Consider the following 57,671-nt stretch of genomic DNA (forward strand, 5'->3'; position numbering starts at 1 on the left):
CCCCAGGCTAGAACCAGGGGGGCGCGGCATCCATTCCGGGCCCGGTGGGGCCGCCGGGAGAACCGGTCAGCTCTCGGGACGGTCCTCCGGAGCCGGCTCGGGCACCGGCTCGGGCTCCGCGATGGTGCTCTTCACGGTCGAGATGGCCGGCGTCGCGCCGTTCGTCCCGTTCGTCAGTGCCAGCTCCTTGGGGGAGAGCACCGGCGGGCGGGTGGACGGCGTACGGCGGGAGGATCCGGTCCAGGCGGGCCTGGCCGGGCGCTTGACGATCGACGCGAAGACCTCGGCGATCTCCTCCTTGCCCAGCGTCTCCCGCTCGAGGAGCGCGAGGACCAGGTTGTCGAGGACGTCCCGGTTCTCGACCAGGATCTCCCACGCCTCGTTGTGCGCGGTCTCGATGAGCTTCTTGACCTCTTCGTCGACCAGCGCGGCGATCTCTTCCGAGTAGTCGCGCTGGTGACCCATCTCACGCCCGAGGAACGGCTCCGAGTTGTCGCCGCCGAACTTGATCGCGCCGAGACGCTCGGTCATTCCGTACTGCGTGACCATCGCGCGGGCCAGGCCGGTGGCCTTCTCGATGTCGTTGGCCGCACCGGTGGTCGGGTCGTGGAAGACGAGCTCCTCGGCCGCGCGGCCGCCCAGCATGTAGGCCAGCTGGTCCAGCATCTCGTTGCGCGTGGTGGAGTACCTGTCCTCGTCCGGCAGCACCATCGTGTAGCCGAGGGCACGGCCTCTCGACAGGATCGTGATCTTGTGGACGGGGTCGGCGTTCGGTGAGGCCGCCGCGACCAGGGCGTGTCCGCCCTCGTGGTACGCGGTGATCTTCTTCTCCTTGTCCGACATGATCCGGCTCCGCTTCTGCGGGCCCGCGACCACTCGGTCGATCGCCTCGTCCAGCATGTGGTTGTCGATCAGCTTCTGATCGCTGCGCGCGGTCAGGAGCGCGGCCTCGTTCAGCACGTTGGCCAGGTCGGCACCCGTCATGCCGGGGGTGCGGCGGGCGACGGCCGACAGGTCGACGTCCGGAGCGACCGGCTTGCCCTTCTGGTGGACCTTGAGGATCTCCAGCCTGCCCTGCATGTCCGGGCGGTCGACCGCGATCTGACGGTCGAAGCGGCCGGGACGCAGCAGAGCCGGGTCGAGGATGTCGGGCCGGTTCGTGGCGGCGATGAGGATCACGCCGCCCTTCACGTCGAAGCCGTCCATCTCGACGAGGAGCTGGTTCAGGGTCTGCTCCCGCTCGTCGTGACCACCGCCGAGGCCGGCACCGCGATGGCGGCCGACCGCGTCGATCTCGTCGACGAAGACGATCGCCGGAGCATTGGCCTTGGCCTGCTCGAACAGGTCACGGACCCGGGAGGCACCGACACCGACGAACATCTCGACGAAGTCGGAACCGGAGATCGAGTAGAAGGGAACGCCGGCTTCGCCCGCGACGGCGCGCGCGAGCAGGGTCTTGCCGGTGCCGGGCGGACCGTACAGCAGCACGCCCTTGGGGATCTTCGCCCCGACGGCCTGGAACTTGGCGGGCTCCTGCAGGAACTCCTTGATCTCGTGGAGTTCCTCGACCGCCTCGTCCGATCCGGCGACGTCGGAGAACGTCGTCTTCGGCGTGTCCTTGGTGATGAGCTTCGCCTTGGACTTGCCGAACTGCATGACGCGGGAGCCGCCGCCCTGCATCTGGTTCATCAGGAACAGGAAGACCACGACGATGAGGACGAAGGGCAGCAGCGACAGCAGAATGCTCACGAACGGGTTCTGCTTCGACGGCGAAACCGTGTAGCCGTCCGGGATCTGCTTGTTCTGGAACTTGTCCTGCAGCGTGCTGGCGATGGTGACGCCCTGGTCACCGATGTAGCTCGCCTGGATCTTCGAGCTGTCCTTGACCTTTTGGCCGTTCTTGAGCTCGACCTTGATGATCTGCTCGTCGCCGGTGGTCAGCTTGGCCGACTTGACTTTGTTCTCGTTGATCGCCTGGACGACCTGGCCGGTGTCCACCGTCTTGTAGCCGCCGGACGAGCCGACGACATTCATCAACACGACCACGGCGAGGACGGCCAGCACAATCCACATGACCGGCCCACGGAAGTATCGCTTCACGTCCATCCATACGGAGCGGTGTCGCCCCGTCCCTCCTGCCATAGTGAGTTTGATAAAGACTGTTCTTCGGACGGTACCCCAGCATTGTCCACCGAAGCTGCGTGGGACTGCCGGCATTCGCGTCCACGCATGCTCCAACGGCGCGGACGCCGCCGGGGTTCCCGATCACATACGGCGCCGCGGCCGCGGTTGCTCAGCCGCCGTAGACGTGAGGCGCGAGCGTACCCACGAATGGGACGTTGCGGTACTTCTCGGCGTAGTCCAGGCCGTAGCCGACGACGAACTCGTTGGGGATGTCGAAACCGACCCATTCCACGGCGATGTTGACCTTGGCGGCCTCGGGCTTGCGCAGGAGCGTGCACACCTTGAGGGAGGCGGGCTCGCGCGAGCCGAGGTTGGAGATCAGCCATGACAGGGTCAGGCCGGAGTCGATGATGTCCTCGACGATCAGGACATGCTTCCCCTTGATGTCGGTGTCGAGGTCCTTGAGGATCCGCACCACACCGGAGGACTGGGTGCCCGCCCCGTACGAGGATACGGCCATCCAGTCCATCGTGACCGGAGTGGACAGCGCTCGGGCGAGGTCGGCCATGACCATCACCGCGCCCTTGAGGACGCCGACGATCAGCAGTTCCTTGTCCGCGTACTCCGCGTCGATCTTCGCGGCCAGCTCAGCCAGCTTGGCGTCGATCTCTTCCTTGGTGATGAGCACCTTCTCGAGGTCGGCACCCATGTCTTTCGCGTCCACCCGCATCACTTTCGGTCGTCCCAGCGGCTGTCCCGTACTGTCCGCGGCTCTGCCGAGGATACGTTTTTCAGCCTTGCCGAATCACCAGTCTGCCACCCTGGCGACGGGCCACGACTCGGCCGGGGAGATTGATGGCCCCCTGGCCGCGCCAACCGGTGATCAGCCGGTCGACCTCCTCGATGTGCCGGGCGAACAGCGAACCGGCCGGGGCTCCCGCATCGATGGCCGCACGGCGCAGCACACGGCGGCGCACGGCGGGCGGGAGGGCGTGCAGCCCCGCGCACTCCAGCCGGCCGTCGGCGTCGCGGACGCCGGCCTCGGCCCGGCCGGCCCAGGCGTCGAGGGCGTCGGCGTCGTCGCGGGAGAGCTGGGCCGTCCGGGCGAGCGCCTCGACGACGCCCTTGCCGAGGGCCTTCTCCAGGGCCGGCAGGCCCTCGTGGCGCAGCCGGGACCGGGTATAGGCGGGGTCGGTGTTGTGCGGGTCGTCCCAGACGGGGAGGGACTGGGCCATGCACGCCTTGCGGGCCGTCTGCCGGTCGAGCCGCAGGAAGGGCCTGCGATAACGGCCGGCGACTCCCGAGACCGCGGCCATTCCGGACAGGGAGCGGATGCCGGAGCCGCGGGCGAGTCCCAGCAGGACGGTCTCGGCCTGGTCGTCGCGGGTGTGGCCGAGCAGGACGGCGACGGCCCCGTGCCGTTCGGCGGCGGCGTCGAGGGCGACATAGCGGGCGTCGCGGGCGGCAGCCTCGGGTCCGCCGTCACGGCCGACGGTGACGGCGATGGACTCGACGGGGTCGAGGCCCAGTCCGCGCAGGCGCAGGGTCACTTCGGTGGCCCGCAGGTCGGAGCCGGCCTGGAGGCCGTGGTCGACGGTGACAGCGCCGGCGCGCACGCCGAGGCGGGGTGTCTCGAAGGCGAGGGCGGAGGCGAGTGCCATGGAGTCGGCGCCGCCGGAGCAGGCCACGAGTACGAGCGGGGACGGTTCACGCTCGCGCGGAGCCTCGGGGATGCGTCCGGGCCCGGCGGGCCCGGCGGGGGTCCGGTGGTGTTCGCCGGGGTTTCGGGTGTGTTCGTCGAGGATGTCGTGGAGTACGCGGCGGACCGCCAGGCGTATCGCCGCGACCGCAGGATGGGGACCCATGTCCGGTTCCCTTCATGAAGTTCTTCGGGGGTGAGCGCCCCGGATCGGTCACTCAGAGTGTGTAGATGGTGACAGAGTCGGGACGTTCCCCGAGCATTGCACGCCTACTCTTCGCTCACGGTCCCTCGGAAGGGTGATTGAGGGCCCGTCCGCCGGATTAGCTTCATTCCGTCCCATCTGGCCCCGTTTGCAACCCTGTTACCGGGTGTCGTGCCGTCCCGTACCCGCGCGGCGTACGCCCGGCGTTCGGGTGCACACGCGGCGCACGCTCGATTCACGCCTCGGGTTTGCGGTGCACGCGGGTGACCCACTCCGCGGGCTTGGCGATCTCCGCCTTGGTGGGGAGGGTGTTGGGCGAGGTCCACACCCGGTTGAAGCCGTCCATGCCGACCTCCTCGACCACCGCCCGGACGAAGCGTTCGCCGTCGCGGTACTGGCGGAGCTTGGCGTCCAGGCCGAGCAGTTTGCGCAGGGCCAGGTCCAGGCGGGAGGCGCTCTTCGCACGGCGCTGCTGGAACTTCTCGCGAATCTCGGCGACGCTCGGCACGACCTCGGGCCCGACGCCGTCCATCACGAAGTCGGCGTGTCCCTCCAGCAGGGACATCACCGCCGTGAGCCGGCCGAGGATCTCCCGCTGGGCGGGGGTCTGCACGAGTTCGACGAGGGAGCGCCCGCCGTCCTCGTCCTCCTCGCCCTCGGGCCGGCCGCCGGCGAAGGACTGGACGGCCTGGCGGACCCGCTCCAGGACGGTCATGGGGTCGACGTCGGTCTCCCCGAGGAACGACTGGACCTCGCCCTGCATGTGGTCGCGCAGCCAGGGCACGGCGGAGAACTGGGTGCGGTGGGTCTCCTCGTGCAGGCACACCCACAGTCGGAAGTCGTGCGGGTCCACGTCGAGTTCGCGTTCCACGTGGACGATGTTGGGGGCGACGAGCAGCAGCCTGCCTCCGCCGTTCGGCGCGCCGGGCGGGCCGCCGGCCGGCAGGTCGCGGGCGGCGGGGGCGAAGGTCTCGTACTGGCCGAGGACGCGGGAGGCCAGGAAGGACAGCAGCATGCCGACCTCGACGCCGGTGACCTTGCCGCCGACGGTGCCGAGGAGGACCCCGCCGGGCGAAGTGCCGCGCCGCTCCTGCATCTTGTCGAGGAGCGGCTTGAGCAGTTCGCGGAAGCCGGCGACGTTGGCCCGGACCCAGCCCGGCCGGTCGACGACGAGGACGGGGGCGTCGTGCGTCTCGTCGGTGCCCAGCCGGGTGAAGCCCCGGACGTGCGTCTCGGACGCCTTCGCGTGCTTGCGCAGCTCCGTGACGACGGCCCGGGCCTCGTCACGGCTCACATCGGGGCCCGGCCGCATGAGCCGGGTCGCGGTCGTGACCGCGAGATCCCAGTCGACCATCCCGGAAGAGGCAGCACCACCGAAACTCGTCATGTTGCAACGGTACGTGAGGAGCGCGGCGCGGGGCAGGGCGGCGAGGCAGCCGGCCGGAGACCGGAGGTCACCGGCAGCCGCACGCCGCCAGGGCCGTGGCCGCCTTGTCCAGGGCTGTCTGGGCGGTCGTCGGGTCGGTGGTGCCGGTCGCCAGGAAGGCGAAGGCGAGCAGCCGGCCCTCCCGGTCGACGACGGTGCCCGCCAGGGCGTTGACGCCGGTGAGAGTGCCCGTCTTGGCCCGTACGACGCCGGCCGCGCCGTCGACGTAGCGGCCGGTGAGGGTGCCGGTGAAGCCGGCGACGGGCAGGCCGGTGAGGGCCGGGCGCAGTTCCGGGTGGGCGGGGTCGCCGGACTTCACGAGCAGCGCGGTGAGCAGGCTTGCGGTGAGCCGGTTGCCGCGGTCGAGGCCGCTGCCGTCCTTGAACGCGGCCCCCTTCAGCGGGACTCCGAGCTTCTGGAGCTGAGCGCGGACGGCGGCGGAGGCGCCCACGAAGTCGGCCCGTTCGCCGGCCGCGATCGCGGTCTGGCGGGCGAGGGCCTCGGCGAGGTCGTTGTCGCTGTTGGTGAGCATCCGTTCGACCAGGGTGGCGAGCGGGGGCGAGGAGACCGTGGCGAGGGCGCCGGCGCGGGCCGTGGACTTCGACGGGCCGGGGGGCGTGGCCTTGATGCCGTGGCCCTTCAGGAGGGCCTCGAACTTCCGCGCCGCGTCGGCGGCGGGGTCGGCGACGCGGTCCGCGGGGCCGCTGACGGAGTCGTTGACGCGGGCCTCGTCGGCCATCAGGGGGGTGATGGCGGCGAGGTTGGGGTTGACCCCGATCGGGTGCCGTTCGCCGCCCGCGTAGAGGGTGGTGTCGTACGACAGGGTCACCTCGCGCACGCCGCGTTCGGCGAGGGCGGCGGCGGTGCGGCCGGCGAGGTCCCGCAGGCTCGCCGAGCCGGTGGGGTTCTTCTCCCGGGCGGTGAGGGTGGGGTCGCCGCCGCCGACGAGGATGACCTCTTTCGTGTCGGGTTCGAAGGTGGCGCGGGTGGTCAGGCGGTGGTCGGGGCCGAGCGCGGTGAGGACGGCGACGGCGGTGGCGATCTTCGTGGTGGAGGCGGGGGTGAGGGCGGCGCCGGGATCGTCGCCGTACACGCTCCTGCCGGTGGACGCGTCGACCACGGAGGCGGAGAGGTCGCCGAACGCCGGGGACTTCAACAGCGGGGCGAGGGTGTCCGTGAGGGCCTTGCCGCCGGGCGCCGACTTCACGGTGGTGGCGCCGCCCCCGAGGCCGGTGAGCACGGAGGGGGCGCTGGGGGCCGTCCGGGGGCCGCGCGGCGGGGTACCGGCGTTGCCGCGGGTGTCGCCGTGATCTGTGCCACGCGTGGCCTCCAGGGCCACGGCCCGGTCCTGTTCGGCCGTACGCCGGCCGGTGGAGTCCCAGGGACCGGCGGCGGTGACCGCTCCCGCGGCCAGCACCGTCCCGGCGGTGGCCGCGACCACGGTGAACCGCCAGGTCCTCGACCAGGTTCCCGGCCAGGCCACCGACCGCGTGATCAGTGACCCGGCGGCCGTGGCGACACCCGCGGGACGACTCGGCCGCAACCGTGCCAGACGCGGACGGACAGCCGCCGCGGTCCGTGCCAGGCGAGGGCGTACGGCGCCCGCGAACCGTGCCACATGCGGTCTCGCGGCCCGCCAAGGCCTCAGCTCCGGCACGACCACCAGCCCCTTTCGCGATCACACACCTGCGTGAGGGACACTTAATCACCAGAACTATGTGCTGATCATGGAGGAGCGTCCGGTGGAGTTCGACGTCACGATCGAGATCCCGAAGGGTTCGCGGAACAAGTACGAGGTGGACCACGAGACGGGTCGGATCCGTTTGGACCGTCGACTCTTCACCTCGACCGCCTACCCGACCGACTACGGCTTCGTCGAGAACACTCTCGGTGAGGACGGCGACCCACTGGACGCGCTGGTCATTCTCGACGAGCCGACGTTCCCGGGCTGTCTGATCCGCTGCCGCGCGATCGGCATGTTCCGGATGACGGACGAGGCCGGCGGCGACGACAAGCTGCTGTGCGTCCCGTCGACGGACCCGCGCGTGGAGCACCTGCGGGACATCCACCACGTGTCGGAGTTCGACCGGCTGGAGATCCAGCACTTCTTCGAGGTCTACAAGGACCTCGAGCCGGGCAAGTCGGTCGAGGGCGCCGACTGGGTCGGCCGGACGGACGCCGAGATCGAGATCGAGCGGTCCTACAAGCGTTTCAAGGAGACGGGCGGCCACTGAGCCCCCTGAGCACGGACAGCGGAACGGGCCGCACGCATATGCGTGCGGCCCGTTCCGCTGTCCGTGCGCATACTGAGCCTTGGGGGTCGCCGGTCGGACCCCGACGGGGGCGCAGGGACAAAGGACGTGTCGTACAGGGAGCGCAGCGCAGGTGACGGAAGCGGAGGACCACAAGCCCCAGTCGGACGAGGCGAGGAGCGCCTTCAGCGCTCCGGTCGGACCGACGGCTTCGGCGGATACGGAGTCGTCGACGACGTCAGAGTTCGCCGTGCCGGAAGGGCTGGCGCTCACGAAGGCCGGGCGGGCTCCCTCGGAGCCGGAGACGACGTCGGAGTTCGCCCTGCCCCAGGGCCTGGAGGCGGCTCCGCATCCGCCCGCCGAAACGGAGGGCTCGGCGTTCAACCCGCCGCGCACCTACCAGGCCAAGCAGGCTCCGCCGGCGTTCACCCCGCCGAGCAGGGCCCCGGCCATCTCGCTGCACCGGGACGCGCCCTGGCAGGACCGGATGCGGACCATTCTGCGCATGCCGGTGACCGAACGGCCGGCGCCGGAGCAGGTGCACCGGCATGAGGACGAAGCCGGGCCCGCCGTACCGCGCGTGCTCGACCTGACGCTGCGTATCGGGGAGCTGCTGCTGGCGGGCGGCGAGGGCGCGGAGGACGTGGAGGGCGCGATGTTCGCCGTCTGCCGCTCCTACGGCCTGGACCATTGCGAGCCGACCGTCACCTTCACCCTGCTGTCGATCTCCCACCAGCCGTCGCTGGTGGAGGACCCGGTGACCGCGTCGCGCACGGTGCGCCGCCGGGGCACCGACTACACCCGTCTCGCGGCCGTGTACCAGATGGTGGACGACCTCAGCGACGAGGAGACGCACCTCTCCCTGGAGGAGTCCTACCGGCGGCTCGCGGAGATCCGCCGCAACCGGCACCCCTACCCCACCTGGGTGCTGAACGCGGCCAGCGGGCTGCTGGCGGGTTCGGCGTCGGTGCTGGTCGGCGGTGGTGTCCTGGTGTTCGTCGCCGCGGCGCTGGGCGCGATGCTCGGTGACCGGCTGGCGTGGAAGTGCGCCGACCGGGGGCTGCCGGAGTTCTACCAGTTCACGGTGGCCGCGATGCCGCCGGCCGCGATCGGCGTCGCGCTGACGCTGGCGCACGCGGACGTGAAGGCGTCCGCGGTGATCACCGGTGGGCTGTTCGCCCTGCTGCCGGGGCGGGCCCTGGTGGCGGGCGTGCAGGACGGCCTGACCGGCTTCTACATCACCGCGGCCGCGCGGCTCCTGGAGGTCCTGTACTTCTTCACGGGCATCGTGATCGGGGTGCTGGTGGTGCTCTACTTCGGCGTGCAGCTGGGCGCCCAGCTGAGCCCGGACGCGGCGCTCGTCCTGTCCGAGCGGCCGCTGTGGCAGATCGCCGCGTCGCTCGGGCTGTCGCTGGCCTTCGCGGTGCTGCTCCAGCAGGAGCGGGCCACGGTGCTGCTGGTCACCCTCAACGGCGGCGTCGCCTGGGTGGTGTACGGCGCGATGGCCTACGCGGGCGACATCTCTCCGGTGGCCTCCACCGCCGCGGCGGCGGGCCTGGTCGGGCTGTTCGGTCAGCTGCTGTCCCGGTACCGGTTCGCTTCGGCGCTGCCGTACGTCACGGCGGCGATCGGGCCCCTGCTGCCCGGTTCCGCCACGTACTTCGGTCTGCTGGCGATCGCCCAGAACGAGGTGGACGCGGGTCTGGTGTCCCTCTCGAAGGCCGTGGCGCTCGCCATGGCCATCGCGATCGGGGTGAACCTCGGTTCGGAGATCTCCCGGCTGTTCCTGCGGGTCGGCTCCGCCGAGAAACGCAGGGCGGCGAAGCGGACGCGTGGTTTCTGAGACGGGGCCGTCCGGCCCCCGGACACACGGATCCCCGGGGTGCGCGGGTGTCGCGCGCCCCGGGGACGGGTTCGGTGCGGCGGCTCAGTAGCCCGGGTTGTAGGGCTGCTGCCGACGGGGGTCCGGGCCCTGGTCCTGCCCCGGACCGCCCTGCCCCTGGGGGTGCTGACCCTGGGGGTGCTGGCCCTGGGGGTACTGGCCCTGGGGGTACTGCCCGCCGTAGTGCTGGTCGTAGCCACCCTGGTCATAGCCGCCCTGATCGTTGCCGTACGGCTGCTGGGGCTGCTGGGGCTGCTGGGGCTGCTGCTGCGGGTAGCCCTGGTTGCCGTAGGGCTGCTGGGGCTGCGGGGCCTGCTGCCGGGGCGGCGGGGCCTGCTGCCGGGGCGGCGGTCCGTCCGGGGCGATGCGGCGGAGCTGGGTCGTGGCGTCGTCCATGACCGGCTGGGCGTACTGGGGGGCCTGCCGGTCGTACGCGTCGCACTCGCCCTGCTGCGGGGCGTCCGCGTTCTCGCCGCCGGCGCGCTTCTTCTTGGCCCGCTCCCGCAGGAACTCGACGATGATCGGGACCACCGAGAGGAAAACGATCAGGATGAGGATCGTCTCGACGTTTTCCTTGATGAAGCCGATCTGGCCGAGCCAGTAGCCGGCGAGCGTGACGCCCGAGCCCCAGGCCACACCGCCGATGAGGTTGTACGTGAGGAAGGTGCGGTACTTCATCCGGCCGGCACCGGCCGTGATGGGGGCGAAGGTGCGCACGATCGGCACGAAGCGGGCCAGGACGATCGCCTTGGGGCCGTACTTCTCCATGAACTCGTGGGCCTTCTCCAGGTTCTCCTGTTTGAAGAGCTTGGAGTTGGGGCGGCTGAAGAGCCTCGGGCCGAAGAACTTGCCGATCATGTAGCCGACTTGGTCGCCCAGGACGGCGGCGATCACGATCAGCGTGCACACCAGCCACAGCGGCTGGCTGATGTAGCTGCCCTCCGCCACGAAGAGGCCCGCCGTGAACAGCAGGGAGTCACCGGGCAGGAACGCGAAGAATCCGGACTCGGCGAAGACGATCAGCAGGATGCCGGTAAGGCTGAAGGTCTCGATCAGATAGTCCGGGCTCAGCCACTCCGGGCCGAGCGCAAGGGTGGTCACGGGGCTGTGGCTCCTGCTGGTTGAGGGGACGGGCGGAGACTGGTTGCCAAAACTACCAACGCAGCCGTCTCGGTCCGGGTTCCACGGGCGTACCCAGGATTGCACCGTTCCCTTTCCCCTACGAAGCTGGGGCCATGGGCATCGAGGAGTACGGCGGTGGACAGGGCCCCGGGACCGACGTCCTGGTGGTCACGACGAACGACGTCCCGGGGTACAGGGTGCAGGAGGTGATCGGAGAGGTCTTCGGCCTGACCGTAAGGTCCCGGCATCTCGGCAGCCAGATCGGCGCGGGTCTGAAGTCAATGGTCGGCGGCGAACTCAAAGGGCTGACCAAGACGCTCGTGCAGACCCGCAACCAGGCCATGGAGCGCCTGATCGAGCAGGCACGCGCGCGGGGCGCCAACGGTGTGCTGGCGTTCCGCTTCGACGTCACGGACGCTGCGGACGTGGGCACCGAGGTGTGCGCGTACGGCACCGCGGTGGTGCTCGTGCGCGCGTGACCGGGCGGTGCACCGCCCGGTCCCCGGGGAGGGACCGGGCGGTCGCCGCGCGGTACCGGTTCAGCCGCTGTGCCGGGCTGCGTTGGCGACGATCGCGTCGCGCAGGTAGGCCGCCAGGCCGGGGCGGATGTTCTCGTACGTCCGCGTGAAGCGCGGGTCGGCGACGTACATCTCACCCAGGCAGGTGTGCATCTCGTGCCCGCAGTCGTAGTACGCGCCCGTGATGAACAGCCGGTGCTCCTCCGCCGTGTCCATGGCCTCCTCGGAGTCGGCCGGGGTGCCGGCGGACATCAGGTCGGCCATGCGCAGGTGGAGGGAGTCGAACTCCTCGGTGACGCGCTTCCAGTCGTCCTTGGTGTAGGACGCGGTCCGCTGCCGGGACTGCCGGTAGGCGTCGGTGTCGCCCCAGCGCTCCCGGACCTCGTCCTCGTACTGGTCCGGGTCGGATTCCCCGAACACCTCGAACCGTTCCTCGGGCGTCAGACTGATTCCCATCGTGCGTGCCTCCATGGCGTGCTCCACGGCCGCCACCATCCTCTGCAGCTTCTCGATCCGGGCGATCAGCAGGTCGCGCTGCCGGCGCAGGTGTGCGCGCGGGTCTGCTTTTCCGGTGGCTCGATCGTCGAGCAGGGCGGCGACCTCGTCGAGCGGGAAGCCGAGCTCCCGGTAGAACAGGATCTGCTGCAGCCGGTCGAGGTCGGCGTCGGTGTAACGCCGGTGACCCGCGTGGCTGCGCTCGCTCGGAGCGAGCAGGCCGATGGCGTCGTAGTGGTGCAGGGTGCGCACCGTGACCCCGGCGAAGCCGGCCACCTGTCCCACGGAATGACTCACTTCCGCTCCCTTCTCGGTACGCACTCCACCCTGAGTCCTCACGCCACGTGAGGTGCAAGCCGGATGCCCTTGACCGTTTCACGCCGGTCGCCTGTTCAGTCCTCCGTTCATGCCGTCCGCTTCATGCCGTCCGCTTCATGCCCGCCCTTTAGGCTGACCGTTTCAATTTGACCGTTTCATAATGTTTTGAGCGCTTGGTCCGTCTATCGTGTGCGCGTGGTCCAGGACAGCGCGCAGCAGGAACCCTCCGCCGCCCCGGCGACCCGGGCACGCGACCTGCTGCCGTCCGTCGTCCCCGCGCTGGTCGTGGGGGCGGCGTGCAGCCTGCTGCTGGTGGGCGTGAGCCTGGCGGCCGAGGAGCTCCAGGACGTGTTGTGGCAGACCGTGCCGGACGCGCTCGGGGTCGGCAGGTACTCCGTGCTGTGGATGTTCGTCGTGCTGGTCGCCACCGGGATCGCGGTCGGTCTGGTGGTGTGGAAGGTGCCGGGGCACGCCGGTCCCGACCCGGCGACGACCGGCCTGTACGCCCCCGTGCTACCGCCCGTGGTGCTGCCGGGACTGCTGCTGGCGAGCGCCCTGATGCTGGCCGGCGGGCCGAGCCTGGGGCCCGAGAACCCGATCATCGCCGTGAACGTAGCCCTGGCGGTCCGGGTGGGCGCGCGGGTCCTCCCCCGGGCCCCGGAGCGCGGCTGGGTGGCGCTGGCGGAGGCGGCGACGATCGGCGCGCTGTTCGGTACACCGGTGGCCGCCGCGCTCGTCATCTCCGAAGCGCTGGCGGGGCAGCGGATCAAGGGGCACCTGTGGGACAGCCTCTTCGCACCGCTGACCGCCGGGGCGGCCGGCGCGCTCACCGCCGACCTGGTGTCGAGTCCGAGCTTCGACCTGGACCTGCCGCCGTTCGGCAGCCCCGGCTGGGCCGACCTGCTGTCCGCTCTCACGGTCGCCTCGGTGGGCGCGCTGCTCGGCATGTGCGCCGTCCACGCCTTCCCGTACGTCCACGGCGCCTTCCGGCGGCTTCGGCACCCGATGCTGATGCTCCCGGCGGGCGGGGCCGTGCTGGGCGCGCTGGCGGCCCTGGGCGGGCCTCTGACGCTGTTCAAGGGGCTCGACGAGATCGCGGTGCTGGCGGCCGATCCCGAGGGCTGGTCGGCGGGCCAGTTCGCCACCATGACGGTGGTGAAGCTGGCCGCTCTGCTCGTCGCCACGTCCTGCGGTTTCCGGGGCGGGCGGATCTTCCCGGCCGTGTTCGTCGGCACCGCGCTCGGGCTGTGCGCCCACGCCCTGGTACCCGGGGTACATCCTGCGGTGAGTGTGTCGGCGGGGGTGCTGGGGGTGCTGCTGGCCATCACCCGGCAGGGCTGGGTGAGCCTGTTCGTCGCCGCGGTCCTGGTCGCCTCGCCGGGCATCCTCGCCCTCCTGTGCATCGCGTCGCTGCCGGCCTGGCTGCTGGTGACGGGACGCCCGCAGATGCAGCTGCGGGCGGACGGGACATCGGTCCGGTGAGCGCCCGGCCGCCTGTGCGCCCCGGCCCGGTGACGACTCCCCCTCGTTCCCCGCACTTCCCTCGTTCCCCGCACTTCCCGTGGCCGCCGTGGCCCTCGTGGGCCCACCCCCATGAACTCCCGCACGATCCCCCAGTACGCACTCCCGGAGGTCTCCATGCCGCTGCACAACGCTTCCCGGCGCGATGAGCGCCCCCTGTCCGTCAATCCCTTCCTGGGCTCGGCCAACCCCATCGGGGACATGACCGAGGCTCCGCCCAAGCACCGGATGCCCGACGCGCCGATGGCGCCCACGACGGCGTATCAGCTGGTGCACGACGAGCTGATGCTGGACGGCAACGCACGGCTGAACCTGGCCACCTTCGTCACCACCTGGATGGAGCCTCAGGCCGGTCTCCTGATGGCGGAATGCCGGGACAAGAACATGATCGACAAGGATGAGTACCCGCGCACTGCCGAGCTGGAACGACGCTGTGTGTCGATGCTCGCGAACCTTTGGCACGCGCCCGACCCGTCCGCGACCGTGGGCTGTTCGACGACGGGGTCGAGCGAGGCGTGCATGCTCGCCGGGATGGCGTTCAAGCACCGCTGGGCGCGGCGCAACGCCGACCGGTACCCGTCGAAGGACGCCCGGCCGAACCTCGTCATGGGTGTCAACGTCCAGGTCTGCTGGGAGAAGTTCTGTACCTTCTGGGAGGTGGAGGCCCGTCAGGTGCCCATGGAGGGCGACCGGTTCCACCTCGACCCGCGGGCCGCCGCCGAACTCTGCGACGAGAACACCATCGGTGTCGTCGGCGTCATGGGCTCCACCTTCGACGGGTCCTACGAGCCGATCGCGGACCTCTGCACGGCTCTGGACGAACTCCAGGAGCGGACCGGACTCGACGTCCCGGTGCACGTCGACGGGGCGTCCGGCGCGATGATCGCGCCCTTCCTCGACGAGGACCTGGTGTGGGACTTCCGCCTCCCGCGCGTGGCGTCGATCAACATGTCGGGGCACAAGTACGGCCTGGTCTATCCGGGCGTCGGCTGGGCACTGTGGCGGGACGCGGACGCGCTGCCCGAGGAGCTGGTCTTCCGGGTGAACTACCTGGGCGGCGACATGCCGACGTTCGCTCTGAACTTCTCCCGGCCGGGCGCCCAGGTGGTGGCCCAGTACTACTCGTTCCTGCGGCTGGGCCGCGACGGCTACCGCGCGGTGCAGCAGGCCGCGCGGGACGTGGCCGGCGGGCTCGCCGGACGGATCGCGGAGCTCGGCGACTTCCGGCTGCTGACCCGGGGCGACGAGCTGCCGGTGTTCGCGTTCACGACCGCGCCCGGGGTGACGGCGTTCGACGTCTTCGACGTGTCCCGGCGGATGCGGGAGAGCGGCTGGCTGGTGCCCGCGTACACCTTCCCGGCGAACCGTCAGGACCTGTCGGTGCTAAGGGTGGTGTGCCGCAACGGCTTCTCCGAGGACCTCGCCGACCTGTTCGCCGAGGACCTGGACCGGCTCCTCCCGGAGCTGCGCCGGCAGCCGCACCCCCACACCCACGACAGGAACGCGGCCACCAGCTTCCACCACTGAGCGAACCCGGCTCCGGGCCCGCCCAGTGGTGGGCGAACCCGGCTCCGGGTCCCGGGGGCCCGCTAACGGCTCAGCCGCGTGAACCTCCGTACCGCCAGCGGGAAGAAGACCGCGAGCAGCGCCAGGGGCCAGGCGACGGCGGCCCACACGTGCCCCGGCTCCCCGCCGGGGCTGCCGAAGAGGTCGCGAACGGCCGTGGCCGTCTGCGACATCGGGTTCCACTGGACGACCGTGCCGAGCCAGTCCGGCATGGATTCGGGCGTCGCGAAGGCGTTGGACAGGAAGCCGACCGGCCAGACCAGGATCTGCACGGCCTGTACCAGTTCGGGCTTCCCCGCCACCAGCGCCAAGTAAATACCGATCCACAGCATTGCGAAGCGGAACAGCAGGAGCAGGCCGACGGCGCCCAGGAAGCCAGCCGGGCCGCCGTGTGTTCGCCAGCCGAGCGCGGCGGCGACGGCGAGGAGTACTGCCAGGCCGAGCGCGGACTGGAGCATGTCGGCGGCGGAACGGCCCACCAGGACCGCGCCGTTCGCCATCGGCATGGAGCGGAAGCGGTCAATGACACCCTTGTTCAGATCCTGGGTGACGGCGACCATCGTGCCCTCCAGACCGAAGGCCATGGTCAGCGCGAGCATGCCGGGAACCAGGAAGTCGAGGTACTCGCCGCTCACGCCCCGGCCGCCGCCGACCAGGTAGCCGAACATCAGCAGCAGCATCACCGGGAAGACCAGGCCGACCACCACCGCGACCGGCCGGCGCCGCCAGCGGGAGAGTTCGCGGCGGGTCATGGTCCAGGAGTCGGTCAGGGCGTGGGCGGTCCGTCCGTGGCCGGTCCGCACGCGGGCGGCCGTCGGGTGGGTGAGCGGCGCGTGAGTGGTCATACGGACCTGCCTCCTTGAGTACGTCCTACGAGTTCCTCGGCCCGGTCGTCGCCGTCGTCGGGTCCGGTGAGCCGCAGGAACGCCTCGTCGAGCGTGGGCCTGCGCAGGACGATGTCCTCGGCCCTGATGCCCGCCTCCTCCAGTGCGCGGACGACCCCGGTCAGGGCCGCCATGCGGTCGGTCACCGGGGCGCTGAGCAGCCTGCGGTCGGTGTCCACGGTGATCTCGTCCTTCGGTGCGGGCAGCAGGGCGACGGCCGCGCCCAGCTGCCCGGCGTCGCGCAGGACGACGTCGATGCGGTCGCCGCCGGTGGCCGCCTTGAGTTCGTCCGCCGTGCCGTCGGCGATGATCCGGCCGGCGTCCACGACGGAGATGCGGTCGGCGAGCTGGTCGGCCTCCTCCAGGTACTGGGTGGTGAGCAGGACGGTCGTACCGCCGCCGACCAGGGTGCGGACCGAGTTCCACACCTCCGCGCGGCCGCGGGGGTCGAGTCCGGTGGTCGGTTCGTCCAGGAAGAGCACCTCCGGTTCGGTGATCAGGGAGGCTGCGAGGTCCAGGCGGCGGCGCATGCCCCCGCTGTACTGCCCCACCGCCTTGCGGCCGGTGTCGGCGAGGCCGAAACGCGCCAGGAGTTCGTCGGCACGCGCGCGGGCCCGCCGCGCGCCCAGGTGGTACAGGCGGCCGAACAGTTCGAGGTTCTGCCGGCCGCCGAGTTCCTCGTCGAGCGCCGCGTGCTGGCCCAGGAGGCCGATGCGCAGGCGCACGGCGTACGCCTCCCGCACCACGTCGTGGCCCGCGACCTCGATCCGGCCCGCGTCGGGCCGCAGCAGGGTGGCCAGGATCCGGACCAGGGTGGTCTTGCCCGCGCCGTTCGGGCCGAGCACCGCGTGCACCGTGCCGCGCTCGACCGTGAGGTCGAGCCCGTCCAGTGCGGGCCTGCCCTTCTCGTCGCCTCTCGTCGCGCCGTACGTCTTCCGTGCGTTCTCGACGGTGATCACTGCGTCGGTCATGGGAATGACCCTCTCGCTAGTCAAATTTGACTAAGTGCGCCACGGTAGGCACGACCAAGCCATTAGTCAAACTTGATTAACGTGCGGAAGCCAGCACTTGATCGGTGCGCGGACACCTCACCGCTTGTCCCCCGGGTGACGCTCCCCCGTCGCGTACGGGTTCTCCTGGTCCTCGGCCAGGATGCCGACGAACGGATCTCCCTCCCCGGCGAAGGTGTAGGAGCCCGCCTCGATCCGTCCGATCAGGCCCCCGGTCCACTCGGCCTCGGCGTCGGCCGTGTGCACCCACAGGTTCATGATCTCGCCGATGTGTCCCAACGGCTCGGGGCCGCCCTCGGGCACGTAGTGCTCGGTGACCGCGGCCCGCCACTCCTCGATGCGCCGGATCCGCTCCTTCAGCAGCGCCGTCGCCTCCTGCCTCGGCAGGTCGACGACGAAGCCGATGGCCGCCGACTTCACATCCATCTTCTGGTCGTAGGTGACGAGAGCCTCGCGCAGCAGTGCGAAGTACTCGTCGTTGCCCGCCGCGGTGATCTCGTACTCGGTGCGCGGCGGGCCTCCGGCCGTCGAGGGCGCGATCTCGTGCGCGTGCAGCAGCCCTTGCTTCGCCATCTGTTTCAGGGCGTGGTAGATCGAGCCGGGCTTGGCGTTGGACCACTCGTGCGCGCCCCAGAACTCCAGGTCGTTGCGCACCTGGTAGCCGTGGGCCCGCCCGTGCTGACGCACGGCGCCGAGCACGAGGAGACGGATCGCTGACATGGGATCCAGCGTAGGCCGCGGGCGGTCACTCCCAGGAGCTGCCCTGCTCCTTCGCGACCAACTCGAACGCGGTGGCGCCGTCCAGGGACTCACGGAGGATGTCGGCGTGGCCGGCGTGCCGGGCGATCTCGCGGATCAAATGGAGACACAGCCAGCGCATCGAGAGCCACTCGTCCTTCGGGTTCCAGGACGTCTTCGCCAGCAGGAAGGTGTCGTCGAGGCTGGGCACCGCGCGGATGAACGACTCCGTCTCGGTGGCCACCTTCTCGTAGTACGCGAGCCAGGACTCCACGGTTTCGTCGCCGACCAGCCGGAAGCACTCGTGCCAGTTCGACTCGTCCCGGTGGACGGCCGGCGGCTCGCCCTTGGCGCGGGCGATCCAGACCTGCTCGATCTCGGCGACATGCTTGAGCAACCCGGCCAGGGACAGCTCGCTCGCACCGGGCCGCGACGCGGCCTGCTCGTCGGTGAGGCCGAGCACCGACCGGCGGATGCCCCTACGCTGCTCCTCGATGAACGCCAGCAGCGCCCCGCGCTCGTCGCCCCGGGCCTCCGCGGGAACGTGAGTGACCATGCCGGCCGCCTTTCGTCGGTGAGGGCTTCCGCCCCGGTTTCCCTGACACCGACGACGCTACGGGCCCTTGCGGACGGGTTCTGTCCGCAAGGGCCCGGGAAGCAGGAGCGAGTCGAAAGCGACGGCTCGAAGGTGACGACTCAGAAGGGGAATCCGCTGCGGCCGTGCTGCACCGAGATCCACTTCATCGTGGTGAAGGCGTCCAGCATCGCCTCGCCGTTCAGCCGGCCGTTGCCGGAGTTCTTCTCGCCGCCGAAGGGGACGATCGGCTCGTCGTGCACGGTGCCGTCGTTCACGTGGAACATGCCGGTGTCGATCTGCTTGGCGAAGTTGACCCCGCGCTCGATGTCCCCGGTGTGCACCGCGCCGCTCAGGCCGTACGGGGTGTCGTTGACGAGGCGTACGGCCTCCTCCTCGCCGTCGAACGGGACGAGGAAGGCGACAGGGCCGAAGACCTCCTGCCGGAGCAGGGCGGAGTCGGCGGGGAGACCGGTGAGCACGGACGGCTCGACCAGGTTGTCGGTCCGGGCGCCGCGCACCAGGGCGGTCGCGCCCTCGGCGAGCGCCTGCTCCACGACCCCGGCCAGCGAGTCCGCCTGCTGGGAGTTGATCACCGGGCCGATGACGGTCCCGGGGTCGCGCGGGTCGCCGGCCTTGAGGGACTTGACCTTGGTGACGAACTTCTCGGTGAACTCGTCGGCCACCGAGCGGTCCACCAGCACCCGGTTGGCGGCCATGCAGACCTGGCCCTGGTGGACGTACCGGCTGAACACGGCCGCGTCGACCGCGTAGTCGACGTCGGCGTCGTCGAGGACCACCAGCGCGCTGTTGCCGCCGAGTTCGAGGATCGAGCGCTTGAAGAGGCGTGCGCAGACGGTGGCCACGTGGCGGCCGACCGCGTCGGAGCCGGTGAAGGAGATGACCTTCGGGACCGGGTGCTCGAGGAAGGCGTCGCCGATCTCCGCGATGTCCGTGATGACGACGTTCAGCAGGCCGCCGGGCAGGCCCGCGTCCTCGAAGATCTTCGCGATCAGCGCCCCGCCGACGATGGGGGTGTTCTGGTGCGGCTTGAGCACCACGCCGTTGCCGAGCGCGAGCGCCGGGGCGACCGACTTCAGCGACAGCAGGAACGGGAAGTTGAACGGGCTGATCACGCCGACGACACCGACGGGCACGCGGTAGACGCGGTTCTCCTTGCCGTCCACCGGCGAGGGAATGATCCGGCCCTCGGGGCGCAGCGCCAGGTGTACCGACTCGCGCAGGAACTCCTTGGCGAGGTGGAGCTCGAAGGCCGCCTTCAGACGCGTGCCGCCGAGTTCGGCGATGATCGCCTCGGTGATCTCGCCCTCGCGCTCCTCGACCAGCGCGAGCGCCTTCTCCAGCACCGCGCGGCGCGCGTACGGGCTGGTCGCCGCCCACTGCTTCTGCACGCGGGCCGCCGCCCGGTAGGCCTCGTCGACCTCGTCGACGGTGGCTATCGTGATCGACGCCAGTTTCTCGTCGTCGTACGGGTTGAAGTCGATGATGTCCCAGGAGCCGGTGCCCGGACGCCACTCACCGTCGATGTACTGCTGGGCCAGGTCGGTGAAGTACGACGACATGTGATCCCTCAACCCCTCAATCCCTCGCTGCCGAAGCGGGCCCACCCCGGATCGGCTCACACCCCGACCGCCGGACGATCGGTATGCGATCGGCGTGCGACCGGTCGTGCGACCGGCGTGCGAGCCGCGTGCGACCGGTTCGGTCGCACGACCCGGTGCCGGTCCGTCCCGCGCGCGCCTGATCGACCGTCATCGTACTTATGTTTCAGGAGAGTTGGAGGAGACCTCGCAGAAGGTCCCGGCTCTCCGAAGGGCCCGGGCTGTCCTGCTGGAGTTCCTTGAGCGCTTTCTCGTACTGGGCGACGTCCTCGACCTTGTCGAGGTACAGCGCGCTCGTCAGCTGCTCCATGTACACGACGTCCGAGAGGTCGGACTCGGGGAAGCTGAGGACGGTGAACGCCCCGGACTCGCCGGAGTGGCCGCCGAGCCCGAACGGCATGACCTGCAGCCGGACGTTGGGCCGCTCGGAAATCTCGATCAGATGCTGGAGCTGCCCCTTCATCACCTCGCGGTCGCCGTACGGCCGGCGCAGCGCGGCCTCGTCGAGCACGACGTGGAACTCGGGGGCGTTCTCCGCGACCAGGTACTTCTGCCGCTCCAGGCGCAGCGCCACCCGTCGTTCGACATCGGCCTCGCTCGCGCCCTGCATGCCCCGCCGAACCACCGCGCGCGCGTACCCCTCGGTCTGCAGCAGACCGTGCACGAACTGCACTTCGTACGCCCTGATCAGTGCGGCGGCACCCTCGAGGCCCACATAGGTGGGGAACCAACTGGGCAGCACATCCGAGTAACTGTGCCACCAGCCCGCGACATTGGCCTCCTTGGCCAGGGAGAGCAGCGAGGCGCGCTCCTGCTCGTCCCCGATGCCGTACAGCGTCAGCAGGTCCTCGACGTCCCTGGTCTTGAAGCTCACCCGGCCCAACTCCATCCGGCTGATCTTCGATTCGGAGGCGCGGATCGAATAGCCCGCCGCCTCCCGCGTGATCCCCCGAGCCTCACGCAGTCGCCTGAGTTGTGATCCGAGCAGCATGCGCCGCACCACCGATCCCGGCTCTCCCGCGCTCACGTTCGCCAGCCTCCCCAACGTCTGCCAGGGGCCGAAGTCTGCCACTAAAACACTCCGAGCAGTACTCGCCCGGTTACGGAAATGGAACCGGGGTGGAGGTTTCGAGCAAGGAGGAGCAGAAAGCAGGCCACGGAAGCGACAGGAGGGACACGAGTATGGCGGAAAAATTGCCCAACAAGCGGTACGGCGGGGCTTATTTCGGTCAACTGCACGTGCATCTGCCCTTGCATCTGCCGTGCGCATCCGAAACCATGGCCTTCGCACCACCGCCGTATCGCCACGACCGCGAATCCCGGGAGTGCCTCGCATGGGGACGAATGGATCGACCATGCTCGAGCCGTTACGGCAGGGCCTTCCGCCGCTGGACCCCGCGGCCGTGTCCGACACCGCCTCCTGCTCCCTGCCCACTCGCTACGAAGCGGTCGGCGAGGCCCGGCAGTTCACCAGGAAGACCTGCGAGCAGTGGGACCTGGACGACCGTTTCGACGACGTGTGCCTGGTCGTCTCCGAACTGGTCACCAACGCCCTGCGGCACGGCCTGCCGTCCTGTGCGCCGCGATCGGCGGACCAGGAAGCCCCGGTACGGCTGCACCTGATGCGGTGGACCGGACGGCTGGTGTGCGCGGTGCGCGATCCGAGCCACGACAGCCCCGTCACCCGCGACACAGACGACTTCTCCGCGGAGTCGGGCCGCGGGCTGCTCCTGGTCGAGTCGTTCAGCGACAGCTGGGGCTGGCAGCCGATGCGGAGCGGACGCGGCAAGGTGGTCTGGGCGCTGTTCCTGCTGCGGCCTCCCGGCGGAGAATGACGAAAGCGGTGCCTTGGGGTGCCGCTTTTCTACGCGCGTCACGCGGAACTCAGGGGGTGCCGGGCGAGGCCGCTGCGGCGGGCGCAACCCATGCGGCGGACAAGGCCGGTGCGGCCGGCACGGCAAGCGCCTTCGTCAGCCGACGACCAAATGGTCGAACTCGCCGTCCTTGATGCCGAGGAGCATCGCCTCGATCTCCGCCCGGGTGTAGACGAGCGCCGGCCCCTCGGGAAAGCGGGAGTTGCGCACCGCCACCTCGCCGTCCGGCAGCCGGGCGAACTCGACGCAGGAACCCTGCGAGTTGCTGTGCCGGCTCTTCTGCCAGGCCACATCGTTCAGCCTGGTGGCCGCCATGCCGTTGAACACGCGGGACGCGCCGGCAACGCCATACACGTCGCCGTCGTGCACATCACCGTCGTACACGTCGTGGTCCACAGGTCGCTCCCCGTTGTGCACTGGCTGGTGTTGCCATTGATGCAGTGGTCAACTGACCCGGATCATAGCTTTGTTCAAGTGCAAATGCATGGGCAGATGCACGTGCACACGCGGTGTTCCCGCAGTTACAGCCCTGCGGCCCGACCTGCCGAACCCCGTGTGGATTGAGACGCATACGAGGGCCCACTTGTTCCCTCGTCGCCTTCGCCTGTCCTCCCCCGCCCCCTTCAGCCCTGCAAGCGGTCTCTTTTCTTCGTCAACTACCTTTCTTCACAGGGAAGTAGGCCTGTCGCCCGACCTTCCCGACCACCCGCGCGAGCTGCCGCTGCGGTAGTGCGGCGGGGCCACCCTCACCCTCGTGCCGTTCCCCGTTTCCGTCCCTCGTTTCCGTCCCTCGTCCCCCGTTTCCTTCACCGCGCGGTGACGGTGGGGCGCGAAGTGAGTCACCAGGGCCTGGTGGGGTGCCGGGTACGTCCTGTTAGCTGTCTGCGGTCGTTCCGGCCGACGTGGCCGGCTACAGGTAGGGGGCTTGCGGTGACATCGGTGGATCAGGACGGTACGGAGACGTCGGCGGGCTCGGGGGCGGTTTCGATGGGGGCTTCAAGGGCGGCGGCGTCCGTGTCGCGCTCCTGGCGCACCGTGTCACGCCGGCGCGTACGGCTCGCGGTCGCGGCCACGGGGCTGGCCGGCACGCTCGTCCTCACCGGGTGCAGCAGTGACAGCGACTCCGGCGACGACTCCACGCCGTCCGCTGAACCGTCCGCTTCGGCCAGTGCCGATCCCGACGGCGGCACCGGCGGGACCGGCGGGACGGACGGTCCGGACACGAGCAGCGCCCCGGCGGGCGAGCTGGAGGGCAGCTGGCTCACCACGGCCGACGGCAAGGCCGTGGCGCTGATGTTCACCGGTGAGCAGGCGGCCCTCTTCGCCACGGGCGGCACCATATGCAGCGGCACCACCCAGGGAAATGCCGGAGCCCCGAGGATCAGCCTCAGGTGTGCGAACGGCAACGAGGACCGGGCGAGCGGCACGGTCGACTCGGTGAGCGGGACCACCCTGAAGATCACCTGGGAGGGTTCCGCCGGCACCGAGACGTACACGAAGGCCGAAGGCGGCAGGATGCCGTCGGGGCTTCCGACCGCGGGGCTGGGATCGTAGGGCCTGCTCCTGCCGTGAGGACACCGGCCCTCCGGATGCACGGAGGGGGGTCTCCGAGGTGTGATGATCTGTGGGCTGCTCCACGACCCCAGGGGAATCCTCATGCGCGCCACGCCGATCACCGTCACCGCTGTCACCGCCCTCCTCCTGCTGACCGCCTGCGGCGGCGAGGGCGGTGGTGACGGAGCGAAGGACGACGCGAAGCAGAAGAGCGGGACCTGTACGAGCGCGACGGTGAGCATGGAAGGCGGACCCGCGAGTGAGGCGCCGGCCGCCGGTGACACCGGCGAGGTCCCCGTGAACCTCGTCAACCAGGGTGCCTCCTGCGTCCTGGACGGCTTTGCCGAGGCGAGTCTGGTGGCCGGGGACGAACTCGCCGCGCTGGCCCCGGTCGAGGGCGCGGCGGCACAGAAGCTGACCCTGGCCGAGGGCGAATCGGTCTCCTTCACGATCACCTACGTGCGCGGGCCGGAGGGCGCGGGCGAGAGCCTGGACGTCAAGACCCTGCAGATCGGCCTCCCCGGCGACTCCGCCACCCAGGACCTCCCCTGGTCGTACGGCCCGGTGGCGGTCAAGGACAAGACCGAGGCAGCGGCCGACGCCTCCGTGAGCGCCTTCCAGCGGACGGGCGACTGACCGACGGGCGGGACCCGCCCGGCGGACGACCGACCGACGGGCGGTAGCCGGGTGACCGAGCGACAGGCGGGCAACCACCGGCAGACCGGCGATCGAGCGACAGACGGGCGACCGAGCACCCTGCCGGCCTGCCGGCAGGCCGGCAGGAAGACCCACACCCCACAGCCTGCCCCCGCGCGGAGGGCAACCCTCGCCCCACCACCCGCGCGGGGCCGGGCAATCCACGACCCGCCACCCGCGCGGGCTCCGGACCACGCGGGTCGCAGGGTGTCGCAGGGTGCGGATTCCGGTTCAGCCGAGCCGTCGGCGGGCTTCGACCTGGGCGTTGTCCGCCGCCCGCGCGCCTTCCTCCCAGCCCGCCACGTCACTCACCCCGCGCAGCCGGGTGGTCGTCGTCTCCGGGAACAGGCGGTCCAGCCGCTCGGTGACCGCGACGTCGCGGGAGGCGAGCACCGGGAGCAGGTCGTCGCTCAGCCCGTTCGCCCGCCCTTCGGCGGCAGCCGCGAGGCGTGCCCCCACGCGGTGGGCGTAGGCCGCGAGGAAGGACTGCCGGAAGGTCTTGGTCCGCTTGCGTCCACCCGCCTTCTGGGCCGCCTCCGCCTTCGTCATGGCCGTACCGGCCTGCACGAGCAGTGAGGTGTAGAGAAGTTCGACCGCTTCCAGGTCGGCGTCGAAGCCGACCACGGTGGAGAAGCCGAGGGGTTCGTTCCACACGGCCCGGCAGTGGTTCGCGTCGGCGATCGCGTCGAGCAGGACGGCCTTGGTCTGCTCGTACGGCGCTTCCACCCCGATCCGGCACGCACCCGGCACCGTCGCCGTGTGCGTCCGTACCGCGAGCAGGGCCTCGTCGACGCTGTGCCGCGCCATCAGTTCCTGCGCCTTGGCGGTGAGCGCCTCCGCCTCCTCCGGGAATCCGGTCGCCTCCGCCTTGGCCAGCAGCGCGCGGATGCGGCCGAGCATGCGGGACTCCGGACGCCGGTCCCGCGCGGCCGATCCCGCCGCGCCGGCGGCCTCGGCCACCGCCTCGTCGAGGGATTCGAGCGCGGGCAGGCGCAGCAGCAGCCGGTACAGCTCCAGTACGGCTGTGGCGTGCGAGAAGCGATCGGTGCGGGGCGCGGGCGCGGCGCCGGGTTCGCCGAGGGCGTCGAGCTGGGCGGTCCAGCGGGGTCCTCGGGGCCGGTCGTGCGGCGCCTGGGCGCGGATCAGCCCCGTGACGAGCCGTAGGTGTACGTCGTCCAGTTCGCGCCGGACGATCCGTACGACGTCGGCGGGCTGCCAGCCGCGCCGCCAGGCGTTCGCCACGAACTCCTCGCCCCGCCGGACGAGTTCGGCGTCCGCCGTCGGGTCGACGGCGATCAGGGACGCACCGGTGTCGAGGGCGTCCTCGGTGGTGGCGTACAGGGCGGCCTCAAAGGCGCGGTCGACGGTGCTGGACGTACTCACGGGCCGATGGTGCCATGCCGCGGGGATTCACCCCCAAGCGTCAACTCTTGGTTGACAGTCCCCTGCTGTCAACCTACCGTTGACACATGACGACCAATCCCGGCATCAAGTCATCCGTACGTCTCGACGACCTCATCGCGGCCATCAAGAAGGTCCACGAGGAACCCCTCCAGCAGCTTCAGGACGCGGTGCTCGCGGGTGAACACCTCGGCGACGTGGCGGACCACCTGATCGGCCACTTCGTGGACCAGGCCCGGCGCTCGGGTGCCTCCTGGACGGACATCGGCAAGAGCATGGGCGTCACCCGGCAGGCGGCCCAGAAGCGTTTCGTGCCCAAGGAGTCGGCCGCCCTCGACCCGAACGAGGGCTTCAACCGCTACACGCCCCGCGCCCGCGCCGTGGTGATGGCCGCGCACAACGAGTCCAAGGCCGCGCGCAACGCCGAGGGCCTGCCCGAGCACCTGGTCCTCGGCCTGCTGGCCGAGCCGGGCGGCCTGGCCGCGAAGGCGATCACCGAACAGGGCGTCACCCTGGACGCGGTCCGCGCGGCCGCCGTCGCGGCCCTCCCGCCGGCCGTCGAGGACGCCCCCGAGTTGGTGCCGTACGGCCCGGCGGCCAAGAAGGTCCTGGAACTCACCTTCCGCGAGGCCCTCCGCCTCGGCCACAACTACGTCGGCACCGAGCACCTCCTGCTCGCCCTCCTGGAGCACGAGAACGGCAAGGGCGTCCTCAGCGGCCTCGGCGTCGACAAGACGACCACCGAGCGGTACGTCGCCGACCTGCTGGCGCAGGTCGTGGAAACGCGGCAGGAGGAAGACCGGGAGAAGGACGGCCGGGAGCAGGAGGACGGCGGCCGGGAGCAGGAATCCTCGCCGAAGAGCTGATCCGGTCCGCTGCCGGACCCCGCTGCCGGACCCCGTTGCCGGACCCGTTGCCGGACCCGCTGTCGGGCCCGGTCTCGGAGCTCCGCTCTCGGGCCCGCTGTCAGACCCCCCTGTCACACTCACGTCATGGCCGACCGGTGGGCGCTCTCTCTGGCCGAGGACGGTGGCGTCGACGTCGCCCCCCTCGGCCCGGAGGGGCTGCCCGCCGCTCCGGTGCGACGGGAGGCGGATCCGGCCGAGGCCGTGCGGAGCCGTCCCGGTGTCACCCGGTGGGTGTGGCGGTCCACCGCCGAGGTCCACCCGCGCCTGCTCGCCACGGGGGTGCGAGTGGAGCGGTGCTACGACGTCGAGGCCGCCGAGACTCTGCTGCTCGGCCACGAGGGGCGGCACGGGCAGCCCCGTTCGGCCGCGGCCGCCCTGGCGCGGCTCCGGGGCGGTCCCGTGCCGCCCGACCCGCCGCAGCGCGCGGCCGAGCCGGGCGCGCAGTCGCCCCTCTTCGAACACCGGGGCGCTCACGTCCCACTGGCGGACCTCCTCGCGGTCTACACCGAACAGCAGCGCCGGATCGAGGCCACCGCGCACCCGGACCGGATGCGGCTGCTGGTGGCCGCCGAGTCGGCCGGGATGCTCGTCGCCGCCGAGATGAACCGCACGGGAGTGCCCTGGCGGGCGGACGTGCACCGCGCGGTGCTGCACGACCTGCTCGGCGAGCGGTACGCGGGCGGCGGCGAGCCCCGCAGACTCGCCGAGCTCGCCGACGAGGTGTCCGCCGCCTTCGGTCGCAGAGTCCGGCCCGACCTGCCCGCCGACGTCGTCAAGGCGTTCGCGCAGGCCGGGATCAAGGTCTCCTCGACCCGCCGCTGGGAACTCGAGTCCCTCGACCATCCGGCGGTGAAACCGCTGATCGAGTACAAGAAGCTGTACCGCATCCGGGTCGCCCACGGCTGGTCCTGGCTCCAGGACTGGGTGCGCGACGGCCGCTTCCGGCCCGAGTTCCTGGCGGGCGGGACGGTGACCGGCCGCTGGGTGACCAACGGCGGGGGCGCCCTGCAGATCCCCAAGGTGATCCGCCGCGCGGTCGTCGCCGACCCGGGCTGGCGGCTCGTCGTCGCCGACGCCGCCCAGATGGAGCCGCGCGTCCTCGCGGCGATCTCCCGCGACCCCGGGCTGATGGAGGTGGCCGGCCGGGAGACCGACCTCTACCAGTCGGTGTCCGACCGCGCCTTCTCCGGCGACCGCGCGCAGGCGAAGCTCGCCGTCCTCGGCGCGGTCTACGGCCAGACGTCCGGCGACGGCCTGAAGAACCTCGCCGCCCTCAGACGCCGCTTCCCCCGGGCCGTGGCCTATGTCGACGAGGCCGCCCGCGCCGGCGAGGAAGGCCGGCTCGTACGGACCTGGCTCGGCCGCACCTGCCCGCCCGCGGCCCGCACGACGGACGACGCGGTGGAGGAGGCGGGCATCCCGCTCATGGAGGAGGAACCCGACGCCGCCCGGCAGTGGGCGTCGGGCCACACCTCGACCGACGCCCGCGCGCGAGGCCGTTTCACCCGCAACTTCGTCGTCCAGGGCAGCGCCGCCGACTGGACCCTGCTGCTGCTCGCCGCGCTACGGCAGGCGGTGCGGGACATGGCGGCCGAGCTGGTCTTCTTCCAGCACGACGAGGTGATCGTGCACTGCCCCGAGGACGAGGCGGAGACGGTGGTGAGGGCGATCCGAGAGGCGGCGGAGCTGGCCGGACGGCTGACGTTCGGCCCGACCCCGGTGCGATTTCCGTTCACGACGGCGGTGGTGGAGTGCTACGCGGACGCCAAGTGACCACGGAGGCCGGATTCCCCGGCACGCTCGGGGAGAAGGGTAGGGGCCTGTTCGGAGGCGGGGACCGATTCGCAGACCGGGGCCGCTTCCGAGGCGGGTCTGCGAGTCGGCTCACGGGCGAGTTCGCGGGCGAAGTCGCGGACGAGGTCGTGCGGGGCGTAGCAGCCGTATGCGGTCTCTTCCAGCAGCGACACGACACCTCGACGAGCCGGTCCGACTCGGCCTCCGCGCGGCGTACGTCGATGCCCGCGAGGCGGGCCAGCCGAGCGGCACCGTATCGGGGCAGATCGAGCGCGCCGATGCGGCGCAGGAGGAGAGCCGCGTCCCGGTCGGCCTCACGGGCGGAGGCGGAGAGCGCGTCGTGGGCGACGGCGAGAGAACGGCGAACACTGGGATCGTCGTACTCCAACTGGGCCAGGCGGCTGTCGGCGTAAGCCAGTTGACCGGCCAGGGCTTCGAGGGTGAGGGCCCCGCGCGCGGCCAGCCGGGCGGCGACCACGCGCAGGGCGGGGGGAAGCCGGCCGGTGAGCGTGACCAGGGGGTGACCGGCGTCGAGACCGTCCCGGCCGGAGACCGCGCGCAGCAGCGCGGCACTGTCCTCCCCGGTCATCGGGGCGAGCGGGAAGCGCGCCGCTCCGTCGAGCGCGGTGAGGGGCGAGCGGCTGGTGACGATCACCGCGCACCCCGACCCTGCGGGCAGCAGCGGCCGGACCTGCGCGGCGTTCGCGGCGTCGTCCAGCACCAGGAGCGTGCGGGTCGGCGCGAGCAGCGAGCGCAGCAACACCGCGGCGGAGCCCTGGCGTTCGGGGACGCCCCGGGGTGCGATGCCGAGGTCGTGGAGCAGCGTGCTGAGCGCTTGGGCGGTGGCGAGGGGCGTCCGGCCGGGGGTGGCTCCGTGCAGGTTGACGTAGAGCCGACCATTACAGAAACGTTCCTTCACCTCCTGTGCGACATGCAGCGCGAGCGCGCTCTTGCCGACACCGGCCATACCGCTGATGACCACGACGGAGGGTGCGGAGGAGCCGAGGGAGCCGGAAAAGCCGGGTGAGCCGGGCCCGGGGGCGGCCGCCGTCGTCGACCGCGACCCAGGAGTGAAAGCCCGCCGCAGCTCGTCGCCCACTTCCCCGCGACCGGTGAAGTGAACGGGCGCCACCGGAAGTTGTGCCGGCCGGAGCACCACGGGCAGCAGCGTCCCCGGTCCACCCACCGGCAGCCGAGACTCTGGCCACCGTCGGGCTGGGCCAAGCCCCTCGGTCACCCTCGTCGAAGCCCGCGACCCCAAGACCAACCAGGCCCGCTTCGACTACGCCGCCTCCCGCGTGAACATCGTCCCGCCCACCGAAGCCATCGCCCGCCACGCAAGCAAAATCCTCTCCGCAGTGGGCCTCCACGGCCACAAATACGCCCTCGACGCCATCGTGGCCGCCACCGCACACGCCTCACCCGCCCCCGCGACCGTCCTGACGTCGGACCCCGAAGACCTCCACATGCTGTGCGGCCCCGGCATCCGTGTGATCAAGATCTGACACCGTACGATTCCGGGCCGTCCTCACCCTCCGGCTCGCTGTCGCTCCGCCCGGCTCATCTCCGATCATGGTCTGGCGCTGACCAGCCCGGCGCCGCAGTCATCCGTTCCGCAGCGACCTCAGCCATGCCAGGTCCGCCGCGGCCTGGCGCCGGGCTGTCTGCTCACGGGTGAACAGCTCCTGGGTCTTCGTCAGTACCAGCGTGTACGGGCGCCCCTGTCCCCTGGTCCGGTGGCGCACCGGCAGCTCGGCCGAGTCAATTCCGGAGTGCACGTGGCGTCGGCCCTCCTTCGCCAGCGGCCATTCGAGCACCTTCCGCGACCGGGAGCCGAGGAACTCACCGAGGACATCGCACAGTCCGCAGCCACACCCGGCCCATGCCACCGACCAGTCGTCGGTGGCGCGTGGCGGCCCCTCGCACACCGTGCGGAGTCGGTCCGCGCAGTCCCGCGCGAGCGCGTCGAGCCCCACCCCACCCCACTCGGCCGGTGTGCTCTCCTCCGCGGCGCGGCGCAGCATCGGCATCAGGCACTCGAGCACCGTGTCCCCCGCGTTCGCGAAGGGCAGCCAGGACGGTGTCCCGCAGTTCCTCGTCGGCCGCCGCCAGGAGGTGTCGCAGCGGCAGGGCCAGCTGCTCCAACTGTGCACGGCGGATCTCGGCCAGACCGGTCGTGGTCCACAGCCGCAAACCCCTGTCGACCGTTACCCAGACCCCGGCGGGCAGCAGCCGCACCGCCGTCGCCTCCCCATGGGCGCGCAGCGCCGTACACAGCTGGGGCAGCCGTTCGGTCCACTGATACCGCTGTGGTGGGTGGTGGCGCTCCGATGCGAACCATTCGTCGACGACCCGCCGCATCCACCCTGTTCCGTACCGCGCCGCCGCCTCGGCGAGTGGGCCCGCGAGCTCCGGGGCGAGCGCGTCCACCTGGAACGGCTCCAGCAGCATGGCCGCGGTCTCGGCCGCGTCCAGGCCCACGGCCACCCGCAACGCGCACTCCAGCAGCTCGGGTTGCGGACTGGTGTGCTTCCAGAATGGTGCGAGGGACCGGGCGTGGTCGCGCGCCCGGTCCACGTCGCCCCGCGTGATGCCGGCGCGCAGTTCCTCCAGGGCCCACCGCGTTCCGGCCTCGCCACGGGCGGCGAAGGCCCGCTCACGCGGCCACACGACGACCGCGGCCCGCCGGTACCACCGGTCCAGCGTGTTGCCGTAGTTCCCCATGTAGCCCTCGTACTGGGAGTCGTAGGGCGTCAGATCCGTGCTCGCGGTACTCGCACACACCTCGTAGTCGTGAACCTGCAACGAGATCTGCTCACCGCCGACGCCGTCCGGACCGGTCCACCAGCCCAGGGTGATCTCGTCGTCGATCAGCTCCTGCAGGACGTAGTCCGTGTCCGTGGCGCCGCTCTCCTTCTCATCATCCTCGCCATCCTCGTCGTACCCGTAGTCGTCCCAGGGATCTTCCCCTTCGGGGTAGGCATCCCAGGTCTCTTTCACCTCTGCCAGCGCGAGCACCGATTCACATCCGGCCTGCCCGGCGGCGGCGCGCAGCAGAGCGGCACGTCCCGCATCCGCGCCCTTGAGCCGCTCCCAGCTCAGGCCCCGCTGGGTGTACTCGTGATCGAGCAGGTATACGAGGCGAGTCGGCGGATCCAGCTCGTGGCTGCTGTAACGCAGCTTGGCAGGTGAGCCGAAGTGCCGGTCCAGACTGTGTGCCAGCTCTGCCAGCGGCCCGGACACCCGCTCCGAAGTCTCCTGCTCCGAAGTCTCCTGCTCTGCGAGCAGGTTGAAGGTGAGCGTCACCCGGTACCCGGACCGGACCGGGGTGACCTCGTGACGGCAGTCGGCGTAGAAGGCGACGAGGGTCAGATCCGTCTTCGAGGCGCTGTACGCGCACTTGTGCCCTGCGTGCTCGACGACCAGTTCTCCCCCCGCGTGCGCCGACGGCAGGGAGAGCACCAGCGTGCCCACCATGGCGTCGTCCTTCTCCGAATCCTGATGCGGAAGGAAGAACTGGCCCTTGCCGTACACCAGCATCGCGTGCGGCTCGGCCCGCAGCCGGGTCGCCGCCGGGAGCCCGAGAGCGTCCCGGAAGTCCTCCAGCGCACCGCCCAGCAGCGACGGCCAGGAAGGACCGGCAAGGCTGAAACGATCCGGCGAGATCTGCCAGGTGTCACGCACCCCGGTGTCGCTCAGCGTCTCCTCACCCCGCCCGAACAACGCCGGCCGTGCCACCGAGATCAGCCGCTTCACCTGGGGCGCCCGCAGCGGCAGGCGCACCGGCCCTACTCCGGCCACCTCAAGGTCCAGGCCGGCCACAGGCGCCTCCAGCCGGGCACTGAAAGCCCCTGCCTGCGCCCCGCCGAGCAGCCCGGCCAGCCGTTCCCTCGGTGTCACCATCACACGCCCGCCCTCCGACCCCTGCGTTCTCGGCCCGATCCTACGAACCCGACGGTGCCGCCGGAACCGTACTCGTGGATGGGCCCCGAACGAGGGATCACATCCAGGTCCCGTGAGATGAACCGCAGCGTCTGACGCTAGTCTGCACAGCCGTGAGCGAGTACCAGTACTACGAGTTCCAGGCCATCGACCGGCCGTTGGCCAAGGACGAGCTCGAGCAGGTGCGGGCCCTGTCGAGCCGGGCCCGGATCAGCGTGACGCACTTCGTCAACGAGTACCACTACGGCAACTTCCGCGGCGACGAGCGCAAACTGATGGAGCGGCTCTACGACGCCCACCTGTACTTCGCCAACTGGGGCTCTCGGCGCCTGATGCTGCGCCTGCCCGCCACGCTGCTGCCCGCTCGCAGCGCCGAACCGTACTGCATGGAAGGCGCCTTGACCTGCTGGACCAGGAAAGGGCACCTGCTGCTCGACTTCTCCTACGAGGCCGAGGACGGCGGCGAGTGGGACTTCGAGACCTCCTTCACCCTCGCCTCGTTCACCACCCTGCGCACCGAACTCGCCGGGGGCGACCTGCGTCCCCTCTATCTGGCCTGGCTCTCCGCACTCACCCGCTGGGAGCTGGAGGAGGACGTCGACGAGGACGATTACACCTCTGCCATCGAGCCGCCCGTACCCGCCGGCCTCGCCCACCTCACCGGTCCTCAGCAGGCCTTGGCGGACTTCCTGCGCATCGACCCGCACCTGCTGACCGCTGCTGCCCGCGCCGGCGGCGCCGCTCCTTCGCAGGCGATCGACAAGGACGCTCTCGCCGCCTGGATCCGCGCCCTGCCGCAATGTGAGAAGGACGCCCTGCTGCTGGACGCCGCGCTGGGCACCGCCCCACAGCCGGGCCCCGCACTGCTGGCCCGCCACCGCGCCGCGTCCCGCGGTGCGGCAGAACCGTCCACCGCCACCCGGCGACGCTCGGCCGCGGAACTCCTCGACGCCGCCCATGAGGTGCGCAGCGAGCACACCCGGCAGCAGGAGCAGGCCCTTGCCCAGGCCCGCCGAGCCGAACAGCGGGGCCGTGAGAGCCATCTGGACCGCCTGGCCGGGAACGCCGAGCAAGCCTGGCAGGACATCGCCCACCTGATCGGGCAGAAGCAGCCCGGCCCCTACGACGCCGCCGTCACCCTCTTGAAAGATCTCCGCGAGGTCCACGACCGGGCGGGCACCTACGAGGAGTTCGCCCGGCGCCTGCACGACCTGCGCGATCAGCACCGAGGCAAGTCCTCACTGATGCGGCGCTTCACCGATGCCGGGCTGACGGCCCGCTGAGGCACGCTCAGATGTGGTCACGCGGGCCCTCGGCCAGGAGGCGGAGGGCGGCGAGGGCGGCCGGGCGGCCGGTGGCGGACAGGGAGATCAGGGCGTCGATGGACCGTTCCCGCTCGTCGAGGTAACCGAGTTCGCGGCCGGTATGCCAGAACCTCCACAGCAGCCGCTCGGTGTCCTTCGCCTCCATCGCGGTGCCGTCGCCGTGGGTGAAGCCCAGAGCAAGCACCGGATGCACAACATCACGCAGGTCCTCGCGTAGCCGGGGCTCCGCCCACAGCACGCACAGGGCGGACTCGGCCACCTGCCGCTCAGCCGCGGTGGTGCCGAGCCAGGCCAGGGCGGCCGTGTGCTGGCGCAGTTGGTGGTCCGTCAGCTGGGTGCGGCCGACGGGTGAAAGCTTGAGCGTACGGTGGCGTTTAGTCACCAGCCGGTGAGTGCGGGCGAGTTCGTGCAGGTGAGCCAGTTGGAACAGGTCCGCCTCCGAGCGCGGCCCCTTGCCGATCGGGTACCAGTGCGGGTAGCGGGCGAAAGCGGCTGCCACGAGTTCCCGCGGCAGGTAGCCGGCCTGGGTCAGGGTGACGCCGTCACCGATCTGCTCCAGCAGCCACCGCAGCGGCTCCGCCGTGTCCACGGGTGCCGCGGCAGACTCCTCCAGGGCGGGCAGGACGGCGGCGAGCAGGGCGCGGCGCTCAGCCGGCGGCGCCTCGGCCCACGACTCACGCCGTTCGCGGCGCACGGCCTCCAGCGGGGTGCGGCCCTCGAATGCGGACTGCGCGGTGGTGAGCCAGTGCTGGACGAGCCGTCGGCGCGCGGCCGGGAACGCACGCACGTCCGGGTTGAGCTCGCCCTCGTCCAGGGCCTGCTCCAGTCGACGTTCGAGGTTGGTACGAGCCAGCGCTTCCTGGATGCCCATGACCTGACCCCAGCTCAGCTCGGGTACATCCGGCGGGGTCGTGGGCGAGGCGGCCGCGGCCTTGCGGTAGGCCGCGAAGCCCGCCGCCTCGGAGCGCTGCCAGGCCGCCAGCACCTGTGCGGTCGTCGCGCTCGTGCACACCGCGGCGGCCCGAACCCGGCCGACGCCGGTCAGCAGATCGGCCAGGACGGCGGCGGCCCGCTGCTGCTCAGATGTGTCCGCGTGCCACGTGCGGGGCAGCTCGTACCAGCAGAAGCGTTCGACCTCGGCCGCCGAGAGCGCGACGAGCGGGTCACCGTCGGGCACCAGCCGGCCCAGCAGGCGCTGTGCCATTGCCTTGTCCGCCGTCAACGCCACCGTCACCTCCGCCGCACTCCGGCCCATCTGCCGATCCTCCCACTGACGGGGTTCCCGTGCGTGCGCGACGCTGCGGCAGGAACCTCACCAGTGACATCGCCCTCGGCAGCCAGGGGTGCCCCAGCTTGTCGGAACAGCACAAGCCCTACGCCGCCGACCACCCTCCAAGGCACCTCAAACCCTCGCCTCCCCAAGGGGCGGCGAGGGGGTTCTCACGTGCCGTCACGCATGCTTGCCCACCGACTGTCCACCGGAACACCCACCTGCACGGCCAACCGAAGAACTCAGTGCGCCAGAACCGCAGGTCAAAGCCTTGTCACGACTCGTCGGCAACAGGGAGCGAACCCACCACCTACGCGTTGCGACACACAGACCACAAGTGTCCGATCTGCTCGAATTCCAAGGTCAATCAAATCCGGCCGAGATCGACCTCAACTGGGAAGGGCGCCGAAACCTTGACGACACCGGTGAACACGTCTCCGTTCAGGTAGGCCCTCGTCGCCGGGTCGAGAACATAGGTGTACACCAGCGGAACTCCGGTCGCGGCTTGCTCGACCCGCCAGTAGAAAGCAATGCCGGAGTTGGCGTACTGATCCGTTTTCACAACCCGATCGGTGGTCTCCGATCCCGGCGATACAACCTCCACGACCAGCAGCACGTGCTCCGGACGGGTGGGCGCGATGTCAATCGTGTCCGCGCGGTACACAACGACATCCGGGCGCCGATTCGTGAGCGGAACGTCCTGGAGGCGGACGTCGAAGTCGGTGTCGGCGTTCCCATCGGGCCCCGCAGCGGCCTCCAGGGCATTCGCCAGGATCCGAGCGAGCCGATTGTGGCGCTTGGACGAACTGGGACTCAAAACGACCATCCCGTCCACAATCTCGATCCCCGCACACTGCTCCTCGGTCCAGGAGTCGTACTGCTCCGCCGTGATCTGCTCGTGCATCCACGCAGGGGCTGCCGTCTCGGCAGTCATGACGCACCTCCCGGACACCATGCGAGCGGGCCCGATCCCGCTGAGTTCAGCGTACTGTCCCAGCTCCTCCTGCACTCTGGACGGCCGCGTGCCGCGTCACGCCCCAAAAAAAGCAAAAGCCCCAGGTCACGGCGAGTGAGTCCTGAGGCTTTCACAGAGCCGCCTTCGGGATTCGAACCCGAGACCTACGCATTACGAGTGCGTTGCTCTGGCCATCTGAGCTAAGGCGGCGCACGCTGCTGACACCATGGTGCGATCAGCGACGCCGGTAAGTCTACACAGTTTCGGATGGTGCTTCGTACCGGCCCCGGAGGCGGGCGCGGGGGCCTGCCTCCGGGGTGGGCGCACCCGCTATGAGCAGCGCTTTCCGTCCGCGGGCGGGGTGCCGTCGACGAGGTAGGTGTTGATCGCGGAGTCGATGCAGGCGCTGCCCCGGCCGTAGGCGGTGTGGCCGTCGCCCTCGTAGGTGAGGAGGCGGGCCGAGGCGAGCTGGCCGGCCAGGGCCTCCGCCCAGCGATAGGGGGTCGCGGGGTCGCGCGTGGTACCGACGACGACGATCGGCGCCGCGCCCTTCGCCTCGATGCGCTGGGGCTCACCCGTGGCGGCGACGGGCCAGTACGTGCAGTTCAGGGCGGCCCAGGCGAAGCCCTCGCCGAAGACCGGGGACGCCTTCTCGAAGTCGGGGAGCGCGTCCCTCACCTGGTCCGGGGAGTCGAAGGCGGGCGGAAGGTCCAGGCAGTTCACGGCGGCGTTGGCGAACATCAGGTTGGCGTACTCGCCGTCGGCGTCACGTTCGTAGTAGCTGTCGGAGAGGGCGAGGAGTCCGGCGCCGTTGTTCTCCTTCATCGCCGCCGTCAGGGCCTTGCGCAGGAGCGGCCAGGCGCCCTCGTCGTACATCGCGGCGATCACACCGATGGTGGCCAGCGACTCGGTGAGCTCACGGCCGCCGGCGTCACCGGCGGGGACCGGCTGGGCGTCGGTCTTGGCGAAGAACTCCTTCAGGTTCCTGCCGGCCTCTTCGGGGCTGGTGTTCCGGCCGCCGAGCGGGCAGTCGCTCTGCCGTACGCAGTCCTTCGCGAAGGCCGTGAACGCCGTGTCGAAGCCCGCCGTCTGCTCGATGTTGAGCTGCCGCGCGGACAGGGAGGGGTCCAGGGCGCCGTCCAGCACCAGCCGGCCCGTCCGGTCCGGGAACAGCCCCGCGTACGTCGCCCCGAGGAATGTCCCGTAGGAGGCGCCGACGAAGTTCAGCTTCTCGTCGCCCAGCGCCGCCCGCACGATGTCCATGTCCCGGGCCGCCTCGATGGTGGACACGTGGCGCAGCAGCTTCGGCGCGTCCGTCCCGCAGCCCTCGGCGAACTTCCGGTACGCGGCGACCAGCGTGTCCACCTCCTTCGCGTCGTCCGGCGTGAAGTCCGTCTGCGTGTACGCGTCCATCTCGGGGCCGTCCAGGCATTCGACGGGCTCGCTGCGGGCCACGCCCCGCGGGTCCACGGCCACCATGTCGTAGCGGGCGCGCACCTCCTTCGGGTAGCCGATGCCCGCGTGCGCCTGGAGGTAGTCGATCGCCGACCCGCCCGGTCCGCCGGGGTTGACCAGCAGGGAGCCCAGTCGCTCCCCCGGGCCCGTGGCCTTCTTGCGGGACACGGCGAGGCGGACGTCGCCGGCGGACGGGTCCGCGTAGTCGAGCGGGGCCTTCAGCGTGGCGCACTGGAAGCCGGGCACTCCGCAGTCGCGCCAGGCCGGCTTCTGCTCGTAGTACGGCGTGAGCGCCCTGGGCGTGGAGCGGGGCAGGGCGGCCAGCACCGCCTCCGCCTCCCCCTTCGCCGCCGAGCTCGTGGAACTCGTGGTGCTCGCCGTGCTTCCGGAGGAGCAGCCGGAGACCAGGAGCGCGGCGGCGGCGAGCAGCGTGGCTCCGGTACGGGTCCTGCGGAGGGTGCGCCTTGTGTACATGCTGCGAGCGTAACTCTGCGCGATGAGGCGAGTGCGGTGGGTGCGTGTCGTGCGTCGTGCGAGTCGCGATTTTCGGGCTACGGGATGCGGTTTTCGGATGCGGATGCGGGATTTCGGGTTCGGGTTCGGGGTCGGGGTCGGGGTCAGCCTGCTCTGAGGGCCATCGTCATCGCCTCCACTGCCAGGAGCGGGGTCACGTTGCGGTCGAGGGCGTCGCGGCAGGCGGCGATGGCCTCGAGGCGGCGGAGTGTGGATTCGGGGGAGTTGCCCCGGGCCAGGCGCTCCAAGGCGTCCTCCGCGTTGGCGATGGCCACGCGGGACCCGAGCTGGAGGGCGAGGACGTCACGGTAGAAGCTGGTGAGGTCGGTCAGGGCCACGTCGAGGCTGTCCCGCTGGGTACGCGTTCTGCGGCGCTTCTGCATGTCCTCCAGGTCCTTGACCACGCTCGCGGTGCCGCGCGGCAGCCGACCGCCCTGCGCCGCGCCGAGTGCCGCCTTCAGCTCGTCGGTCTCCTTGGTGTCCCTCTGCTCGGCCAGCTGTTTGGCGTCCTCGGCGGCGGCGTCGACGAGTTCCTGAGCCGCCTTGAGCGCGCTCCCGATGTCCTCGACGCGCAGCGGCAGCTTCAGTACGGCGGCGCGGCGCTCGCGGGCGGCCGGGTCGGTGGCCAGCCGGCGGGCCCGGTCGACGTGCCCCTGGGTGGCGCGGGCCGCGGCCGCGGCGACGTCCGGCTCGATGCCCTCACGGCGTACGAGCAGGTCGGCCACGGCGTCCACGGAGGGCGTGCTCAGGTTGAGGTGGCGGCAGCGGGAGCGGATCGTCGGCAGGACATCCTCGACGGAGGGGGCGCAGAGCAGCCAGACCGTGCGGGAGGCGGGCTCCTCGACGGCCTTGAGGACGGCGTTGGCGGAACTCTCGTTCAGCCGCTCGGCTTCCTCGACGAGGATCACCTGCCAGCGGCCGTTCGCCGGTGCGGTGAACGACTTGCGGACGGTGTCCCGCATGTCGCGCACCAGGATCATCGCGCCGACGGCGGTGATCGTGCTCACGTCGGCGTGGGTACCGATCAGGGCGGTGTGGCAGCCGTCGCAGAATCCGCAGCCCGGGGAGCCGCCGAGCGCTCGGTCGGGGCTGACGCACTGCAACGCGGCGGCGAAGGCGCGCGCCGCCTGGTTGCGCCCCGCGCCGGGCGGCCCGGTGAACAGCCACGCGTGGGTCATCTTCGACGCCGTCGGCGGTGGGGCGCCGGCCGCCGCGGCCGTGACGAGGGCGTCGGCGTCCCGTGCGGCGGCGGCGAGCTGGTCGCTCACCCGCTGCTGCCCGACGAGGTCGTCCCACACGGTCATGGGTCACGCCGCCCTTCCGTCATGCCTGTCATGTCCGCCACGTTCGCCACTCATTGTCCACTGACTGATTCCGATGACTGGTTCCCATGACTGGATCTCTTGCCCGAAACCATTGTGGGGGTGACCACTGACAGTTCCGGACCAGTTCCGGACCAGTCCCGGGACCGGTCCGGGATCGGCCCGGGGAACGGCGCTGGGCGGGGGCCGTCGTTCTGCCCCCGCCCAGCATCGGCACCCCGGTGGACCGCCGCCCGTGTCAGCGGCGCCGTCCCTTGCCCTTGCCCCGGCCGCCCTCGTCGGGTTCACCCGATTCGCCTTGCTCGTCATCGCGCGAGCCCAGCAGTTCGTCCGCCAGGGTCGGCAGGTCGTCCAGCGGGGTCTCCTCGGCCCAGTCCGAGCGCTGCCTGCGCCGGTCCGGCATGTTCTCGAGGTCGACCCGGGGCAGCTCCCGCGTACTGGTCACCTCGTCGTCGTCCTGGGTGACCGCGGGAAGCACCGCCGTCTCCTCCGTGGCGCTCGGCGGCGGTACGGCCGGCAGTACCTCGGTCTCGTCGGCCGCCCCCGGCGCAACCGACACCTGCGGCAGCTCGGTCGTCACCTCGGTCTCGGACGGCTGGGAGGACCTGGTCCAGCCGGACTGTCCCTCGCTCCCGCCCCGCGCGGAGTCACGCCCGCCCTTGCGGAACCGGCCCGAGGACTCGCCGGAGCCCGGCCCGCCCTCTCCGGCCGCGTCGCCCGTCACCTTGGGCAGCACCGCCGTCTCGTCCGCCGCAGCCGACCCGCTCGCCGCGTCCGAACCGCCAGACGCGTCCGACCCCCGCGACGCGTCCGGCCTGCTCCTCGCAGCCGACCCGCTCGACGCGTCCGACCCACGTGCCGCGCTGGCCCAGCTCACCGTGGTGGGCCCTGCCTCCGCCGCGGCCGCGGCCTGTTCCGCGAGGCGTCGGGCCTCCTCGGCCCGCCGCAGTGCCTCCTCGGCCTTGCGCTGCTTCTCCAGGCGCAGCGCCTCGGCCTCGGCGCGCAGCCGCTCCTCCTCCTCGGCCTGCTTGCGGCGACGCTCCTCCTCCGCCTTGCGGCGGGCTTCCGCCTCCGCGCGCGCCTTCTCCTCGGCGAGGAGCCGCTGCCGCTCCTCCTCGGCACGGCGGGCGGCCTCCTCGGCGCGCTGCCGGGCCTCCTCCGCCTGCCGTTCGGCCTCGCGCCGCTGCGCCTCCTCCAGCTCGCGCCGCTTGCGTTCCTCCTCCTCGGCACGCAGCCGCGCCAGCTGCGCCTGGCGCTCGCGCTCCAGGCGCTCCTCCTCGGCCTTGCGCGCCGCTTCCTCCTCCGCCTTGCGGCGGGCCTCCTCCTCGGCCTTGCGCCGGGCTTCCTCGATGGCCTCGAGCTCGGCCTCGGAGAGCGGCAGCACCTGGTCGAGCCGGTGCCGGATGACCGTACCGACCGCGTCCGGTTCCTGACCGGCGTCGACGACCAGGTACCGGCCGGGGTCGGCCGCGGCCAGTGTGAGGAAACCGGCCCGCACGCGCGCGTGGAACTCGGCGGGCTCCGACTCCAGCCGGTCCGGCGCTTCGGTGAACCGCTCGCGCGCGGTCTCCGGTGCCACGTCGAGGAGCACGGTGAGGTGCGGTACGAGGCCGTCGGTGGCCCAGCGGTTGATGCGGGCGATCTCGGTGGGCGACAGGTCGCGCCCGGCACCCTGGTAGGCCACCGAGGAGTCGATGTACCGGTCGGAGATGACGACCGCGCCGCGTTCCAGGGCGGGCCGTACCACCGTGTCGATGTGCTCGGCGCGGTCCGCCGCGTACAGCAGGGCCTCCGCGCGGTGGGACAGTCCGGCGCTCGAGACGTCCAGCAGGATCGACCGCAGCCGCTTGCCGACCGGCGTCGCTCCCGGCTCACGCGTGAGCACGACTTCGTGGCCCTTGTCCCGGATCCACTCGGCGAGGGCCTCGGCCTGGGTGGACTTCCCGGCCCCGTCGCCGCCTTCCAGGGCGATGAAGAAGCCGGTGCCCGCCATTGCGGGATCGGGGTCGTCGCCGCCGAGCAGCGCGTCCCGGAGGTCGTGGCGCAGCGGCACCCCGGAACGGTCGTCGACCTTGGCCAGGACGAGCGCGGCCACCGGCAGCAGCAGCGCGCCCACCAGCATCAGCGTGAACGCGGCACCGCCGTGCGCGAAGACGAACCGGCCGCTCTCCAGCCGGTGCGGTCCGATGCCCGCCACCACCAGCGGGGCGAGCACCGCGCCGAGGGCCACGCAGAGGCGGACGACCGCGTGCAGGTGCTCCGTCGTACGGGCCCGCCGCTGGTCCTCGGTCTCCTGGTCGAGCAGGGTGTGCCCGGTGTTGGCCGCCGTGCCCGCACCGACACCGGCCAGCGCGGCGATCAGCAGCACGCTGGTGACGTCGGGTACGAGTCCGGCGGCGAGCAGCGCGACGCCGGTCCAGGCGAGCGCCAGCGCGAGCAGCCGGCGCCGCGACAGCGACGGCAGCAGGGCCGGCGCGGTCCGTATGCCGATGACGACACCGCCGGTCAGCGCGGCCACCAGCAGGCCGTACAGCACGGGCCCGCCGCCCAGGTCCTTGGCGTGCAGCACGAACACCGCGACGGCGGCCGACACCGCGGCGGCCACGGACGCGGAGGCGAGCACCAGCAGCGGCATGGCGCCGGTGCGGCCCTTGTCGGAGCCGGAACCGGAGCCGGCGGTGCTCTTCGGGCGGCGCAGCCCCTCCAACGGCGACCGGGCGCGCGGGGTGCGCGTACCGGGCAGTTCGAGGAACGTCACCAGGGACAGCGAGGCGGCGAACAGTCCGGCCGCGACATACGAGGCGAGCGCCGCCTGGTGCTGCTCGAACCAGTCGATGCCCGTGCCCAGCAGGTTGTTGAGGAGTCCCGCGACGACGAGGGTGAGGGCCGCGGCCGGCACCGCCACGAAGCCCGTGCGCAGCGACAGGCGGCGCAGCGCGTCCATGTGGTCCGGCAGCGGCCGCACCGTCGCGCCCTCCAGGGGCGGGGCGGGCAGCAGTGCGGGCGCCGCGCTCTCGCGGCAGACCGTCCAGAACCGTTCGGCGACCGACGTCACGAAGGCGGTGACGAGGATCAGGGCAAGCGCGTCGTCGGGCGTCCAGTCGATCCACAGCGGCGCGACGATGAGCAGGGCCGCCCGCAGTCCGTCCGCGGCGACCATGGTCCAGCGGCGGTCCAGTGGGCCGCCCGGGGAGGTGAGCGAGGTGAGCGGGCCGAGGAGGACGGCGCCGAACAGCAGCGTCGCGAGGATCCGTACCCCGAAAACGGTCGCCACTGCGAACGCCACGCCCCGGGAGCCGCCGCCGAACGATTCTTCGGCGATCGCCGCCTGGAGAGCGAGGAGCACCAGCACCAGGAGGGCGAGGATGTCGCCGACGCCACCTACGAGCTGCGCGCTCCAGAGGCGTTTCAGCTGCGGGCGGCGCAGCAGGGCACGGACCGCGCGCTCGCGGGAGTCCGCGACCAGGGCGTCGTCGGGGGCCGTTTGAGGGGCCGTTGGCGGCTCGGATCGCGTCATGCGTTCAGCCTATCGGCCCGCGCCAACACCTCGGGCCTCTATCTTGACATGCACACGTCCCGACATCGAAGTGTTGCCGGGACGTTCGCATTCCGAACCCTCGCGAAGATCCACATCGAGGAACGGGCAGGTCCAGAGGGTTCCGCGGGAGCTTCGCCGGAGTTCCCGGAGCCCCGAGGGCCCCGAGAACTCCCACGCCGTCATCAGGATCCTGAAGGTCCCTCAGTCCTCGGCGCCGGTACCGTTCGAGGCGGCCGTCGCCTTCTTCGCGGCGGCGGCCTTCGCCGCAGTGGCCGTGGACGTCGTCGTCTTCCGCGCCGCCGCCGTCGTCTTCGCGGCGGTCGTGGTCTTCTTCGCCGCGGTCTTCTTGGCGGCCGCCGTCTTCTTCGCCGGAGCCTTCTTGGCGGCCGTCTTCTTGGCGGCCGACTTGGCCGGGGCCTTCTTGGCCGTCTTCTTGGCGGGTCCCTTGGCGCGCTTCTCGGCGAGCAGCTCGAACCCGCGCTCCTGGGTGATCGCCTCGACGCTGTCGTCGGAGCGCAGGGTCGCGTTGGTCTCGCCGTCGGTGACGTACGGGCCGAAGCGGCCGTCCTTCACCACGACCGGCTTGCCGCTGACCGGGTCCTCGCCCAGCTCCTTCAGCGGCGGCTTGGCCGCGGCCCGGCCACGCTGCTTGGGCTGGGCGTAGATCGCCAGCGCCTCCTCCAGCGTGATCGTGAAGAGCTGTTCCTCGGACTGCAGCGACCGCGAGTCGGTGCCCTTCTTCAGATACGGCCCGTACCGGCCGTTCTGCGCGGTGATCTCCACGCCCTCGGCGTCGGTGCCGACCACGCGCGGCAGCGACATCAGCTTCAGCGCGTCCTCGAGCGTCACCGTGTCCAGGGACATCGACTTGAAGAGGGAGGCCGTGCGCGGCTTGACCGCGTTCTTGCCGGTCTTCGGGGTGCCCTCGGGAAGGATCTCCGTGACGTACGGGCCGTAGCGGCCGTCCTTGGCGACGATCGGGTGGCCCGTCGCCAGGTCGGTGCCCAGTTCGAAGTCACCGCTCGGCTTGGCGAGCAGCTCCTCGGCGAACTCCACCGTCAGCTCGTCGGGTGCCAGTTCCTCGGGGACGTCGGCGCGCTGGTGGTTCTCGGAGTCCTTCTCGCCGCGCTCGATGTACGGGCCGTAGCGCCCGACCCGCAGCACGATGCCGTCGCCCACCGGGAACGACGACACCTCGCGCGCGTCGATCGCGCCCAGGTCGGTCACCAGTTCCTTGAGGCCGCCGAGGTGGTCCCCGTCACCGTTGCCCGCCTCGGCCGCACCGCTGCCGCCCGCCGGGAAGTCGCTGTCGGGGGCGCTCTCGCCGAAGTAGAACCGCCTGAGCCACGGCACGGACCGCGCCTCGCCGCGCGCGATGCGGTCGAGGTCGTCCTCCATGCGGGCGGTGAAGTCGTAGTCGACAAGCCGGCCGAAGTGCTTCTCCAGCAGGTTGACGACGGCGAAGGAGAGGAAGGACGGCACGAGGGCCGTGCCCTTCTTGAACACGTAGCCGCGGTCGAGGATCGTGCCGATGATCGACGCGTACGTCGAGGGGCGGCCGATCTCCCGCTCCTCCAGCTCCTTGACCAGCGACGCCTCGGTGTAGCGGGCCGGAGGCTTGGTGGCGTGGCCGTCGGCCGTGATCTCCTCGGCGGTGAGGGCGTCGCCCTCGGAGACCTGCGGCAGCCGGCGCTCGCGGTCGTCGAGTTCGGCGTTCGGGTCGTCCGCGCCCTCGACGTAGGCCTTCAGGAAGCCGTGGAAGGTGATGGTCTTGCCGGACGCGGTGAACTCGACGTCCCGTCCGTCGGCCGTCGTGCCACCGATCTTCACGGTGACGGAGTTGCCGGTGGCGTCCTTCATCTGGGAGGCGACGGTCCGCTTCCAGATCAGCTCGTAGAGCCGGAACTGGTCGCCGGTCAGGCCGGTTTCGGCAGGGGTACGGAAGCGGTCGCCGGAGGGGCGGATCGCCTCGTGCGCCTCCTGCGCGTTCTTCACCTTCCCGGCGTAGGTGCGCGGCTGCGGCGGCAGGTAGTCGGCGCCGTACAACTGCGTGACCTGGGTGCGGGCCGCGGTGATCGCCGTCCCGCTCAGCGTCGTCGAGTCCGTACGCATGTAGGTGATGTAGCCGTTCTCGTACAGCTTCTGCGCGATCTGCATCGTGGGCTTCGCACCGAAGCCGAGCTTGCGGCTCGCCTCCTGCTGAAGCGTCGTCGTACGGAACGGGGCGTACGGCGAGCGGCGGTACGGCTTGGACTCGACGGACCGCACGGAGAACCGGGTGTTCTCCAGGGCGGCGGCCAGGGCACGGGCGTTCGCCTCGTCGAGCTGGAGGGTGTTCGCGTTCTTCAGCCGGCCCAGGGAGTCGAAGTCGCGGCCCTGCGCGACGCGCCTGCCGTCGACGGTCTGCAGGCGGGCGAGCAACGAGGACGGGTCGGAGGCGCCTGCCCGTCGCCCACCGCCACCCTCGAACGAAGTCGCTTCGCTCCCCTCGAATTCGGCACGGCCCGTGGAAAAGGTGCCGGTCAGGTCCCAGTACTCGGCGGAACGGAACGCGATGCGCTCGCGTTCCCGCTCGACGACGAGCCGGGTGGCAACGGACTGGACACGGCCGGCGGACAGCCGGGGCATGACCTTCTTCCACAGGACCGGCGAGACCTCGTAGCCGTAGAGACGGTCGAGGATGCGACGGGTCTCCTGGGCGTCGACCAGCTTCTGGTTGAGCTCGCGCGGGTTGGCCACGGCCGCGCGGATCGCGTCCTTGGTGATCTCGTGGAAGACCATCCGCTTGACCGGGATCTTCGGCTTGAGCACTTCCTGCAGGTGCCAGGCGATGGCCTCGCCCTCGCGGTCCTCATCGGTGGCGAGGAAGAGTTCGTCGGATTCCTTCAGCAGGTCCTTGAGCTTCTTGACCTGGGCCCGCTTGTCGGCGTTGACCACATAGATCGGCTGGAAGTCATGGTCGACGTCCACACCGAGACGGCGAACCTCACCGGTGTACTTCTCGGGCACCTCCGCGGCGCCGTTGGGAAGGTCGCGAATATGTCCGACGCTCGCCTCGACGATGTAGCCAGGGCCGAGATAGCCCTTGATCGTCTTCGCCTTGGCAGGCGACTCGACGATGACGAGTCGGCGGCCGCCCTTCGCGGTCTCGCTGGTCGGGGACAACTTCGCTCTTCTCTCCGGATCGACGCTGGGGCCTCCCCGGGCTGTCGTCCCGGGGTCGGGTCTGTACTCACGGTTCGTGACGCTGCGGAGTGTGACGGTACATCCCACCCCCGTGTCAAACGGGAAAAGCCCGCAACGGCCACTCGAACGGTAACCCGACTTGCACCGTTCCTGCCGCCCGGACCGTCCAGACCCTGCCCGCCCCTATGCGGAGCGCGACCTCCCGATTACCGGAATCCCCTGTTCGCCCGCGATGCTCAGAGCCAGGTGAAACACCACACCCCGGCGACGAGGGAGATCAGCGAGACGAGGCTCGCGACGGTGACCGAGGCGACCGGGCTCACACCCTGGGCCACGGGGCGATGCCGACGGACGCTGGTCGCGATCCAGGCCAACAGCCCGCCCCCGAACAGGCAGAACACCATCCCCGCGAAGATCGCCGGTCCGTTCTCCATGGTCTCCCGAGCCCTTCTTCCCGGCCGCTGATGCCGGGTCCGGGGTGAGGCTGGCACGCGCGAGCGGCGGGAAGGCGAACCGGAAGTGAACGCGGGGGCCACGTGGACGGGTGCGACGGCGGCCGGCCCTCGGTGAGGTGTCCGAAACCACTCGAAACTTGGCGAACCCACCGCCCTCCCGAGCCCCTGCCCCACCTTCGCCACCTTCCCGAGCCCCTGCCACGCCTTCACCGGCCTCCGGACCCACACGCTCCGCCGCCCCCCAGGACTCACGCGCCCCTGCCGGCCTTCAGGGCCCAGGCGCCCCACCGGCCTCAGGACTCGTGTTCCTCCGCGGATCTCAGGGCCGGCAGGCCCGCCCCGTCACTTCACCGGCTCCAGGAAGCCCTGCTCCACGAGCAGCCGGATCTGGGCCGGTGTGCGGTCGCGCAGCAGGACCGGGTCCTCGCCGAGCAGCTGGGCGATGGCGTCGAGGATGCGGCCCGCGCTCATCGTGCCGTCGCTCACACCCGCGAAACCGGCACCGATGGTGTCCACCCGGGTGGCCCGGCGCATGCCGCGGTTCTGGCGCAGCACCACATGCTCCGGGTCCTCCGCGCCGGGCAGCCCGACCTGCTCCTGCACCACCTCGGCGGCCAGCTTGAAGCGCGCTTCGAGCAGCGCGGCGTCGTCGTGCGCACGGAGGTGGCCGAGCCGCTCGAAGTGGGCCCGCACCGTGTCCCCGAGCGGCTGCTCGACCGGATGCGGCCATTCCTCCACCGTGACCGACGGCCGGTCGGCACCCGTCCTGCGCAGCGTGATCCAGCCGAAGCCGACCGCCTTCACGCCGCGCGCCTCGAACTCGTCCAGCCAGGCGTCGTACCGTGCCCGGTACTCGGCCGTGTCACCGCGGTGGTCTCCGGCGTCCCGCAGCCACAGCTCGGTGTACTGAGTGACGTCCTGCACCTCACGCTGCACGATCCAGGCGTCGCACCCACGAGGCACCCACGACCTGAGCCTGTCCTGCCAGTCCTCCCCTTCGACGTGCTGCCAGTTGGCGAGGAACTGCGCGAACCCGCCGTCGCCGAGCCGTTCCCCCGCCTCCTGAACGAGCGTGCGGCACAGATCGTCCCCGCCCATTCCGCCGTCGCGGTAGGTGAGCCGCGCGCCCGGCGAGATCACGAAGGGCGGATTGGACACGATCAGGTCGTACTTCTCGTCCGCGCGGACGGGCTCGAACAGCGACCCCTCCCGCAGATCGGCGGCCGGGACCCCGGAGAGGGCCAGGGTGAGCGCGGTGATGTGCAGCGCGCGCGGGTTGACGTCGGTGGCCGTCACGCGCGTGGCGTGCCGAGTGGCGTGCAGCGCCTGGATGCCGGAACCGGTACCGAGGTCCAGCGCGGAGGCGACGGGCGTGCGGACGGTGATGCCGGCCAGGGTCGTGGACGCGCCGCCGACGCCGAGGACGACGCCCTCGTGCGCACTGCCGATGCCGCCCGCACCGCCGACCGCGCACCCGAGGTCGGACACGATGAACCAGTCCTCGTCCGCGGGCCCGCCGTACGGTCGTACGTCCACGGTCGCGACGACGTCGTCCTCGCCGGCGCGCGTCAGCCACCCGTCCTCCAGACAGGCGTCGACGGGCAGCACATCCACCACGCGCGCGTGCGGCACGGGTTGCTGCAACAGGAACAGGCGTACGAGCTTTTCCAGCGGGGTGTCCCCGCGCGTGGCCCGGAAGGCGGGCACGGTCTCGCTGCGGGCCAGCGCCGCGTACGCGGGGGCGCCGAGCAGCTCGAGCAGTCCGTCGGCGGTGAAGGAGGCCCCGAGCAGCGCGTCCCGGAGGCGGGCGGCGGTGTCGGGACGGTCGGACGAGGGCAGGGGCGGCAGGCCGGGGTTACTCACACCCCCATTGTGGCCGCCGCCCGCACCCCGCGCGTGTCGTGACCACCGCGGCGGTGGCGGTCCCAGGGGCCGCGGGGTGGGGGCGGCTGTGCGCTGTCGCGCCGTCAGCCCGTCGTGGCCTGCGCCGAACCGGTGGCCGTCTTGCAACTGGCCTGCCGGGCCATCGCCTCGCCGACCTCGCCCTCCTCCAACGTCTTGAGGGCGTCGTTGCCGCTCTTGCTGAGTTTGTCCAGCTCGGTGGCGATGTCCTTCAGGCCGTCGGCGAACTTCGCCTGGTCGCCCGTGTCGAGCCCGTCGACCTGCTTCTTCAGAGAGGCGTACGACGCGGCGATGCTGTTGAGCTCCTTGACCGCGTCCGTCTGCTTCTTCTCGCCGTTCTCGACGTCCGGCGCCCCCGCCTTGGTCACGGCCGCACCGATCGCCTTGTAGGCGTCGGACATGTCCTGGAAGGCTTTCGAGTCGGTCTTCTGGACCTCTTCCGGGGTGCTGTTGTCCGAGGTCTCCTTCTGGATCGCGGCATTGGCGGCCTGGATCCTCTTCGCCTGCGGCTGCACCGCGCCGCAGACCTGGTCCGCCCAGGAGTTCAGCTTCTCGTTGTTGTCGTCACTGCTGCCGCATCCCGTCAGCGCCAGTACCAGTACCGCACCGCCGGACAGCGCGGCCGCGAGCTTCTTGTTCACCGGATCGGCCCCTTCCATGGCTCCCGGCCCCGGAACATACACGCCAGGTGCGCGACACCTCCTCGCCGAACGTCCACTAAGATCACTTTTGAAGCCATTTGCACCAGCGAGAGAAGGCTCACCACGGGGGCGCACATCGCACAGTGCGGGCGGGCGACGCGTCGTCAACACGCGCCGCCCGCCCGCACCTTGATCCGGCCTCGATGGCCGGTCCTACGAAACCACCGCCGGATCGGCCGATGTGGAATCCGGTTCGGCATCACCTTCGTCACCCATGGCGATCCCGCGCCGTTTGGACACGTACACGGAGCCGACGATCACCGACAGGGCGAGAACCGCGATCAGCGCCCGCACGCCGACGTTCTTGTCCGCGCCGTAGGAGAACTGGATGACCGCGGGCGCGATGAGCAGCGCCACCAGGTTCATCACCTTCAGCAGCGGGTTGATGGCCGGCCCCGCGGTGTCCTTGAAGGGGTCGCCGACGGTGTCGCCGATGATGGTCGCCTCGTGGGCCTCACTGCCCTTGCCGCCGTGGTGGCCGTCCTCGACGAGCTTCTTGGCGTTGTCCCACGCGCCACCTGAGTTGGCGAGGAACACCGCCATGAGCGTGCCCGAGCCGATCGCGCCCGCCAGGAAGGCGCCGAGCGGTCCGACACCCAACGTGAACCCGATGAAGATGGGTGCCATCACGGCCAGCAGACCGGGTGTGGCGAGTTCGCGCAGGGCGTCCTTGGTACAGATGTCGACGACCTTGCCGTACTCCGGCTTCTCGCTGTAGTCCATGATCCCGGGCTTCTCGCGGAACTGTCGCCGCACCTCGAAGACCACCGCACCCGCCGACCGCGACACCGCGCTGATCGCCAGCCCCGAGAAGAGGAAGACGACCGCCGCGCCCGCGATGAGACCGACGAGGTTGTTGGGTTGCGAGATGTCCATCATCAGACTCAACGGCGCGCCCTCACCGCTGAGCCGTTCGCCCACGTCCCGTGCTCCGGTGGTGATGGCGTCACGGTACGAGCCGAACAGGGCCGCCGCCGCGAGCACCGCCGTGGCGATGGCGATGCCCTTGGTGATGGCCTTGGTGGTGTTGCCGACGGCGTCCAGGTCGGTGAGCACCTGGGCGCCGGCGCCCTCGACGTCGCCGGACATCTCGGCGATGCCCTGAGCGTTGTCGGAGACCGGCCCGAAGGTGTCCATCGCGACGATCACACCGACCGTGGTGAGCAGGCCGGTGCCGGCCAGCGCCACCGCGAACAGCGCCAGCATGATCGACGTACCGCCGAGCAGGAACGCCCCGTACACGCCGAGACCGATCAGCAGGGCGGTGTAGACGGCCGATTCGAGCCCGAGGGAGACCCCGGCGAGGACGACGGTGGCCGGGCCGGTGAGCGAGGTCTTCCCGATGTCCTTGACGGGGCGCCGGGTGGTCTCGGTGAAGTAGCCGGTGAGCTGCTGGATCAGTGCGGCGAGCACGATGCCGATGGCCACCGCGACGAGCGCGAGGATCCTCGGGTCGCCGTCCTTGCCCCGGATCGCCGCGTCGGTGACACCGTCGAGGCCGGCGTACGACGACGGCAGATAGCTGTACACGGCGATCGCGACCAGGACGAGTGAGATCACCGCGGAGATGAAGAAACCGCGGTTGATCGCGCTCATGCCACTGCGGTCGGCGCGTCTGGGGGCCACCGCGAAGATGCCGACCATCGCGGTGAGCACACCGATCGCGGGCACGAGCAGCGGGAAGGCCAGTCCGGCGTCGCCGAATGCGGCCGAGCCCAGGATCAGCGCGGCCACCAGCGTCACGGCGTACGACTCGAACAGGTCTGCCGCCATGCCCGCGCAGTCGCCGACGTTGTCGCCCACGTTGTCGGCGATGGTCGCGGCGTTGCGCGGATCGTCCTCCGGAATGCCCTTCTCGACCTTGCCGACCAGGTCGGCGCCGACGTCGGCGGCCTTGGTGAAGATGCCACCGCCCACCCGCATGAACATCGCGATCAGCGCGGCCCCGAGCCCGAAGCCCTCGAGTACCTTCGGCGCGTCGGCCGCGTACACGAGCACCACGCAGGCGGCACCCAGCAGGCCGAGTCCGACGGTGAACATGCCGACCACGCCGCCCGTACGGAAAGCGATCTTCATCGCTTTGTGCGAGACGGCGGTGAGATCCTTTTCCGGCTCTCCGGGAGCCGGTGTCGCCTCGCGGGCCGCCGCGGCGACTCGCACATTGCTGCGGACGGCGAGCCACATACCGATATACCCGGTGGCCGCCGAGAACGCCGCTCCGATCAAGAAGAACACCGATCGTCCGGCACGCTGATCCCAGTCGTCCGCGGGCAGCAGCAGAAGCAGGAAGAACACGACGGCGGCGAATACGCCGAGCGTGCGCAGCTGACGGGCCAGATAGGCGTTCGCGCCCTCCTGGACCGCCGCGGCGATCTCCTTCATTTTGTCGGTGCCCTCGCCGGCCGCGAGCACCTGGCGCACCAGGACCCCCGCGACGGCCAGCGCCGCCAGTGCTACGACCCCGATGACCACCACGAGCAGACGGTTGTCGTCGGTCAGCACGGCAGCCGCGAGAGAGATGGGTTGGCCCGGCTGATGTGAGAGGAAAAGCTCCGCCATTCGTCCTCCTTGACGCTTGGGCTGAGCTCAAGATGTGGACGGGATTGTAGGTACCCGGAACCTGATCAAAACAGAGCGCGTTAAATGTAAATGGCAGTACATGCTCTTCACAAAATGATCATCCGACGGTCCGGGAGCCGAAATCCGTAATGCTCCTGAGGCATGTGACGGGATCATTCACCTGATCAGGCCAATGATCCTTTCAGTGATCGCACAAAAACCTCTTGACCATCCGGCTGATCGTGAATGGATTCACGCGGTGAAAGGTACCGCGAACCGCTCGCGCCGGGACTGCTCCCACAGGAGCCGCTCGGTGGGGACGGCCGGCACAGGGACCACTGTAGGTGCGGGTGATGACACCCGCACATGCCGAAGGGCCCCACGGGTGGGGCCCTTCGGCATGAGTCGCTGTTCGGGTGAAGCGAGCGATTCGGGTGCAGCCGGGTGAGACCGGTGCAGCCGGGTGAGTCGGATACGTCCGGTCAGCCGAGTCAGACGGGAAAGGTGGTCGGCGGCGTGGTTGACCACCTCATGCGGATCGATCCGCCGTGCTCCCCGGCACTGACCTCGACATCGTCGACGAGCCCGCTGATGACCGCGAGGCCCATTTCGTCCTCCTCGATCTCGGCCCCGGTGCCCCCGGGCGTGTGCCCGCCGGGAGTCGCGTGGAGCGCCTCGTCACCGACCTCGATGGAGAACTGCTTCTCCTCCTCGATCAGCAGCACCTTCACAGGGGCCGAGATTCCGCCGTTCTGGTGCAGTCCGACGGCACGTGTGCACGCCTCACCGACGGCGAGCCGGACCTCGTCGAGGACCGCCTCATCCACTCCGGCCCTGCGCGCCACCGCTGCCGCCACCAGTCGGGCGGTCCTGACATGCTCGGGCAGCGCGCTGAAGCGGAGTTCAACGGTCGCCATGCATCCCCCTCGCGAACTTCGGGCGTGCTGTGGGGAGGCACCGGGCCGTCGAAGAGCCCGGTCCTCCTCGTACTTCACTGCTCTCCCGGGCGCGGACGCCCGGGACCGGTGATCAGTCGGTGGCCGCCACCGCTTCCTCGACCGAGGTGTGAATCGGGAACACCTTGGTGAGGCCGGTGATGCGGAAGATCTTGAGAATGCGCTCCTGGTTGCAGACCAGGCGCAACGAGCCCTCATGGGCACGCACACGCTTCAGGCCGCCGACCAGCACGCCGAGTCCGGTTGAATCGAGGAAATCCACACCCTCCATGTCGACGACAAGGTGGAAACTGCCGTCATTCACCAGCTCGACCAGCTGCTCGCGCAGCTTGGGCGCGGTATATACGTCGATTTCGCCACCGACCCTGACGATCGTGCGATCGCCCATGGTCTCGGTCGACAGGGACAGGTCCACGGATCCTCCAGCACCTAGCTATCGAGCGGTCGCCCTTGGGGCATCTCGGCTCAGCCCCCGGGACGGTTCGCCAGCCGCGATGGCATTCAATCACTTACCGGCAGGCGTGCACGACGCCTTGGCCCCATTGTCCGTCATGCCGGTGACACACTCGGTGCCGATGGCCAAGAATCTCCGACCCGATCGGTCCCCGACGGACAGCGCTCCCCGGCCCTCGCCGGGGGCGCTCCTCGGCCGGCTCGCCGCCGGGCCGAGCAGGGCTTCGCGCATTACTCATACGGAGCACTTGCCCCCGCGCGAGGGTCGTCATGCCGTCTGGCCGGACCGGATCCGGGCGGAGGTGATCGCCGCCGTGCAGGCCGCGGGCATCGACCATCCATGGGCCCACCAGGCACGCGCCGCCGAGCACGCCCTGGACGGCGAATCGGTCGTGGTCGCCACCGGCACCGCCTCCGGCAAGTCCCTGGCGTATCTCACGCCGGTCCTGTCGGCGCTCCTGGACGGCTCCGAAGCCCCGAACGGCCGCGGTGCGACCGCCCTCTACCTGGCCCCCACGAAGGCCCTGGCGGCCGACCAGTGCCGCGCTGTGAAGGAACTTTCACAACCTCTGGGCCATTCGGTGCGCGCGGCGGTCCACGACGGCGACACTCCGTTCGAGGAACGCGAGTGGATCCGCCAGTACGCCAACTACGTCCTGACCAACCCGGACATGCTGCATCGGGGCGTCCTCCCGTCCCACGCCCGCTGGTCCTCCTTCCTGAAGTCGCTGAAGTACGTCGTCATCGACGAGTGCCACACCTACCGGGGCGTCTTCGGCTCGCACGTCGCCCAGGTGCTGCGCCGACTGCGCCGGCTCTGCGCCCGCTACGGCGCCTCGCCCGTGTTCCTGCTCGCCTCGGCGACCGCCGCCGAGCCCGCGGTCGCCGCCCGCCGCCTCACCGGCCTGCCGGTGGTCGAGGTCGCCGACGACGCCTCACCCCGCGGCGAACTGGTGTTCGCCCTCTGGGAGCCTCCGCTGACCGAACTGCACGGCGAGAAGGGCGCCCCCGTCCGCCGTACCGCCACCGCCGAGGCCGCCGACCTGCTGACCGACCTCACCCTGCAGGGCGTTCGCTCGGTCACCTTCGTACGTTCCCGGCGCGGCGCCGAACTGATCTCGGTGATCGCCCAGGAACGCCTGGCCGAGGTCGACCGCTCGCTGGCCCGGCGGGTGGCGGCCTACCGGGGCGGCTACCTCCCCGAGGAGCGCCGCGCCCTCGAACGTGCCCTGCACTCCGGCGAACTCCTCGGACTCGCCGCGACGAACGCCCTGGAACTCGGTGTGGACGTCTCCGGCCTGGACGCCGTGGTGATCGCCGGCTACCCGGGCACCCGGGCCTCCCTGTGGCAGCAGGCGGGCCGTGCGGGACGGTCCGGGCAGGGCGCCCTCGCCATCATGGTCGCCCGCGACGATCCCCTGGACACCTTCCTCGTCCACCACCCCGAGGCCCTGTTCGACCGGCCCGTGGAATCCACCGTCCTCGACCCCGACAACCCCTATGTGCTCGCCCCACACCTGTGCGCGGCGGCCGAGGAACTGCCGCTGACGGACGAGGACCTGGAGCTGTTCGGGCCGGCCGCCGAGGAGCTCCTGCCGCAGCTGGAAGCCGCGAAGCTGCTCCGCCGCCGGACCAGGGCCTGGCACTGGACCCGCCGGGAACGGGCCGCCGACCTGACCGACATCCGCGGGGAGGGCGGCCGTCCCGTCCAGATCGTCGAGGACGGTACGGGACGGCTGCTCGGCACGGTGGACGCCGGCGCCGCGCACACGACCGTCCACGAGGGCGCGGTCCATCTGCACCAGGGCCGCACGTATCTCGTCCGCTCCCTCGACCTGGAGGATTCCGTCGCCCTGGTCGAAGAGGCCGCCCCGGCCTACACGACGGTCGCCCGCGACACGACGTCGATCTCCGTACTGGAGACGGACACCGAGATCCCGTGGGGTGACGGCCGCCTGTGCTACGGCTCCGTCGAGGTCACCAACCAAGTGGTCTCCTTCCTGCGTCGACGTGTCATCACCGGCGAGGTACTGGGCGAGACGAAACTCGACCTGCCGCCCCGTACGCTGCGCACCCGCGCGGTGTGGTGGACGGTCACCGAGGACCAGCTGGACCGGGCCCGGATCAACCCGGAGATCCTCGGCGGTGCCCTGCACGCCGCCGAGCACGCGTCGATCGGCATGCTGCCCCTCTTCGCGACCTGCGACCGCTGGGACATCGGCGGGGTCTCCGTGCCCCTGCACCCCGACACCTTGCTGCCCACCGTCTTCGTCTACGACGGTCATCCGGGCGGGGCCGGCTTCGCGGAGCGCGCCTTCCACACCGCCGGCGACTGGCTCACCGCCACCCGGCAGGCCATCGCCTCCTGCGAGTGCGAGGCCGGCTGCCCGTCCTGCGTCCAGTCCCCCAAGTGCGGAAACGGCAACGAACCGCTGCACAAGCGAGGTGCGGTACGGCTCCTCACGGTGCTGCTGGCGGGTGCACCGGCGAAGGAGAGCGTGACGGAGGCGGACCGGACGGACGGCATGGCGGCGGAGGCCGGTCAGGGGTGAGCGGCAGCGGTGGCCGCCACCGGACCGGCCGGCCCCGCCCGCGCCCTGACCTCCGCCTCGAACGGTCCTCGTCCCGCGGCCACCGACACGTCCGAGACCTCGCCCTCGACCGTGCACCGCACCAGGCGCGTACCCTGCGCCCCGGCCACCCGGCCGGCCCGCGCGCAGGCCTCCGCCGTACCGTCCATCCACCGGTCCGCCGCCGCCAGCGCGGCGAGGTCCGCACCGCCGGCCGCCCGATGCCGGACCACGACGGCCTGCCCCAGGGTGAGGACGACGCCGAAGACGACGCACAGCACGGCGATGGCCCCGACACTCCAGACGGTCGCGGAGCCCCGGTCGGGGCCTTGCCCGGAGTACCGATGCCGGTCTGGGCACCGGGACGGGTGCCGGCTGCTGTCCCGGTGCCGGCTGCTGTCCCGGCGGAGGCCACGCCCCGGCCCGGCCTCCTGCCCGGCCTGCCTTGTGCGCATCCCGCCGCACTTCCCGCCGGCATGGCGCTCGGGCCCCCGGTCCGGCGAACCGGCCCCACGCCCACGCCCATGCCCTCGGCCGCGAACCCGGCCGCTCTGCCGTCGCCGCCGGTCGCGGATCCCGTGCTTCACGTGTCCGCCCCCGCCGTCTCCTCCACGGCCGCCGCCGTCTCCTCCACGGCCGCCACCGTTCCCTCCACGGCCGCCACCGCCTCCTCCCGTACCTCGAAGGGCAGCCCGTGCAGCAACGGGGGCCTGGCCACGACGACCACACGAACCTGCGTCGCCTCCCGGCGCACGGTGACCTCCGCGCCGGACGGCGCCGCCCGGCGGGCCACCTCGACGACGGCACCGGGAGAATCCTGCCGGGCCGCCGCGCGGGCCCCGGTGCGAGCCGCATCCACGCACCGGATCTGCGCCGCCACTACCAACAGCCCCCACACCAGCGCCATCGCGAACATCACCAGCACGGGCAGCACCATTGCCGACTCCGCTGTCACGAAGCCGCGGTCCGAGCGCCGTTCACATCCGGCCATCGAGCGCCTGCTCCACGATCTTCGTCAGCGCCGCGGCGACCGGGCCGCTCGTGACCACCTTGTAGAGCACAACGGCGAACGCCACCGCCGCCACGATGCCCATGGCGTACTCGGAAGTGACCATTCCGGTGTCCTTCCGTGCCGCGCGCATCCTGCACACCAGGGCACGCAGCCGCGCCCGCATCACCTGATACATCTCGACCCCCTCATGGAAAGGTTCTGTTGAAACACCACTCGACTGTCTGTCCGTTTGCCCGTTTGTCCTGCCGCCGTTTTCGGTTCCCTCCCGTCATCGACCACCTCCTCCCAGCACCCCGCCGGCGAGTCCGATCACCACGGGCAGCACGCCGACCGCGACGAAGGCGGGCAGGAAGCACAGACCCACCGGCGCGGTGACCATGACGGCGGCCCGCCGTGCTCGTGCCGTCGCCGCGCGGGCCCACCGCGCGCGGGACTCCGCGGCGAGCCGCGCGACGGGCGCGGCCAGGGGGAGCCCGGACACGTCGGCCCGTTCCAGCAACCGGGCCAGGGCCGCGGCTCCCGGCACGGTGGCCAGTCGGCGCCAGGCCGCGCCCGGCTCCCCACCGAGCCGCACCTCCGCCGCGCCTCTGGCCAACGCGTCCCCGACCGGCCCGCCCAGGGCCTCGCCGACCGCCTGCGCGGCGGGCACGGGCCCGGCGCCGGCCGCGATGCAGGCGGCCAGCAGATCGGCGGCAAGAGGGAGTTGTCGCGCCGCACGGGCCGCGGCACGTTCCCGCTCGTGCGCCCCGGACGCCGTCTGCCGCAGGCGCCACCGCCACAGTCCGACGGCTCCGGCCAGCCCCACCAGCACTCCGGCGAGACCGCCCACCAGCGCCCAGCCCGCGCAGACCGCTCCCACCAGGGGCAGCCACCCGCGCGCGCCTCCCGGCACCGTGAGGCGTGGCCGGACTGCCGCCTGCTCCACGGCCAGCGTCCCGGCCAGCCGTCGTCGCAGCCGGCGCTCGCACCGCGCGTGGCGCAGCCACCAGGCCGCCCAGCCGAGTGCCGTCGCCGCCCCCACGACAACCCCCAGCCCGTGGAAAACGTCGCCGCTCATGTCGGCGCCTCCTCGGCACCCCGCATGATCCGCAGCACCCACCACAGCCCCAGGCCCTCCAGGACCCCGCCGGCCACGAGGCAGCCGAGCCCCGACGGGGTGTGCAGGAGGATGTGCAGGGGGTCGGCCCCGAGGGCCGCGCCGAGCCCCAGCCCCAGGACGGGGAGCCCCGCGAGCATCACCGCGGTGGCGCGGGCGCCGGCCAACTGGGCGCGCAGGTCGGCACGCTGGTCCCGTTCGGCACGCAGCGCCGCTTCCAGCCGGTCGAGTCCGGCCGCGAGTCCCGCACCCTGGTCCACGGCGACCCGCCAGCACGC

The 57,671-nt window shown here is 71.1% G+C and carries 46 protein-coding genes, 1 tRNA gene and 2 pseudogenes (1 of these 49 cut by a window edge); 13 read left to right on the forward strand and 36 right to left on the reverse strand.

Annotated elements, in window-relative coordinates:
- Positions 1-66: 66 nt before the first annotated feature.
- The 5 genes from ftsH to dacB form a co-directional block, all read right to left on the reverse strand.
- Complete coding sequence (gene ftsH, locus ACFYQA_RS11120) at positions 67-2,106, reverse strand: ATP-dependent zinc metalloprotease FtsH (protein WP_388914787.1); 2,040 nt, start codon at positions 2,104-2,106, stop codon at positions 67-69.
- Between the two features lie 187 nt (positions 2,107-2,293).
- On the reverse strand, positions 2,294-2,854 hold the full coding sequence (hpt, locus tag ACFYQA_RS11125; RefSeq protein ID WP_388915135.1) for a hypoxanthine phosphoribosyltransferase: 561 nt from the start codon (positions 2,852-2,854) through the stop codon (positions 2,294-2,296).
- 61 nt (positions 2,855-2,915) lie between these two features.
- The gene (tilS, locus tag ACFYQA_RS11130; protein ID WP_388914790.1) at positions 2,916-3,989 is read right to left on the reverse strand and encodes a tRNA lysidine(34) synthetase TilS; all 1,074 of its coding nucleotides are present in this window, start codon (positions 3,987-3,989) and stop codon (positions 2,916-2,918) included.
- 274 nt (positions 3,990-4,263) lie between these two features.
- Complete coding sequence (locus ACFYQA_RS11135) at positions 4,264-5,415, reverse strand: zinc-dependent metalloprotease (RefSeq protein ID WP_388914793.1); 1,152 nt, start codon at positions 5,413-5,415, stop codon at positions 4,264-4,266.
- A 67-nt stretch (positions 5,416-5,482) separates the two neighbouring features.
- Positions 5,483-7,117 (reverse strand): D-alanyl-D-alanine carboxypeptidase/D-alanyl-D-alanine-endopeptidase, encoded by a 1,635-nt coding sequence (gene dacB, locus ACFYQA_RS11140; RefSeq protein WP_388914796.1) that lies wholly within the window; start codon positions 7,115-7,117, stop codon positions 5,483-5,485.
- Positions 7,118-7,196: 79 nt separating this feature from the next.
- Here dacB and ACFYQA_RS11145 point away from each other — a divergent pair, with 79 nt between their 5' ends.
- Complete coding sequence (locus tag ACFYQA_RS11145) at positions 7,197-7,688, forward strand: inorganic diphosphatase (protein WP_388915138.1); 492 nt, start codon at positions 7,197-7,199, stop codon at positions 7,686-7,688.
- Positions 7,689-7,839: 151 nt separating this feature from the next.
- Positions 7,840-9,549: a threonine/serine exporter family protein gene (locus tag ACFYQA_RS11150; RefSeq protein ID WP_388914799.1), complete on the forward strand. Its 1,710-nt coding sequence runs from the start codon at positions 7,840-7,842 to the stop codon at positions 9,547-9,549.
- 84 nt (positions 9,550-9,633) lie between these two features.
- On the opposite strand, the gene ACFYQA_RS11155 is transcribed toward ACFYQA_RS11150, so the two are convergent.
- Positions 9,634-10,689, reverse strand: coding sequence for a DedA family protein (locus tag ACFYQA_RS11155; RefSeq protein WP_388914802.1), 1,056 nt, complete (start codon positions 10,687-10,689; stop codon positions 9,634-9,636).
- A 134-nt stretch (positions 10,690-10,823) separates the two neighbouring features.
- Here ACFYQA_RS11155 and ACFYQA_RS11160 point away from each other — a divergent pair, with 134 nt between their 5' ends.
- Entirely contained in the window at positions 10,824-11,189 is a 366-nt protein-coding gene (locus ACFYQA_RS11160; RefSeq protein ID WP_388914805.1) for a YbjQ family protein, read from the forward strand.
- A 60-nt stretch (positions 11,190-11,249) separates the two neighbouring features.
- Here ACFYQA_RS11160 and ACFYQA_RS11165 read toward each other — a convergent pair whose 3' ends face one another.
- The gene (locus tag ACFYQA_RS11165) at positions 11,250-12,020 is read right to left on the reverse strand and encodes a MerR family transcriptional regulator (protein ID WP_388914808.1); all 771 of its coding nucleotides are present in this window, start codon (positions 12,018-12,020) and stop codon (positions 11,250-11,252) included.
- 216 nt (positions 12,021-12,236) lie between these two features.
- Here ACFYQA_RS11165 and ACFYQA_RS11170 point away from each other — a divergent pair, with 216 nt between their 5' ends.
- Both ACFYQA_RS11170 and ACFYQA_RS11175 read left to right on the forward strand, forming a co-directional pair.
- Positions 12,237-13,523: an ion channel protein gene (locus ACFYQA_RS11170; protein ID WP_388914811.1), complete on the forward strand. Its 1,287-nt coding sequence runs from the start codon at positions 12,237-12,239 to the stop codon at positions 13,521-13,523.
- A gap of 156 nt (positions 13,524-13,679) precedes the next feature.
- Positions 13,680-15,089 (forward strand): glutamate decarboxylase, encoded by a 1,410-nt coding sequence (locus ACFYQA_RS11175; protein WP_388915141.1) that lies wholly within the window; start codon positions 13,680-13,682, stop codon positions 15,087-15,089.
- Positions 15,090-15,151: 62 nt separating this feature from the next.
- Here ACFYQA_RS11175 and ACFYQA_RS11180 read toward each other — a convergent pair whose 3' ends face one another.
- The 6 genes from ACFYQA_RS11180 to ACFYQA_RS11205 form a co-directional block, all read right to left on the reverse strand.
- Positions 15,152-15,880: an ABC transporter permease gene (locus ACFYQA_RS11180; RefSeq protein ID WP_388915144.1), complete on the reverse strand. Its 729-nt coding sequence runs from the start codon at positions 15,878-15,880 to the stop codon at positions 15,152-15,154.
- An 89-nt stretch (positions 15,881-15,969) separates the two neighbouring features.
- Positions 15,970-16,983, reverse strand: a complete 1,014-nt coding sequence (locus ACFYQA_RS11185; RefSeq protein ID WP_388914814.1) for an ATP-binding cassette domain-containing protein — start codon at positions 16,981-16,983, stop codon at positions 15,970-15,972.
- Positions 16,984-17,100: 117 nt separating this feature from the next.
- Positions 17,101-17,742, reverse strand: coding sequence for a PadR family transcriptional regulator (locus ACFYQA_RS11190; protein WP_388914817.1), 642 nt, complete (start codon positions 17,740-17,742; stop codon positions 17,101-17,103).
- Between the two features lie 25 nt (positions 17,743-17,767).
- Positions 17,768-18,316, reverse strand: a complete 549-nt coding sequence (locus tag ACFYQA_RS11195) for a DinB family protein (protein ID WP_388914820.1) — start codon at positions 18,314-18,316, stop codon at positions 17,768-17,770.
- A gap of 140 nt (positions 18,317-18,456) precedes the next feature.
- Positions 18,457-19,917: an aldehyde dehydrogenase family protein gene (locus tag ACFYQA_RS11200; RefSeq protein ID WP_388915148.1), complete on the reverse strand. Its 1,461-nt coding sequence runs from the start codon at positions 19,915-19,917 to the stop codon at positions 18,457-18,459.
- 205 nt (positions 19,918-20,122) lie between these two features.
- Complete coding sequence (locus tag ACFYQA_RS11205; protein ID WP_388915151.1) at positions 20,123-20,947, reverse strand: helix-turn-helix domain-containing protein; 825 nt, start codon at positions 20,945-20,947, stop codon at positions 20,123-20,125.
- Positions 20,948-21,311: 364 nt separating this feature from the next.
- On the opposite strand from ACFYQA_RS11205, the gene ACFYQA_RS11210 reads away from it, so the two are divergent.
- A complete protein-coding gene (locus ACFYQA_RS11210) occupies positions 21,312-21,791 on the forward strand; it encodes an ATP-binding protein (RefSeq protein WP_388914823.1) in 480 nt (159 codons plus the stop codon).
- 135 nt (positions 21,792-21,926) lie between these two features.
- Here ACFYQA_RS11210 and ACFYQA_RS11215 read toward each other — a convergent pair whose 3' ends face one another.
- The gene (locus tag ACFYQA_RS11215; RefSeq protein WP_388914826.1) at positions 21,927-22,226 is read right to left on the reverse strand and encodes a DUF397 domain-containing protein; all 300 of its coding nucleotides are present in this window, start codon (positions 22,224-22,226) and stop codon (positions 21,927-21,929) included.
- A 618-nt stretch (positions 22,227-22,844) separates the two neighbouring features.
- Here ACFYQA_RS11215 and ACFYQA_RS11220 point away from each other — a divergent pair.
- Both ACFYQA_RS11220 and ACFYQA_RS11225 read left to right on the forward strand, forming a co-directional pair.
- The gene (locus ACFYQA_RS11220) at positions 22,845-23,384 is read left to right on the forward strand and encodes a hypothetical protein (RefSeq protein WP_388914829.1); all 540 of its coding nucleotides are present in this window, start codon (positions 22,845-22,847) and stop codon (positions 23,382-23,384) included.
- Positions 23,385-23,486: 102 nt separating this feature from the next.
- Entirely contained in the window at positions 23,487-24,020 is a 534-nt protein-coding gene (locus ACFYQA_RS11225; RefSeq protein ID WP_388914832.1) for a DUF4232 domain-containing protein, read from the forward strand.
- A 291-nt stretch (positions 24,021-24,311) separates the two neighbouring features.
- Here ACFYQA_RS11225 and ACFYQA_RS11230 read toward each other — a convergent pair whose 3' ends face one another.
- On the reverse strand, positions 24,312-25,463 hold the full coding sequence (locus tag ACFYQA_RS11230; RefSeq protein WP_388914835.1) for a DUF2786 domain-containing protein: 1,152 nt from the start codon (positions 25,461-25,463) through the stop codon (positions 24,312-24,314).
- Between the two features lie 86 nt (positions 25,464-25,549).
- Between ACFYQA_RS11230 and ACFYQA_RS11235 the strand changes: the two genes are divergently transcribed.
- The gene (locus ACFYQA_RS11235; protein ID WP_388914838.1) at positions 25,550-26,347 is read left to right on the forward strand and encodes a Clp protease N-terminal domain-containing protein; all 798 of its coding nucleotides are present in this window, start codon (positions 25,550-25,552) and stop codon (positions 26,345-26,347) included.
- 126 nt (positions 26,348-26,473) lie between these two features.
- The gene (locus ACFYQA_RS11240; protein ID WP_388914841.1) at positions 26,474-28,162 is read left to right on the forward strand and encodes a bifunctional 3'-5' exonuclease/DNA polymerase; all 1,689 of its coding nucleotides are present in this window, start codon (positions 26,474-26,476) and stop codon (positions 28,160-28,162) included.
- On the opposite strand, the pseudogene ACFYQA_RS11245 reads toward ACFYQA_RS11240, so the two are convergent.
- Positions 28,144-29,333 (reverse strand): annotated as a pseudogene (locus ACFYQA_RS11245) (NB-ARC domain-containing protein); the annotation flags it as partial. The gene ACFYQA_RS11240 and the pseudogene ACFYQA_RS11245 overlap by 19 nt on opposite strands.
- A gap of 79 nt (positions 29,334-29,412) precedes the next feature.
- On the opposite strand from ACFYQA_RS11245, the pseudogene ACFYQA_RS11250 reads away from it, so the two are divergent.
- Positions 29,413-29,688, forward strand: a pseudogene (locus ACFYQA_RS11250) (type II toxin-antitoxin system VapC family toxin); the annotation flags it as partial.
- Positions 29,689-29,787: 99 nt separating this feature from the next.
- On the opposite strand, the gene ACFYQA_RS11255 reads toward ACFYQA_RS11250, so the two are convergent.
- Both ACFYQA_RS11255 and ACFYQA_RS11260 read right to left on the reverse strand, forming a co-directional pair.
- Positions 29,788-29,961: a hypothetical protein gene (locus tag ACFYQA_RS11255; protein WP_388914844.1), complete on the reverse strand. Its 174-nt coding sequence runs from the start codon at positions 29,959-29,961 to the stop codon at positions 29,788-29,790.
- A gap of 64 nt (positions 29,962-30,025) precedes the next feature.
- Positions 30,026-32,086, reverse strand: coding sequence for a 2OG-Fe(II) oxygenase (locus tag ACFYQA_RS11260; RefSeq protein ID WP_388914847.1), 2,061 nt, complete (start codon positions 32,084-32,086; stop codon positions 30,026-30,028).
- Positions 32,087-32,238: 152 nt separating this feature from the next.
- Here ACFYQA_RS11260 and ACFYQA_RS11265 point away from each other — a divergent pair, with 152 nt between their 5' ends.
- Positions 32,239-33,408, forward strand: coding sequence for a hypothetical protein (locus ACFYQA_RS11265; RefSeq protein WP_388914850.1), 1,170 nt, complete (start codon positions 32,239-32,241; stop codon positions 33,406-33,408).
- 7 nt (positions 33,409-33,415) lie between these two features.
- On the opposite strand, the gene ACFYQA_RS11270 is transcribed toward ACFYQA_RS11265, so the two are convergent.
- From ACFYQA_RS11270 to bldG, 13 genes are all read right to left on the reverse strand, one after another.
- Complete coding sequence (locus tag ACFYQA_RS11270) at positions 33,416-34,705, reverse strand: hypothetical protein (RefSeq protein WP_388914853.1); 1,290 nt, start codon at positions 34,703-34,705, stop codon at positions 33,416-33,418.
- A gap of 382 nt (positions 34,706-35,087) precedes the next feature.
- Complete coding sequence (locus ACFYQA_RS11275; RefSeq protein WP_388914856.1) at positions 35,088-35,654, reverse strand: Uma2 family endonuclease; 567 nt, start codon at positions 35,652-35,654, stop codon at positions 35,088-35,090.
- Between the two features lie 157 nt (positions 35,655-35,811).
- Positions 35,812-35,885 (reverse strand) — tRNA-Thr (locus ACFYQA_RS11280).
- A gap of 120 nt (positions 35,886-36,005) precedes the next feature.
- Positions 36,006-37,604: an alpha/beta hydrolase gene (locus tag ACFYQA_RS11285; RefSeq protein WP_388914859.1), complete on the reverse strand. Its 1,599-nt coding sequence runs from the start codon at positions 37,602-37,604 to the stop codon at positions 36,006-36,008.
- Positions 37,605-37,747: 143 nt separating this feature from the next.
- Positions 37,748-38,947 (reverse strand): DNA polymerase III subunit delta', encoded by a 1,200-nt coding sequence (locus ACFYQA_RS11290; RefSeq protein WP_388914862.1) that lies wholly within the window; start codon positions 38,945-38,947, stop codon positions 37,748-37,750.
- Between the two features lie 256 nt (positions 38,948-39,203).
- Positions 39,204-42,482 carry a dTMP kinase gene (gene tmk / locus ACFYQA_RS11295; protein WP_388914865.1) on the reverse strand — a complete coding sequence of 1,093 codons (3,279 nt, stop codon included), beginning with the start codon at positions 42,480-42,482 and terminating at the stop codon, positions 39,204-39,206.
- Positions 42,483-42,704: 222 nt separating this feature from the next.
- Entirely contained in the window at positions 42,705-45,668 is a 2,964-nt protein-coding gene (gene topA, locus ACFYQA_RS11300) for a type I DNA topoisomerase (RefSeq protein WP_388914869.1), read from the reverse strand.
- Positions 45,669-45,925: 257 nt separating this feature from the next.
- Positions 45,926-46,123, reverse strand: coding sequence for a hypothetical protein (locus ACFYQA_RS11305; protein WP_388914872.1), 198 nt, complete (start codon positions 46,121-46,123; stop codon positions 45,926-45,928).
- 363 nt (positions 46,124-46,486) lie between these two features.
- Positions 46,487-48,007, reverse strand: a complete 1,521-nt coding sequence (locus ACFYQA_RS11310) for a methyltransferase (protein ID WP_388914875.1) — start codon at positions 48,005-48,007, stop codon at positions 46,487-46,489.
- Between the two features lie 104 nt (positions 48,008-48,111).
- A complete protein-coding gene (locus tag ACFYQA_RS11315; protein ID WP_388914878.1) occupies positions 48,112-48,705 on the reverse strand; it encodes a small secreted protein in 594 nt (197 codons plus the stop codon).
- 195 nt (positions 48,706-48,900) lie between these two features.
- Complete coding sequence (locus ACFYQA_RS11320; protein WP_388914881.1) at positions 48,901-51,306, reverse strand: sodium-translocating pyrophosphatase; 2,406 nt, start codon at positions 51,304-51,306, stop codon at positions 48,901-48,903.
- A 491-nt stretch (positions 51,307-51,797) separates the two neighbouring features.
- Complete coding sequence (locus ACFYQA_RS11325) at positions 51,798-52,223, reverse strand: ATP-binding protein (RefSeq protein WP_388914884.1); 426 nt, start codon at positions 52,221-52,223, stop codon at positions 51,798-51,800.
- Positions 52,224-52,335: 112 nt separating this feature from the next.
- A complete protein-coding gene (gene bldG / locus ACFYQA_RS11330) occupies positions 52,336-52,677 on the reverse strand; it encodes an anti-sigma factor antagonist BldG (protein WP_003991900.1) in 342 nt (113 codons plus the stop codon).
- A gap of 79 nt (positions 52,678-52,756) precedes the next feature.
- Between bldG and ACFYQA_RS11335 the strand changes: the two genes are divergently transcribed.
- A complete protein-coding gene (locus ACFYQA_RS11335; protein ID WP_388914887.1) occupies positions 52,757-55,267 on the forward strand; it encodes a DEAD/DEAH box helicase in 2,511 nt (836 codons plus the stop codon).
- Here ACFYQA_RS11335 and ACFYQA_RS11340 read toward each other — a convergent pair.
- From ACFYQA_RS11340 to ACFYQA_RS11360, 5 genes are all read right to left on the reverse strand, one after another.
- Positions 55,258-55,740, reverse strand: coding sequence for an Rv3654c family TadE-like protein (locus tag ACFYQA_RS11340; protein ID WP_388914890.1), 483 nt, complete (start codon positions 55,738-55,740; stop codon positions 55,258-55,260). The two genes, ACFYQA_RS11335 and ACFYQA_RS11340, sit on opposite strands and share 10 nt — an antisense overlap.
- Before the next feature lie 128 nt (positions 55,741-55,868).
- Entirely contained in the window at positions 55,869-56,276 is a 408-nt protein-coding gene (locus ACFYQA_RS11345; protein WP_388914893.1) for a TadE family type IV pilus minor pilin, read from the reverse strand.
- A complete protein-coding gene (locus tag ACFYQA_RS11350) occupies positions 56,263-56,472 on the reverse strand; it encodes a DUF4244 domain-containing protein (protein WP_388914896.1) in 210 nt (69 codons plus the stop codon). The genes ACFYQA_RS11345 and ACFYQA_RS11350 overlap by 14 nt, the downstream gene beginning before the upstream one ends.
- Before the next feature lie 93 nt (positions 56,473-56,565).
- Complete coding sequence (locus ACFYQA_RS11355) at positions 56,566-57,354, reverse strand: type II secretion system F family protein (protein ID WP_388914899.1); 789 nt, start codon at positions 57,352-57,354, stop codon at positions 56,566-56,568.
- A protein-coding gene (locus tag ACFYQA_RS11360; RefSeq protein WP_388915154.1) for a type II secretion system F family protein crosses the window boundary here: on the reverse strand, positions 57,351-57,671 show its 3' end. The gene runs 531 nt beyond the window's last position; only the last 321 of its 852 coding nucleotides appear in the window; the start codon falls outside the window, past its right edge; its stop codon occupies positions 57,351-57,353. Before ACFYQA_RS11360 ends, ACFYQA_RS11355 begins: the two co-directional genes overlap by 4 nt.

The sequence above is a fragment of the Streptomyces sp. NPDC005774 genome, assembly GCF_042871645.1.
Classification (GTDB): Bacteria; Actinomycetota; Actinomycetes; order Streptomycetales; family Streptomycetaceae; genus Streptomyces; species Streptomyces pratens.

Excerpts from the sequence above, each read along its gene's own strand:
- ACFYQA_RS11160 (WP_388914805.1), top strand. The coding sequence starts at position 10,824 with ATGGGCATCGAGGAGTACGGCGGTGGACAGGGCCCCGGGACCGACGTC.
- ACFYQA_RS11225 (WP_388914832.1), top strand. The coding sequence starts at position 23,487 with ATGCGCGCCACGCCGATCACCGTCACCGCTGTCACCGCCCTCCTCCTG.
- ACFYQA_RS11185 (WP_388914814.1), bottom strand. The coding sequence starts at position 16,983 with ATGACCGACGCAGTGATCACCGTCGAGAACGCACGGAAGACGTACGGC.
- ACFYQA_RS11235 (WP_388914838.1), top strand. The coding sequence starts at position 25,550 with ATGACGACCAATCCCGGCATCAAGTCATCCGTACGTCTCGACGACCTC.
- ACFYQA_RS11270 (WP_388914853.1), bottom strand. The coding sequence starts at position 34,705 with ATGGGCCGGAGTGCGGCGGAGGTGACGGTGGCGTTGACGGCGGACAAG.
- ACFYQA_RS11285 (WP_388914859.1), bottom strand. The coding sequence starts at position 37,604 with ATGTACACAAGGCGCACCCTCCGCAGGACCCGTACCGGAGCCACGCTG.
- ftsH (WP_388914787.1), bottom strand. The coding sequence starts at position 2,106 with ATGGACGTGAAGCGATACTTCCGTGGGCCGGTCATGTGGATTGTGCTG.
- tmk (WP_388914865.1), bottom strand. The coding sequence starts at position 42,482 with ATGACGCGATCCGAGCCGCCAACGGCCCCTCAAACGGCCCCCGACGAC.
- ACFYQA_RS11180 (WP_388915144.1), bottom strand. The coding sequence starts at position 15,880 with ATGACCCGCCGCGAACTCTCCCGCTGGCGGCGCCGGCCGGTCGCGGTG.
- ACFYQA_RS11190 (WP_388914817.1), bottom strand. The coding sequence starts at position 17,742 with ATGTCAGCGATCCGTCTCCTCGTGCTCGGCGCCGTGCGTCAGCACGGG.
- tilS (WP_388914790.1), bottom strand. The coding sequence starts at position 3,989 with ATGGGTCCCCATCCTGCGGTCGCGGCGATACGCCTGGCGGTCCGCCGC.
- ACFYQA_RS11240 (WP_388914841.1), top strand. The coding sequence starts at position 26,474 with ATGGCCGACCGGTGGGCGCTCTCTCTGGCCGAGGACGGTGGCGTCGAC.
- ACFYQA_RS11260 (WP_388914847.1), bottom strand. The coding sequence starts at position 32,086 with ATGGTGACACCGAGGGAACGGCTGGCCGGGCTGCTCGGCGGGGCGCAG.
- ACFYQA_RS11290 (WP_388914862.1), bottom strand. The coding sequence starts at position 38,947 with ATGACCGTGTGGGACGACCTCGTCGGGCAGCAGCGGGTGAGCGACCAG.
- hpt (WP_388915135.1), bottom strand. The coding sequence starts at position 2,854 with ATGCGGGTGGACGCGAAAGACATGGGTGCCGACCTCGAGAAGGTGCTC.
- ACFYQA_RS11195 (WP_388914820.1), bottom strand. The coding sequence starts at position 18,316 with ATGGTCACTCACGTTCCCGCGGAGGCCCGGGGCGACGAGCGCGGGGCG.
- ACFYQA_RS11350 (WP_388914896.1), bottom strand. The coding sequence starts at position 56,472 with ATGTATCAGGTGATGCGGGCGCGGCTGCGTGCCCTGGTGTGCAGGATG.
- ACFYQA_RS11305 (WP_388914872.1), bottom strand. The coding sequence starts at position 46,123 with ATGGAGAACGGACCGGCGATCTTCGCGGGGATGGTGTTCTGCCTGTTC.
- ACFYQA_RS11200 (WP_388915148.1), bottom strand. The coding sequence starts at position 19,917 with ATGTCGTCGTACTTCACCGACCTGGCCCAGCAGTACATCGACGGTGAG.
- ACFYQA_RS11275 (WP_388914856.1), bottom strand. The coding sequence starts at position 35,654 with ATGACTGCCGAGACGGCAGCCCCTGCGTGGATGCACGAGCAGATCACG.
- ACFYQA_RS11345 (WP_388914893.1), bottom strand. The coding sequence starts at position 56,276 with ATGGCCGGATGTGAACGGCGCTCGGACCGCGGCTTCGTGACAGCGGAG.
- ACFYQA_RS11335 (WP_388914887.1), top strand. The coding sequence starts at position 52,757 with ATGGCATTCAATCACTTACCGGCAGGCGTGCACGACGCCTTGGCCCCA.
- ACFYQA_RS11320 (WP_388914881.1), bottom strand. The coding sequence starts at position 51,306 with ATGGCGGAGCTTTTCCTCTCACATCAGCCGGGCCAACCCATCTCTCTC.
- ACFYQA_RS11205 (WP_388915151.1), bottom strand. The coding sequence starts at position 20,947 with ATGCTGCTCGGATCACAACTCAGGCGACTGCGTGAGGCTCGGGGGATC.
- ACFYQA_RS11210 (WP_388914823.1), top strand. The coding sequence starts at position 21,312 with ATGCTCGAGCCGTTACGGCAGGGCCTTCCGCCGCTGGACCCCGCGGCC.
- ACFYQA_RS11175 (WP_388915141.1), top strand. The coding sequence starts at position 13,680 with ATGCCGCTGCACAACGCTTCCCGGCGCGATGAGCGCCCCCTGTCCGTC.
- ACFYQA_RS11135 (WP_388914793.1), bottom strand. The coding sequence starts at position 5,415 with ATGACGAGTTTCGGTGGTGCTGCCTCTTCCGGGATGGTCGACTGGGAT.
- ACFYQA_RS11355 (WP_388914899.1), bottom strand. The coding sequence starts at position 57,354 with ATGAGCGGCGACGTTTTCCACGGGCTGGGGGTTGTCGTGGGGGCGGCG.
- ACFYQA_RS11325 (WP_388914884.1), bottom strand. The coding sequence starts at position 52,223 with ATGGCGACCGTTGAACTCCGCTTCAGCGCGCTGCCCGAGCATGTCAGG.
- ACFYQA_RS11315 (WP_388914878.1), bottom strand. The coding sequence starts at position 48,705 with ATGGAAGGGGCCGATCCGGTGAACAAGAAGCTCGCGGCCGCGCTGTCC.
- ACFYQA_RS11340 (WP_388914890.1), bottom strand. The coding sequence starts at position 55,740 with ATGCGCACAAGGCAGGCCGGGCAGGAGGCCGGGCCGGGGCGTGGCCTC.